Here is a 57,034-nt window from a genome sequence, read left to right as displayed (position 1 = left end):
GCTGGGCCAGGTTGCCGATCGACTCGGCCGTCTGGCTGGCACCCAGCGACGTCTGCGAGGTGATCTCCTGGATGACGTTCATCGTCGCCGACGTGTCGGTCGCCGCGGCGGACTGCTGGCGTGCCGCGGCCGAGATGTTTTGAATCAGCGCCGAGAGGTCGTTCGAAACGCGCTCGATGTCCCCGAGCGCCGTACCGGCGTCCTCCGCCAGGCGGGCACCGGCCACCACTTCCGCGGTGGTCTGTTCCATCGAACTGACCGCTTCGTTGGTATCGGACTGAATGGTCTGCACCAGCGTTTCGATACGCTTCGTCGCGCTCGCCGAGCGTTCGGCGAGCCGCTGGACTTCGTCCGCCACCACCGCGAAGCCACGGCCCGCCTCACCCGCCGACGCCGCCTGGATGGCCGCGTTCAAGGCGAGGATGTTGGTCTGCTCGGCGATGTCGTTGATGAGTTCCACGATCGAGCCGATCTCTTGCGACGACTCGCCGAGGCGTTTGATTCGTTTCGAGGTTTCCTGGATCTGGTCGCGGATCGAGTCCATGCCCTGGATCGTCTCGCGCACCACTTCCGCGCCGCGCGAGGCGATCTGCACCGAGCGCTGCGCCACGTCCGCCGATTCCGCGGAATCTTTCGACACCGTGTCCATGGAGGTCGCGATCTGGTTGATGGCCGATGTCGCCGAGGTGATCTGCTGCGCCTGCTGCTCCGCCGCGTCGGCGAGGTGCATGGCGGTGGCCTGGGTTTCCTGGGCCGCCGCGGAGACGCGCACCGCGGTCTCGTTGATCGTGGTCACGAGGTTGCGCATCTCGTCCACGGCGGAGTTCATGGCGTCCGCGATGGCGCCCGTGATGTCCTCGGTCACCGTGGCCTTGATGGTCAGGTCGCCTTCGGCCAGCGTGCCCATCTCGTCCAGCAACCGCATGATCGCGGTCTGGTTACGCTGGTTCAGTTCGGACGTGGTCTCGAAGCGGCGGCGCTGGTCGCGCACGAGGTTGTAGACCAGCAGCAGCGCGAAGAGCACCGCGCCGATGGCGCCTAGCAGGCCCCACCACACGTTCGGGAACAGGCGGGTCAGCGGCAGCTTGGCGATCTGGTCGGCGGACTCGTTCGCGCGGAGCAGCACGGTCTGCGAATCCAGGGAAGCCTGGTTGCCCGCGCGCTTCACGTCCTGCAGGTTCGGCGACGCCGTGACCAGCTGGTTCACCGGGTCGACCAGGTCGTTCCAGGAGGTCTGCATGCCCTCGAGGATCTTGCGCGCATTCGCGTCGCTGATGGCACGGACGCCGCCGTCCGGATTGCCGTCGACGAGGCCCTTCAGCACCGCGCCGTACAGCTGGGCGTCGCGGGACAGGCCATCGGCCGCCGATTGCGCACCGTCGCCACCCTGCAGGATCTCCTGCACGCGGCGGATCATGCGGTCGGCCATGAGCATCCAGCGGGCGATGGTGAAGGTCTGCTCCACCGACGCGTTCTTCTGCTGGACGATGTTCAGTACCTCGTCGGTGCGCGCGTTCAGCAGCGGCATTTGCTTGGCGAAGAGGTCGGCGCGCTCACCCGAGGACAGCACGAGGTCCTTGTTCGAGAGGATCTTGCCGATGTCCGCGTCGAGCTGGTGCCACGCGTTGGACAAGGCACCGATGGCGCGACCCGCCTGGGTCTTGTTGCCATCGGCATACGCCGGCATGCGCGTCTTGTCGTCGCCCTTCACCAGGCGCTGCACGGCCGAATCGATCGTGTTCCTCGTGGCGGCGAGCTCGCGGAAGGAGTCGCGATTGCCGTCCGACGCCTCGAGCGCGTACTTCGCGGTCTGCTGCGAAAGCACCTGCACCTGGGTCGTCAGCGCGATGGCCTCGCGATCCTCGCCGTTCTTGTTGTTCAGCCACCAGAAGTCGACCGACGCCAAACCGATCGCCAGGAGCAGGAACACGATGACGATCGTGTAGCCACGTTCCCGGCCTGCGCCGCCTGCTGTCGTGCTCATATCCACCTCACCCAAACCTGGCAAAGCTAGCCGCCGGGGCCTCGATGGCCACCGGCATGACGAAGCGATCCGAGGACCGCCCCTCCGTTCCCATCGCGGAGCCGGCCAAGCCGCCTCCGCCCATCCTGTAAAGGGGCGGCCACCCGGCCGTCCCCTCCCCCTATGGAGGCGCTTAGAGCGCCGCCTGCCGGAAATCCGGCGCACGAACCAGACGGCTCATGCTGAAAAGCCCGAACGCCTGCTCACCGAGCTGGACGTTCTCCGCGACGAAGCGCGCCAGCCGCGGATCGTGTTCTTCCTCGCCCGTGCCGCGTTGCGCCTCGTCCATCGTACGCTGGCCGAACACCTCGTCCACCAGCAGTCCCACCGTGCCACCGTGCTGGCGGACCAGCAGCAGGCGAGCGCGTTCCGACGCGGGCGTGCGCTCGTCGAACAGGAACCGGCCCAGGTCGATCGCCGGCACGAGATTGCCGCGCACGTTCGCCACGCCCATCAACCAGGGCTGGGTGCCCGGCACGTTGGTCAGCGGCGGGACGGCCAGCAATTCATTGATCTCTTCGATGCCGCTGACGAAGGCGCGGCGCCCCACGCGAAAGCCGATGCCGCGCCACAGGCCCAGCGACTCCACCTGCTCGGGAGCGTCGGCGGAATGCGCGAGGCATGCCCGCTCGTAGTGCGCAAGCAGTTCGAAAGGCGTGAGTGACGCGTTCTCGCTCATGGCGTTCTCAATGCGTGGTGTTCGGCAGGAGGCTCGCGATGGTCGAGAGCAGCTCCTTCTCGTTGACCGGCTTGGTGATGAAGGCCTTCGCGCCCTGGCGCAGACCCCACACACGGTCGGTCTCCATGGACTTGGTGGTGATCATCACCACCGGCACGTCCGCCGTGTTCGGGTCGCGGCTCAGCGTGCGCGTGGCCTGGAAGCCGTTCATCCCCGGCATGATCACGTCCATGATCACGAGGTCGGGCTTGTTCGCGCGGATGCGGTCGAGGCCAGCCTCGGCATTGTCGACGCTGGAAACGGAAAAACCCGCCTTCTCGAGCAGCGTGGTGAACACGCGGACGTCGGTGGGCGAGTCGTCGATGATCAGGATATTTGCCACACGTCCCCCTGGACGTCGTATTGCGTGGGTGTCGGTCAGCTCGCCTTCGCGTACCGGTGGATCGCGCCGAGCAGTTCGTCGCGCGTAAAAGGCTTGGTGAGGTATTGCTCAGCGCCGACGATGCGGCCGCGCGCCTTGTCGAACAGGCCGTCCTTGGACGACAGCATGATCACCGGCGTGCCCCGGAACTGGGCGTTGTTCTTGATCAGCGCGCAGGTCTGGTAGCCGTCCAGCCGCGGCATCATGATGTCGACGAAGATGATGTTCGGCTTCTGGTCGGAGATCTTGGCGAGCGCCTCGAACCCGTCGACGGCGGTAAGTACGTCGCAGCCTTCCTTCTTCAGCAGGGTCTCTGCCGTGCGTCGGATGGTTTTCGAATCGTCGATGACCATGACCCGCAAACCGCTCAGGTCGTTACCCCGTCCGTTTTCGTTCACTGCGCCCCCGTCCCACGAAAAAAACCGCAAATACCGTCGCAGGATAGCCGGTTTTGGCCGACTATTCCGTGCGCCAGGTCGATGTCCGGAACCGAGGTCCCGATGGCCCGCTCTTCGGCGGTCCTCCCGATGGCTGTTTAATGGTTGGCCGGGCAGCCGTCAAGATGAATTGTTCTTAAAGAAAAGGCTTCCTCTGCCGAACCCGCCCCCATTCGGGGCCGTGTTGACTAGACTTGGCACCTTTCCTGCCTGCGGGACGCTCCCATGCCACTCTCCGTCGCCGTCCTGATGGACCCGATCCGCGCCATCAAGATCGCCAAGGACACCACCTTCGCCCTGTTGCTGGAGGCGTCCCGTCGCGGACACGCCCTCCTGTACATGGAGCAGGGAGACCTGGCCTTGCGCGGCGGCGAGGCGTGGGCCCGGTTGCGTCCGCTGACCGTGAAGGAAGACCCGGCCAACTGGTTCACCCTCGGCCCGTCCCAATGGCGCCCGCTTGCCGAGGTCGACATCGTGCTGGCCCGGAAAGACCCGCCGGTGGACGCGCAGTTCATTTACGACACGATGGTGCTGGAGCGCGCCCAGCGCGAAGGCTGCAAGGTGGTGAACGACCCGCGCTCGCTGCGCGACTGCAACGAGAAGCTGTTCGCCCTCGACTTCCCGCAATGCATCGTGCCCACCCTCGTCTCCCGCGATCGCGACGAACTGAAGGCGTTCGTGGCCCAGCACGGCGAGGCCGTGCTCAAACCTCTGGACGGCATGGGCGGCCGTGGGATCTTTCGGGTCAAGGTCGGCGACAGCAACCTCAATTCGATGCTGGAAACGCTGCTCGACGGCGGTCGCCACTTCACCATCGCGCAGAAGTACATCCCGGAGATCACGTCCGGCGACAAGCGCATCCTGCTCATCGACGGCGAACCGGTGCCTTATGCCCTGGCGCGCATACCCCAAGGCGACGAATTCCGCGGCAACCTCGCCGCCGGCGGCCGCGGTGAGGGCATTCCCCTCTCCGACCGCGACCGCTGGATCGCCGCCCAGGTGGCGCCCGAGCTGGTCCGCCGGGGTCTGCGCTTCGTGGGCCTTGACGTCATCGGCGACTACCTGACCGAGATCAACGTCACATCTCCAACGGGACTACGCGAACTGGATACCCGGTTCGGCATTAACATCGCCGGGCTGCTGTTCGACGCGATCGAGGCCCGATGACGACCCGCACCACCGGCGCCGACCTGTTCGGCGCGACCCTGCTGTTCTCGCTGCTGCTGCATGGTGTCGTCATCCTCGGCATCACCTTCGAGGCGGAAAAGCCCCGACCGAGCGTGCCCACGCTCGACGTCACCCTCGTGGACGTCGGCAACCAGGAGCAGCCGGACAAGGCGGATTTCCTTGCCCAGGCGAACAATTCGGGAGGTGGTGACAAGGACAAGGCGGCACGGCCGTCCGAGCCGGTGTCCGGGCTGCTGCCCACGCCGCAGCGGAGCCTCGCCGCGGAACCGAAAGAAGCCCAGGCACCCGCGCCGCGCGAAGCCAGCCCGAGCCAGCTGCTGACCAGTTCGGGCGAAACCGCCTTCGCCGTGAACACGACGCAGGAGCAGACCGAACGGAAGGAACGGCCGCTCCCGGAGTCGAACGAGGAGGTGCAGCGACGGATGGAAATGGCGCGCCTGGCCGCCGAGGTTCGCGAACAGTCGCAGGCGTACGCCAAGCGACCGAAGAAGAAGTTCATTTCCTCGAATACCCGCGAATACGCCTACGCCGCGTACATGAAGGGCTGGGTCGGCCGCGTGGAGCGCGTGGGCAACCTCAACTATCCCGACGAGGCACGGCGGCAGGGCCTGTACGGCGAACTCGTGCTCACGGTGGGCCTCAATCGCGACGGCACGATCAAGAGCATGGACGTCATCAAGAGTTCCGGCCGGAAGGTCCTGGACGAGGCGGCCAAGCGCATCGTCCGCCTCGCCGCGCCCTTCCCGGCCCTTCCCGCCGACAAGAACCGGGTGGACGAGCTGTACATCACGCGAACCTGGCAGTTCCTGCCGGGGAACGTCCTGCGGAATTATTGATCTCGCCATGCCCGGCTTGGTGAGAGCCGACCCTTTCATTTCGTCGGTAGCAGTTGGTCCGCTTCGCTCACGTACGCTTTTTCGGCCTTCCGATCCCACACGCACAGCTCGCGCCCCGGCCGGTTCTTCATATGCTTCTGCGGGTAGCGGCCTGCCAGCACCAGGGCCGTGACCGGCACGCGGTCGTCATAACGGATCGGTCCGCCTACCGGCTTCACGTCCTTCAATCCGCTGGCCGCGACGCAGGCCTTCATCAGCCGTTGGTCGTAGTCCTTCCAGGCGCCGGGCGTCGAGGCCGAGGCGGTCGCCGCGAAGCCCATCGCGATGAGGATGATTCCCTTTGTAAACATGACCTTGGGCATGACGCTCTTTCCTTGTGACCGGGCGCACAACCTACCCTCGCGGCGCTGAACGTTCGCACACGGCTCATGGTCGTAGCGGCTACAATCGGGTCATGACGATCGCCAACACATTCGCGGGCCAATTCCTCATCGCGATGCCCTCACTCGCGGACCCGCCGTTCGCCCGTGGCGTGGCCTTCCTTTGCCAGCATGGCGAGGATGGTGCGGTCGGCCTGCTGATCAACCAGATTTCCGAATACCGCCTCGGCGACGTGCTCGCTCAGATGAAATTGACGTGCGACGACCCGGAGATCGCGGACTATCCGGTACTCATTGGTGGGCCCGTGCAACAGGAGCGCGGCTTCGTGCTCCATCGCGAGCCCGGCAACTGGGACTCCAGCTACCGGGTGAACGAGGACTGGTCCGTCACCACCTCCCGCGACATCCTCGTGGCCATGGCCGCGGGCGAAGGCCCGCGCCGTGCGATGGTCACCCTCGGCTACGCCGGGTGGGATGCCGGCCAGCTCGAACAGGAAGTGATGGACAATGCGTGGCTCACCACGCGCGCGGACGAACGCATCGTGTTCGACACCCCCATCGACGAACGCTGGATCGCCGCCGCGCGCAAGCTCGGTGTGCACGATCCGTCCCAGTTGACCGGCTACGCCGGTCACGCCTAGCCACCACCGGACGATGAGCTGCCTCTTCGGCTTCGACGTCGGGACGAAGATCGTCGGCGTCGCCGTCGGTAATCGCCTGACCGGCACGGCCCGTGCGCTGGCTGCCGTTCCCGTACGCGACGGTGAACCGGACTGGGTCGCCCTGGACACGCTGCGCCGCGAATGGCTCCCGGCGGAACTGGTCGTGGGCCTGCCACTCGACAACGAGGGCAAGGAACAACCCATGACGAAAACCGCCCGCCGCTTCGCCGAGCGCCTCGGCAAGCGCTACGATCTGCCGGTTGCGTTCGCGGACGAGCGCATGAGTTCGCAGGAGGCGGCGCGGCGCTTCGCGGCCGGCCGCGCCGCGGGCACGCGCAAGCGCTCCGATGCGAAGTCGATCGACGCGGAAGCCGCGGCGGTCATCCTCGAGTCGTACCTCGTCCAGGCATGACGAGCGCGCTCCTTCGAAATTCTCCCTGCACCTTGAGGACGTCATGTCACACCGCCTGCGCCACCTGACCACCCTCGAGAACCTGCCCCGCGAAACCATCGAGCGCCTCCTCGACCGCGCGAACAGCATGCGCGAGGCAACCGCACACGGCACCCGGAAGCTCGAGTTGCTCGCGGGACGCACGGTGCTCAACCTCTTTTTCGAGCCGTCGACGCGGACGCGCACGTCATTCGAACTGGCGGCTCGCCGGCTCGGTGCCGACGTGGTCAACTTCGACATCGGCTTTTCCTCCACCAGCAAGGGCGAGGAACTGTTCGACACGCTGCACACGCTCGAGGCGATGCACCTCGACACCATCGTCGTGCGGCACAAGGAGTCGGGCACGCCCGAGTCGCTGGTCCGCCACGCGATGAGCGGCGTCGCGGTCGTCAATGCCGGCGACGGCAACCGGGCCCATCCCACCCAGGGCCTGCTGGACGCACTGACCATCCGCAACCACCATCCGGATTTCCGGAAGCTGCGCATCGCGATCTGCGGCGACGTGCGCCATTCGCGCGTGGCCCGCTCCGACGTGCACGCCTTCACCGCCCTCGGGGCGCGCGACATCCGCATCGCCGGCCCTTCCGCCCTGCTTCCGGCCGAGGGGGAGCTCCAGGGCGTGACCTACCACGAGGACTTCGACGAGGCGATCGAGGGGGCGCACGCGGTTATCATGCTGCGCCTGCAGAAGGAGCGCATGGCCGCCACGGACCTGCCCGACGAGGCCGCCTATTTCGAGCGCTACGGCCTGGACTGCCGGCGCCTCGCCCGCGCGGCAAAGGGCTGCCTGGTGATGCACCCCGGCCCGATCAACCGCGGCATCGAGATCGCCACCGACGTCGCGGACGGGGCGCAATCGCGCATCCTCGAACAGGTCGGTAACGGGGTGTTCGTGCGCATGGCCGTCCTGGCCGAAGTCATGGGGCGGTAATCTCGCAGGAATTTGCGCCAGACCCGTCATGGGCCCGCCTTCGCGCCCGGCGGTTCCGGCATAATGGCGGCACCAAGGGACCAACCGGACAATGGGATACACAATGCGACCGACGAAGCGACTCATCGCGCTCGGCGTCGCCAGCGTTTTGCTGGCGGCCTGTGGCCACAAGGACAAGGATGCCCCACTGGCCTTCGCGCCGGCCGACACGCCGTACGTACTGGCGAACCTCGACAAGCTCGAGGACGACGCGTATGAAGCCCTGCTTGCGCAGGCCAATAGCGAACTGCCGGGCGAAGTCGCCCAGATGAAGTCCCTTGCGGACGATCTGGAAACAAAGGGCAATGCCGAGGGCGCTCGCCTGCTGAAGGCATTCGCCGCCGAATTCGACGGCAAGACGGCCGAGGCCGCGCTGAAGAACATGGGCCTCGACATCAAGACCGGCTCGGCGATCTACGGCATCGGCCTCAGCCCCGTCGCACGTGTCGCCCTGGCCGATCCCGCCGCGTGGGAAGGCTTCGTCGGCCGTCTCGAAACCGCCTATGGCAAGAAGCTGGAGAGCGCCGATGCCGGCGGCCAGGCCTATCGCCACGTCACCCTGTCCGATTCCGGCCTCCAGCTGGTCATCGCCACGGTCGGCAAGCAGGCGGTGGTGTCGCTGCTGCCCGCGGATGCAGCGCAGCCGGCGATCCGTCAGGCGCTTGGCGTCGACCGTCCCGAAAAGAACTTGCAGGAAGACGGCCGCCTCGCCGACCTCGCCAAGGACAAGGGCTATAAGGATTACGCGGTCGGCCAGGTCGACCTCGTCCGCCTGCTGCCGCTCGTCGCCGCCGGCAAGGACCCGCTGTTCTCGACCTTCCTGAAGCACCAGTCGGCCAAGACCGGCGAACCCGTGCCCGTGCCGCCGCCGAGCTGCGTGACCGAGGCCAATCGGATCGCCGCTCGCGTGCCGTCGCTCAGCTTCGGCTACACCCGCCTCGATCTGCACCACCAGGAGCAGCGCGTGGACGTGGCCCTCGCCGACGACATCGCCAAGGCGTTCTCCGGGCTCAAGGTGGAACTGCCCGGTCTCGGCAACGATGCATCGGGCCCGTTCGACGTCAGCCTCGCGCTCCCCGTCGAGCAACTCCGCGCCTTCTTCACGGCCCAGTCGGACGCCGTGGCCGCCAAGCCGTTCGAATGCCCTGCCTTCGTCGGCATGAACGACAGCTTCGCCAAGCTCGGCTCGACCATGCAGCAGGCGGCGATTCCGCCGTTCGGCGACATCCGTGGCGTGCGCATCGTCCTGGATTCGTTCAAGCCGGCCGTCGGCGGGCAGCAGATGCCGACCTTCACCGGTCGCGTGCTGCTGGCCACGCGCAACCCGTCCGGCCTGCTTGCGATGGGCCAGGCGATGCTCGGTGGCGACTTCAAGCTCGCCGGCGACGGCAAGCCGGCGCCCCTGCCGCAGAACATCACCACGATGCTCGGCATGCCCGGCTGGGCGGCCATGAATGGCCAGGCCATCGTGGTCGGCGTCGGCGAGGGCGAGGACGCCAAGCTCGACGAGATGCTGATGGGTGCGATGGGCGATGCCGGCCGTCTCAACCGCCTGCACCTCAGTGGCGACATGTATCGCGCCTGGATTGACGTCATGGCCGACAAGGCACAGGCCTATGCGAAGTCCATGAACGAAGCCGCGGGCGCCGAGGGCGCACCGGACGACCAGGCGGCACAGGCCGCCAGCGCGGAGCGTTCGAAGAAGCAGTTCGAAGCCATGAAGGCGCAGGCCGCGCGCGTCGTCCAGATCTCGGGCGAGGTGCACGTGGAAGACAAGGGCCTCGTCGTCTCCGGCGCGGCCGAATACAAGTAACGCTCCGCGTTACCTGGTGGAAAAAGGCGCTCTTCGGAGCGCCTTTTTTCTTTGTGCATCCTGCCGCGGGGCAGGAGCGCGAGGTCTCGTACCGCGCTCCTGCGAACCTGAACGGAACCGCTTTTTCGGCACGAATCGTTCACGGATGCGCTGTTTCCATGGTCCCCGCGAAACGGCAGCCACAGTGCGTGGCGCCATCGCCAGACCCATTCAGTGCGAGATAAAGGAGTTCACCATGAACCACGCCAACCTCCGTAAGGCCCTGTTCGCCGCCGCCCTCGTCGCCGGTCTCGGCGCGGCTCCCTTCGCGCAGGTGTATGCGCAGGACTCCGCCGCGGCCACCTCGAAGGGTGACAACCAGACGGTCGCCGGCAAGGCGGACGACACCTGGATCACGACCAAGGTGAAGTCCGAGTTCGCTACCGCGAAGAACGTGAAGGCCACCGACATTTCGGTGAGCACCAGCGACGGCGTCGTCACCCTGACCGGCTCGGTCGCCACCGCGAAGGAAAAGAGCCACGCCGAGAAGCTTGCCAAGGGCGTCAAGGGCGTTAAGAGCGTCGACGCCAGCGGCCTGACCGTCTCGGCTGCCGCCAAGTAATCGCATCAACACGCGATAGTGAAAGGGAGCCCTCGGGCTCCCTTTTTTTAGGCTTACTCTCGCACCACGGCCTCAGCGGTGCAGCATGCCGCCGAAGGTGTTGCGGTCATTGCTCGAGTCGATTTCCACGCCTTCCAGGCCCTGCGACAGCGTATGCGCGTCGCCACCCTGGGCGAGCTTGATGCGCAGGCGCACTTCGTTGGAGCTGTCCGCGTGGCGGAGCGCGTCCTCGTAGGAGATCTCGCCGGCGTGGTAGAGCTCCACGAGGCTCTGGTCGAACGTGCGCATGCCGAGCTGGTTGGAGTCGCGCATCAGTTCTTTCAGCTTGTGGACATCGCCCTGGCGGATGTAGTCCTGGGCGAGCGGTGTGCCAAGCAGCACCTCCACCGCCACGCGTCGTGCTTTACCGTCCGGCGTGGGGATGAGCTGCTGGGCGACGACGCCCTTGAGGTTCAGGGACAAGTCCATGAACAGCTGCTGGCGGCGGTCTTCCGGGAAGAAATGCAGGATGCGGTCCAGCGCCTGGTTGGCGTTGTTCGCGTGCAGCGTACAGAGGCAGAGATGGCCGGTTTCCGAGAAGTTGATGGCGTGCTCCATCGTCTCCCGCGTACGCACCTCGCCGATCATGATCACATCCGGCGCCTGGCGCAGGGTGTTCTTCAGGGCGTTCTCCCAGCTGTCGGTGTCGATGCCGAGCTCGCGCTGGGTGATGATGCAGCCCTCGTGCTTGTGCACGTATTCGATCGGGTCCTCGATCGTGATGATGTGACCCGTGGAATTCTGGTTGCGGTAGCCGATCATCGAGGCCAGCGAGGTGGACTTACCCGTACCCGTACCGCCGACGAAGATGATGATGCCGCGCTTGGTCATCGCCAGCTGCTTGATGATCGGCGGCAGGCTGAGTTCTTCCGGCGTCGGAATCTTCGACTCGATCCGGCGCAGCACCATGCCCACGCAATTACGCTGGTAGAAGCACGACACGCGGAAGCGGCCGATGCCCGAGGCACTGATCGCGAACTGGCATTCGTGGGTCTTCTCGAACTCCTCGCGCTGGGCGGGCGTCATCACGTTGAGCACCATGTCGCGCGACTGTTGCGCGGACAGCGGGCTCTGCGTGATCGGCACGATGCGCCCCTGCACCTTCATCGAAGGTGCGACGCCGGCGGTGATGAACAGGTCTGAGGCCTGTTTGTGCACCATCAGCTTGAGGAAGGAGGTGAAGTCGAAGTCGCTCATGGCGTTGTATCCCAATGCCGGACCGGGCCGGCGTCCCCTGTGTGGGAATCATATACCCGCGCCGGGCCGGGCACAGGGACCCCGTTCACTGTCCGGAAGTCGGTTCCCACCAAGCCGGCTCCCTTTAGCGGAACCCTTCCTTGTTCTTGGCGTAGGTCGAGGCTTCCTGACGGGTCACGAGGCCACGCTTGACCAGGTCGGCCAGGTTCTGGTCCAGGGTCTGCATGCCGTACTGCTGGCCGGTCTGGATGGACGAGTACATCTGCGCGACCTTGTCCTCGCGGATCAGGTTGCGGATGGCCGGGATGCCCACCATGATCTCGTGCGCCGCCGTACGGCCGCCGCCCACCTTCTTGAGCAGCGACTGCGAAATCACCGCGCGCAACGATTCGGACAGCATCGAGCGGACCATCGGTTTCTCGCCGGCCGGGAACACGTCGATGATGCGGTCGATGGTCTTGGCGGCCGAGGACGTGTGCAGCGTGCCGAACACCAGGTGGCCGGTTTCCGCGGCGGTAAGCGCGAGGCGGATGGTTTCCAGGTCGCGAAGCTCGCCAACGAGGATGTAGTCCGGATCTTCACGCAGCGCGGAGCGCAACGCCTCGTTGAAGCCGTGCGTGTCGCGGTGGACCTCGCGCTGGTTGACCAGGCACTTCTGCGAGGTGTGCACGAATTCGATCGGATCTTCCACCGTGAGGATGTGGCCGTATTCGTTCTTGTTCACGTGGTCGACCATGGCCGCAAGCGTGGTCGACTTGCCCGAACCCGTGGGGCCGGTGACGAGGATCAAACCCTGCGGCTGCTCGATCAGGTCGCGGAAGATCTTCGGCGCGCCGAGGTCTTCCAGCGTGAGCACTTCCGAGGGAATGGTACGGAACACGCCGCCCGCACCACGGTTGTGGTTGAAGGCGTTGACGCGGAAGCGCGCCAGTCCCGGAATCTCGAACGAGAAATCGACTTCGAGGAATTCCTCATAATCGCGCCGCTGCTTGTCCGACATGATGTCGTAGATCAGCGAATGGACCTGCTTGTGCTCCAGTGCCGGAATATTGATGCGCCGGACGTCGCCGTCTACGCGGATCATCGGCGGCAGGCCCGCGGAGAGGTGCAGGTCGGAGGCCTTGTTCTTCACGGAGAAGGCAAGGAGTTCGGCGATGTCCATGGGGGTCCCCTATCTTGGTCGGCATAGGTAACCATGCCCGGGGGTCGGCGGCAAGGCGCCTCTCCATATATGCTTCGACGTTGTGAACGAGGTCGCCAACGGAGCGAAAACCCCATGAACCGGATCGCCTTCATCGGTGGAGGCAACATGGCCACCGCGCTGATCGCCGGGATGATCCGCCACGGTGCGCAGCCGGGCGGGATCGCCGTGGCCGAGCCCCGCGCGGAAGCCCTGCACGAGCTTTCCCGCGAATACGGCGTGGCGACGTACACGGACAACCTCGATGCGGCCGAGGGCGCCGGCATCCTTGTCCTGGCGGTGAAACCGCAGATGCTGGCCGAGGTATGCCGCGACCTGCGACCGGCCGTGCAGAAATACCGGCCCCTGGTCATCTCGATCGCGGCCGGGATCCGCATCCACCAGATCGAGCGCTGGCTCGACGCCGCCCTGCCCGTGGTCCGCTGCATGCCCAACACCCCGGCCATGTTCGGCGCGGGCGCCACGGCGCTGTATGCCAACGCGAGGGTCAGCGCCCCGCAGCGGGCGGAGGCCCAACACGTCCTCGATGCCGCCGGCCTCACCGTCTGGGTACCGGAAGAGGACCAGCTCGACATCGTGACGGCCTTGTCCGGCTCGGGACCCGCCTATTTCTTCCTGATGGTCGAAGCGCTCGAGAATGCCGCGTTCTCGCAAGGCCTGTCGCGAGAGACGGCTCGCGCCCTCGCCGCGCAGACCGCCTTCGGTGCAGGACGCATGCTGGTGGAGAGCGGGGAAACCGCGTCCACGCTGCGCCAGAAGGTCACTTCCCCGCATGGCACGACCCAGGCCGCGTTGGACAGCTTCCGCACCGACCATTTCGCCGAGGTCGTGGCGCGTGCGGTCGATGCGGCGCGCCAACGAGGCATCGAACTTTCCGAAGACATGGAATCGAAGACGTGAATTACCTGACCAATGCCGGCGCACTGATCCTCCAGTTCGCCTTCGGCGCGATCGTCACCCTGTTCGTGCTGCGGCTGCTGGCCGAGGCCCATCGGGCGGATTTCCACAACCCGATCTGCCAGTTCCTCTACCGCTTCACCAACCCGGTGTTGCGGCCGTTGCGCAAGGCCTTGCCGAACGTACGACGGGTGAACACGGCGGCGCTGTTGATCATCCTGGCGCTGGAATGCCTGAAGGTGCTTCTCATCGCCGCCCTCGCCGGCGTGGCGCCCGCACCGCTTGGCATCCTCGTGGCGGGCATCGCCGAGACCCTGGATTTCTTCCTGCTGACCTGGATCGTGCTGGTCTTCGTCTGGTCGCTGATGAGCATGCTCTCGACCGACCGCCACCACCCCGTCGCCCGGCTGGTCTCGAGCCTGGCGGAACCCTTGGTGCGGCCGTTGCGCGGACGACTCACGATCGGCGGACTGGATTTTTCGCCGACCGCGGTGCTGCTGGGCTTGTTCCTGGCGCGCATCCTGGTCGCGCAGCCCCTGGCGGACTGGGGTATGCGGCTGCTGCTGGGGGTCTGATGGGGGACCGTCTCGCCGCTATAGCGGCGAGTACGAACGTGCCAGGCCTTACTTGCCGCCCAAGCGTCGGACGTCCGTCACGTTGGGCAGGGCCCCCAACCGCCCCAGCAATGTCGACAGCTGCTCGTAATCCTTCACCCTCAACGTAAAGCGCATCTCTACCTCGCCGGTACGCACATGCACGCGGCTCGACGAGGCGACGATATGCGGGCCGACGTTGTTGATCGTCGTGGCGACGTCCTTCTGCAAGCCTTTGCGGTCGTAGCCGCGCAGTTCCACGTCGACCTCGTAACTCTGCACGTCGACCCTGCCCCAGCCCACCTCGATCACCCGGTCCGGATCGCGCCGGGCCAGGCGGGCCAGCGCCGCGCAATCGGCGCGATGCACGGACACGCCGCGACCGCGCGTGATGAAGCCGCGCACGGCGTCGCCGGGCAGCGGCTGGCAACAGCGCGCGAGCGTCGTGAGCAGGTTGCCCACGCCCTCGATAGACAGCGCGCCGCGGTCGTGCTGCGCGGCGCGCGACGTGACGGGGCTGCCCGACTGGGTGACTTCCGGCTCCGCCGGTTCCTGTAACGAGCGGGCGACCTGGCCAAGGGAGACTTCGCCCAGGGCGATGGTGACGTACAGCTCGTCCACGTTCTTGAGGCGGAAATGCGCGGCGAGACGGGCGAGGTCCACGTCATCCAGCGCCAGACGGCGCAGCTCTTTCTCCAGCGCGGCCTTTCCCGCGAGGATATTCGCCTCGTGCGTCTCACGGCGGAACCAGGCGCGGACCTTTTCTTTCGCGCGTGACGTGTTGAGGTAGCCATGGTGCGCGGAGAGCCAGTCGCGGCTCGGCTCCGACACCTTCGTCGTGAGGATTTCGACGCGATCGCCACTGCGCGGCTGCGAGGTCAGCGGCACGATGCGCCCATTCACCTTCGCACCGCGGCAGCGGTGACCTACCTCGGTATGGATGTGGTACGCGAAATCGAGCACGGTGGCGCCGCGCGGCATGTCGATGACCTCGCCCTTGGGCGAGAGCACGTATACGCGGTCTTCCATCAATTCCGTTTCGAACCCCGCGACCAACTCGGATTCGTCTTCGCCGCGCGGTTCCAGCAACTTGCGCATCCAGGCGATCTTCGCCTCGAATTCGGCATCCGCGCCGCCACCCTCCTTGTAGCGCCAGTGCGCGGCCACGCCGAGTTCGTTCGCGCGGTGCATCTCGTGGGTGCGGATCTGCACTTCGAGCGTCTTGCCCTCCGGGCCCAGCACGGCCGTATGCAGCGAGCGGTAGCCATTTCCCTTCGGCCGCGCGACGTAGTCGTCGAATTCGCCGGGCACGTGCGGCCACAGGCTGTGCACGAGACCGAGCGCGGCATAGCAGTCGCCCACGCTGTCGACCAGGATGCGCACCGCGCGGATGTCGTACAGGTCGGAGAACTCGAGACCCTTCTTCTTCATCTTTTTCCAGATGGAGAAGATGTGCTTCGGCCGGCCCGCCAGGTCGGCACGAATACCCGCGCCGTGCAGCACCGTGCGGAGTTCCGCGAGGCTGGAGGCGATGAAACGCTCGCGATCCGCGCGGCGCTCGTCGAGCAGGCGTGCGATGCGCCGGTACGTGTCCGGCTCGAGGTAGCGGAAGGCGAGGTCTTCCAGCTCCCACTTCAGCTGCCAGATACCGAGGCGGTTGGCGAGCGGCGCGTGGATGTCCGACGTGAGTTGCGCGAGTTCGCGGCGCTCGTGGTCGGGCAACGCCATGGCGGTGCGCATCGCCGCGAGCTGCCGCGCCAGCAGGACGAAGACCACGCGAAGGTCCCGGATGATCGCGAGCAGGAGCCGTCGCAGCCCCTCCGCGCCGCTTCCGGAACCGCGTTGCGCGTGCAGCGCCCAGACCTTCTCGGCCTCGCCCTGGCCGTCGACGAGTCGGCGCAGCGTCGGTGGCCACGCTTTCGCTGCCTCGTCCACCGCGCCGGGAAGCCCGCGCTGCAAGGTGAACCAGAGGGCCGAGGCGCAGGTCTCGTCGTCGCAGCCCAGGAGCCTCAGCAACTCGATGATCGTTTCGCCTTCCGCGCGGGCGGTCGCGGGCAGCACGTCACATGCCGCGCGCGCGCGCTCGGTCAGCGGCATGGGCTGAAGCTTCGACCCTGTGGCCGCTTCGTCGCTCATCGCTTGTCCTCGGCCTGCGCCGTTTCCAGAGCGCGCGCGAGCCGCTTCGCGGACACTGGCTCGGCTGTCTTCAGTTCCTGGGCGAACAGGGACACGCGCCATTCCTCGAGCAACCAGCGCAGCTCCAGCCATGTCGTGTCGTCCAGCGCGGTCCCGCCAGCGTTGAGCAAGGCACGCCAGTACGGCAGCACCTGCAGCATGCGCGACTGGTCGCGCGCCGGATCCTGGCGCAAGCGTTCGGCGCGAAGCCGCATGGCTCGCAGGTAGCGGGGATAGTGGGCCAGCCGCTCGCGCGGCAGTTCACGCAGGAACCCGGGCTGCAAGAGCGCAGCGAGCTGTTCGCGCAGGTCGTCGTAGCTCGCCTTGGCGAAGCCGATGAGTGGCGGCTCCATCCACGGCTTCAGTTCGGCCTGGGCCTCGATGATCGGCTCGGCGAGTTTCTGCCGCGCCACGGCCGCGCCGAACAGCTCCCGCGCCAGTTCCGCGCGCAGCGCCTCGAAGGCTGCCTGCGTGCGCGTATCCAGCCGGCGCTCCGCGAGCAGATCGGCGAAGCCGCCTTCGACCAGGTCCTCGCGCAAGCCGTCGACGCTACCCAACGGCGCGTACTTCAGCGAAAGCGGGTTGCCGATGGGCAACTGTCGCCGCGCGCGCTTGAAGTCGGGTGCCAGGGCTTGGCGCAGCAGTCGCTCGACGCCGGCGACATGCGCTTCCGCGGCCTCGTCCGCGCGCTCGAAGACGCGCAAGGCCACGGCCTCGCCGAGGTCAACCAGCGCGGGATAGGCCGTGAGTCCGCCTTCGGACCGGACTTCCGGCGGAATCGCCTCGAAGTCCCACGCGACGATGCCTTCCCGCGTCAATTCGACGTCGGTCTTGCGCGAGAACGCCTCGCGCGCCTTGCCTTCCCATTGCGCGCGAATGGCCGCGAGGTCGCGGCCTTCGGCAACGGAGCGACCGTCCTCGTCGTGTACCCGGTACCGCATCAGCAGGTGCGGTGGCAGTTCCGCATCGGCGAAGGCCGCGGCGTCGACGTCCACGCCGGTCGTCCGCTTCAGGAAACCGGCGAGCGCCGCGACGAGTGGCGTGTCGCGCGGCGTCTCGGCCTCGACGAAAGCGCGGGCGAAGTCCGGCGCCGGCACGAAGTTTCGCCGAAGCGCCTTCGGCAACGAGCGGATCAATTCGGCCACCTTGTCCGCCAGCAGTCCACCGACCAGCCAGTCGCCACGTGCTTCCGGCAAGGCATTGAGGAACGCGAGCGGCACCTGGATCGTGACGCCGTCGGCGGGATCGCCCGGTACGAAGCGGTACTCGAGACGGTAGCGGTGCTGGCCGATGTCCAGCGACGCGGGGAAGGCCTTGGGATCGAGCCCGGCACCGCTGTCCATGACGTCGGCCAACGTCCAGCGCAGCGCCGCCTGCTCCCCGGGCGCCGCCTTGCGATACCAGGCGTCGAGCGCGCGGGTGTCGGAAATGCTTTCGGGCAACTTGCCCGTGAAGAACGCCGCCAGGTCTTCGTCGGAACGCAGCAGGCCGGCGCGCCGCTGTTTCGCCTCGATGTCGTGCGCCTGCTCGAGCACGCGCGCGTTCGCGCGGACGAAGTCGGCGCGGCTGTCCAGGTCGGCGCGCACCAGCGCCTCGCGCACGAAGATCTCGTGGGCCAGTCGCGGATCCTGGCGCTGGAAGGTCACCGGACGCCGCTCGACGAGCACCAGCCCGAACAGGGTGACCTGCTCGTAGGCGACGACGGTGCCGCGCTTGCGCGACCAGTGCGCATCGCGCGCGGTCGCACGGACCAGGTGGCTGGCTTGCGACTCGACCCAGGCCGGGTCGACACGCGCACACATCATGGCCCAGATGCGGCCGCCGATATCGAGGATCTGCGCGGCGAAGATCCAGGCGGGCGGCGCCTTCGCCAACGCGGAGCCCGGGAACACCTGGAACCGGCGCTCGCGCGTGCCGCGGTACACGCCTTTTTCGTCCTTGTGGCCGACCTGCGTCGGCAAGCCTGCCAGCAGGCTGAGATGGACGGCTTCGAACAGGGCCTCGCCCCCGGGACCGGAAGCCTCGGGGGATGTGTGGGAAGGAGCGGGTTGGACCTCCGGGGCCGATGACGACCAACCAATGTCGCGCGCGACGAGCACCAGCTGCCGGTGCAGCTCGCGCCATTCGCGCATGCGCATGAAGCTGAGGAAATGGCGTGAGCACCAGTCGCGGAGTTTAGACGAGGTGAGCTCCTCGGCGGCCGAGTGGTAGGCGCGCCACAGGTTCAGCACGCCGACGAAATCGGACTTCGGATCCGCGAACTGCGCGTGCGCGGCGTCGGCCTGCCCGCGCGCGTCGGCGGGACGTTCGCGCGGGTCCTGGATGCTGAGGAACGCCACGATGGTCGTGAGTTCCGCGAGGCTGCCCAGGCGGCGCGCCTCCACCAGCATGCGCGCCAGCTGCACGTCGATCGGCAGGCGGGCGACCGTGCGGCCGACTTCCGTGAGCCGGCGGTCGTCGTCGATCGCCCCGATTTCCGCGAGACGGCGATAGCCGTCGGCGACCACGCGCGGGTCCGGAGCCTCCAGGAACGGGAAGTCCTCCACCTCACCGAGGTCCAGCGCGAGCATGCGCAGGATCACGTTGGCCAGCGACGAACGGAGCAGTTCCGGGTCCGTGTACTCAGGGCGCAGCGCGAAGTCCGCTTCCTCGTAAAGGCGATAGCAGATGCCTGGACCGACGCGTCCGCAGCGGCCCTTGCGCTGGTTGGCGGCGGCCTGGGAGACCGGCTCGATATGCAGGCGTTCGATCTGGCTGCGCTGGCTGTAGCGCTTCACGCGCGCCGTGCCGGAATCGATCACATAGCGGATGCGCGGGACCGTCAGCGACGTTTCCGCGACATTCGTCGCCAGCACGATGCGCCGCTTCGGCCCAGGCCGGAACACACGGTCCTGCTCGTTCGTCGAGAGCCGCGCATACAGTGCGAGGACCTCGGTCTCGCGGTACTGCCGGCGCGACAGCAACAGGTGCGTGTCGCGGATTTCGCGCTCGCCCGGGAGGAAAACGAGCACGTCGCCACGCGGATCCTCTCGCGTGACCTCGTCCAGGGCGTCCGCCACCTGTTGCGCGACATTGCCTTCGACGCGCTCGCCCGGCGGGCGGTAACGGACCTCCACCGGGTAGGTGCGTCCTTCCACGGTGACCACGGGCGCGCCTTCGAAGTGCTCGGCGAAGCGCTCGGTGTCGATGGTGGCGGAGGTGACGACGATCTTCAGTTCAGGGCGACGCGCGGCCAGGCGCTTCAGGTACCCGAGCAGGAAGTCGATGTTGAGGCTGCGCTCGTGCGCCTCGTCGATGATGATCGTGTCATACGCCGAGAGCCAGGGGTCCGACTGCGTCTCCGCGAGCAGGATGCCGTCGGTCATGAACTTGACGAGCGCCTGGTCGGATACCTTTTCGGTGAAGCGGACCTGGAAGCCCACCTTCTCGCCGATCGGCGTGCCGAGTTCCTCGGCGACGCGGGTCGCCACCGAGCGCGCGGCCAAGCGCCGCGGCTGGGTACAGCCGATCATGCCTGCCTCCCCGCGCCCGGCGGCGAGGCAGAGCTTCGGCAGCTGGGTCGTCTTGCCGGAGCCTGTTTCGCCCGCGATGACCACGACCTGGTGCTCCCGGATGAGCTTCACGATGTCATCGGCCCGCGCCGCGATGGGCAGCGCGGCATCGACCGCGATGACGGGCTTCGCGGCGACGCGTGCGGCGCGCCGGGCGGCGGATGCCGCGATATCGGCGGCGAGCACCTGCAGCTTCGCGGCATCGGGCTTGCGCGAGAGCGCGCGCCAGCGACCGAGCAGGCGACCGAAGTCGCGGCTGGCGACCTGCGCCAAAGCGTCGCGCAGCTCGCGCAGGCGCGGTTCGGGGGAGGAGGAACGCGAAGGGCTTGTGGAGGTGCTCATGGGGACCCCAATAATAGCGTGTGCCTATCGACGGCATCGGAACGTTTCATTTCACGTCCACCCCACGGATCGTTAGGATTCCATTCCTGCGAACGAAAAATCAGGAGACATGCTCGTGGCCATTGACATCGGTATCGCCAAGAAGGATCGGGAAGCCGTCGCGAAACAGCTCGCCCGCCTCCTCGCGGACACCTATTCCCTTTACCTGAAGACCCACAATTTCCACTGGAACGTCACCGGCCCGCAGTTCAACAGCCTGCACGCCATGTTCGAGACCCAGTACAACGCCCTCTGGCTGGCCGCCGACGAGGTCGCCGAGCGCATCCGCATCCTCGACGTGTTCGCCCCGGGCTCGTATAGCCAGTTCGCCAAGCTGACCTCGATCAAGGAAGAGCCGGGCGTGCCGGAGTGGAAGGAGATGGTCGCCCAGCTCGTGGAAGGCCATGAGATAGCCGCGGCGACCGCCCGCGACACCATCAAGGCCGCCGACTCAGCAGGCGACGAAGGCACGGCCGACATGGTCACCGGACGTTTGAAGGACCATGAGAAGACCGCCTGGATGCTGCGTTCGCTGCTGCGGTAAGACGAAGCCCCGGTGTCGGGGGGTCCAATATCGATGCCCGACACCCTGCTCAGCCTCCCCCTACGCTGAGTTCAGCCTGACCGGTCGGGGCGGCTTGGCGTTGAGCCGTCACGCGCCGTTCGTTAAGCTCCCCCGGTTACCTCACTGATGCCACACGGGGGCCGACCGGTCCGGGGATTGTTTTGAGCGCTGCCGCCACGACCGAACGAAGCCATCCGATCCTCGCCGCGCTGATCCTCGCGATCCTGGTCGCGGCCCTGAATTTTGGGCTCTGGCTCGTCGCGAACCTGCCCAATGGTCCTGACGACTGGCACGGTCCCGTGCCGGGCTTCGCCTTCACGGCGTACCAGCGCTACCAGAACCCGATCAAGGGCGACGTCTCCACCGACCCGGAAATCGACAGCGACCTGCGCCTGATCAAGCGCTACTCGCCCCGCATCCGCACCTATTCGATGCTGGAGAATCCCCAGGTCATCCGCCTGGCCGACAAGGAAGGCCTCGACGTCATGGCCGGCGCGCTGATCGATGCGCGCCTGGAGAACAACGAGCGCGAGATCGCGGCCCTGATCGCCCAGGCCCGCCGCTACCCCAAGACCATCAGCCGCGTGATCGTGGGCAACGAGGTGCTGTTCCGCGGTGACCTGAAGCCCGAGCAGGTCATGTCCTACCTCGACCGGGTCCGGGCCGCGGTACACCAGCCGGTCTCGGTGGCCGAGCCGTTCCATATCTGGTTGCAGAACCCCGAACTGGCGAACCACGTCGATTTCATCACCGTCCACCTCTTCCCTTACTGGAACGGCATCGAGGCGCGCGCGGGCGTCAACGACTCGATCCAGAGCTACAAGGCCCTGCGCGCCCAGTTCCCCGGCATGCACGTGTCCATCGGCGAGATCGGCTGGCCGTCCAATGGCGACCGTTTCAAGTACGCCTACCCCAGCGTCTCGAACGAGGCGATCTTCCTGCGCACGTTCTTCAACCAGGCCAAGGCCAACGGCATCGACGACTACTACGTCCTCGAGGCCATCGACCAGCCCTGGAAGGAAAACCTGGGCGAAGGCCGCACGGGTGCGTACTGGGGCATGTTCAACGCGGATCGCCAGCTGAAATTCCCCTTCACCGGCCCGGTCACCGAGGACGTGGGCTGGCCGTGGAAGGCCTTCGCGGCATCGATCCTGGCCTTCTTCCCGATGCTGTGGTTCGGCATCCGTTTCAGCCGCTTCAAGCTGATGGGCCGCCTGTTCTTCATGGCGCTGATCCAGCTCGCCTGCGGCCTGATCGTCTGGTCGGCGACGCTGCCGTTCAACTTCTACCTCAGTCCATTCGACTGGGCCATGCTGATCCTGCTATTCCCGGCGCAGATCGCAATCCTCGGCATCCTGCTGATCAACGGCTTCGAGTTCACCGAGGTGTTGTGGCGGCGCAGCTGGGTGCGCTACGCAGGCATGTTGCCGCCGGATCCTGTCGAGAAGCAGCCCTTCGTTTCCATCCACCTCGCCTGCCACAACGAGCCGCCGGAGATGGTGCAGATCACCCTCGACTCGTTGGCCGCGCTCGACTACGAGAACTTCGAGGTCCTGGTGCTGGACAACAACACCAAGGATCCCGCGGTGTGGAAGCCGGTGGAGGACTACTGCAAGCAGCTGGGCCCGAAATTCCGCTTCTTCCACCTCGAACCATGGCCCGGCTACAAGGCGGGTGCGCTCAACTTCGGCCTGACCGCCACCGACGAACGCGCCGACGTCGTGGCCGTGATCGATGCCGACTACGTCGTTCGCGAGGACTGGCTGGCGTCGTTGACCGGCTATTTCCACGACGCGAAGGTGGCCGTGGTGCAGTGCCCGCAGGCCCATCGCGACTTCGAGAAGAACCGTTTCCGCCGCATGACGGCATGGGAATACGACGGCTTCTTCCGCATCGGCATGCACCACCGCAACGAGCGCAACGCGATCATCCAGCACGGCACCATGACGATGGTCCGTCGTTCGGCGCTGGAAGGCACGGGCGGCTGGTCGGAGTGGACGATCTGCGAGGATGCCGAGCTTGGCCTGCGCCTGATGCACGCCGGCTACGAGCTGGTCTACGTCGACGAGCTGATGGGCAAGGGCCTCACGCCCGCCGACTTCAAGGCGTACAAGAGCCAGCGCTACCGCTGGGCCTTCGGCGCGATGCAGATCCTGAAGGGTCGCTGGAGCTGGATGACCCGCAAGGGCCCGCTGTCGGCCGGGCAGCGCTTCCACTTCCTCACCGGCTGGTTCAGCTGGTTCGCGGACGCCCTGCACTTCGTCTTCACGATGATGGGGCTGTTGTGGACCGCGGGCATGATCTACGCGCCCGAGTACTTCAACCTGCCGATGCAGCTGTTCCTGATTCCGGTCATCGGCTTCTTCTTCGCCAAGGCGATCTTCGGCGTTGTGCTTTACCGCGCGCGCGTCCCGTGCGGCTGGTACGACACGATCATGGCGTCGGTCGCGAGCATGGGACTTTCCCATGCGATCGCCCGCGGCATCCTGCACGGACTGACACGCGAGAAGACCGCCTTCGTCGTTACCGCCAAGAGCCGGCGCATGGGCGGTAGCAGCTTCGCGGCGTTCGCGCCCGTGCGTGAGGAAGGTCTCATGGCGATCGCCCTGCTCTGCGCGGTCGTCGGCATGGCGCTCCACTACGGAACCAACTACATCGAAAGCGAGTTGTGGATGTTCATCCTGGCCGCCCAGTCGATTCCGTACGTCTCCGCGCTGGTCGGCGCCTGGATCGCGCACCGCTCCGGCGACGAGGCCGGCTAGGTCCGACCGAAAAGGCGTGACGAAACCGGCGCCGCGTTCACATTCGTGTATCGACCTCGCGCGCCGCGCGCGGTAAGTTACGGCAAGACCCGGCGTTGGAGGTGTGCTTTCGCCTCCCGCTGCTGGCCGAACCCCCGGCCCAGGATCACGAACGGAACAGGACGCTCATGCGCCGAACCAGACGCCATGGACTGCTGCTTCTGCCGTGGTTCTTACTTCCCACGATCGCCCACGCCGGCATCGTGCTGCGCGTGGACGGCGTGGACGAGAACCTGCAGAACGCGGTGGTCGCCGGTGTCGAACTGAGCCAGTACGCGCACCGTGACGTCACGGCCGCCCAGGTCCGTCGCCTTTATGAGAAAGCGCCCGACGAAGTGCAGACCGCGCTGCGGCCCTACGGCTATTACGAAGCGACCGCTACCGGCGACCTGAAGCAGGTCGGCACCGATTGGCAGGTGACCCTGCACGTGGTGCCCGGCCTCCCAGTGAAGGTCACCGCGGTGAAGGTCGACATGGATGGCGACGCCGGCAAGGTACCGGCCGTGCGCCGCGCCTTGCGAGGCGTGGAAAACCTCAAGGACAAGCCGCTCAACGACGGCGCCTACGACGGCGCGCGCGACGCGGTGAGCGGCGCGCTGACCGCCACCGGCTTCCTCGATGCCCGCTTGCGGGTCCACACGGTCGAAGTGAACCGCGCGGAACACAGCGCGACGGTGAACCTGGCATGGGACACCGGGCAGCGCTACCGCTACGGCCACGTCAACTTCAAGAATTCGCAGTTCCGCAAGGATTTCCTCGACCGCTATGTGCCGTTCAAGAGCGGCGACTACTTTTCGCAGAACCAGCTCCTGGAATTGCAGCAGGCCCTGAACGGCGCCGACTACTTCGCCGTCGTCAACGTCATTCCCGATACGGACAATGCGAAGGACGGCACGATCGACATCGACGTCGACCTCGCACCCGCGAAGCGCACCATCTATACGGGCGGGCCCTTCTTCGGCACCGATACCGGCGCGGGCCTGCGCGGAGGCATCGAAAAGCGCTGGATCAACGATCGCGGGCACAAGTGGAAAAACGAACTCGTGCTGGCACAGCGCCTGAAGACGCTCTCCACGCTCTACCAGATCCCCATGCCCGGGCCGAACCAGCGCAGCTTCAACTTCGGCGCCAACTTCCGCGACGCCGACACCGTCACGTCGCAGTCGCGCACCCTGCAGCTTGTCGCGAACGAAACGCGCCTGTGGCACGGCTGGCAGCGAACCATCGGCGTCAATGTCCTCTCCGGCACGTTCACGGTAGGCAAGCGCGGTGGTGAAGGCGACAACGTCGAAGGCCTCGAGCGCGGCCGCAGCACCCTCCTCTATCCGGAAGTCACGCTCAGTCGGAAGAAAGGCGACAATCCCATCTTCGTGCGCAACGGGTGGTCGTTGACCTTCACCGGCCGCACCACCGCCGGCCCGCTGCTCTCGGACGCCAGCTTCTCGCAGGTCATCGCCGACGTGAAGTGGATCCGTTCGTTCTGGGGCCTCAATCGCCTGATCCTTCGCGGTAGCGCGGGCAAGATCTGGACCAGCGACTTCAGCGACCTGCCACCACAACTTCGCTTTTTCGCGGGCGGCGATCGTTCCGTGCGCGGCTACGACTTCGAAAGCATCGGTCCGCGCAACGCGTTCAATCGCGTGATCGGCGGCGAGGGCCTGCTCGTCGGTAGTACCGAGGTGGAGCACTATTTCACCCGCAACTGGGGCATGGCGGCCTTCGTGGATGCAGGCAATGCGTTCACGGGGACCGATTACAGCCCTCGCGTCGGCGCGGGACTGGGCGTGCGCTGGCTGTCGCCCGTAGGGATGATCCGCGCCGACGTGGCGGTGCCGGTCGGCGACAAGAACGAACACGGCATCCACCTGCATGTCGTCATCGGGCCAGACCTATGAATAGCGCCGGCATGAAGTGGACGATTCGTATCGGACTAGCGCTGGGCGCGCTGCTCCTCGTCGTGGCGTTCTTCCTGTGGTGGCTCGTCGGGACCGCGTCGGGACTGCGCTTCGCATTGGCCCGCGCGCAAGGATTCACCGATAACGCATTGACCGTCGGAACGGCAGAGGGCCGCCTCGCGGGTCCGTTGGATCTGCGTGGCGTGCGCTATCGCGACGGCAAGGGCATGGACGTACGCGTCGCCACGGCGCACCTGGACTTCTCGTTCGGCTCGCTCCTGCGCAAGCGAGCGCATGTGTACGAGCTCTCCGCGGACGGCATCGATGTCGCGCTTGGCCCTTCACAACCGGAACCGGAGACGCCGTCCGAGCCGTTCTCGTTGAAACCACCGCTCGACATCGTGCTCGACAAAGCGAAGATCGGGCATGTTCGCGTCACGCAGGAAGGCAAGCCGCTGTTCGAATCCAACTCGCTCGACCTGGCCGGCTCCTGGACCGGCGACGGCATCGCCGTGAAGTCGCTGGCCTTGCGCGCGCCGGACGGCAACGCGGACCTCGGCGGCACCCTCGCCGTCGGCAACGGCTACAAGGGCGACGGAAAAGCTCGTTTCCGCTGGAAGGTCGGCGATGTGGACTATGCGGGTGACATCGAGGCGCACAGCGATGGCGCGAAGGCGCATACCGTCGTCAAGCTCACGCTGCCGTTCGTGGCGCAGGTGGACGCGAACCTGACGCAAGGCGGCGACTACCCATGGACGGCCAGGATCGACGCGCCGCGCTTCGACCCGAAGCCGCTGCTCGGGGAAGGTAGCCTCGAAACCTTGGGGCTCGCCTTGCAAGGCTCGGGCGACCGCTACGGCGCCAACCTCACCGGCGACGTCGACCTCAACGACTACCGCGTACGCCTGGCCCCGATCAAGGCGACGTTCGACCACGAGTACAAGCGCCTCACGCTCGACGAACTCACCATCGGCTCGCCCCAGGTCAAAGGATCGCTGAGCGCGAAGGGAACGGTGGAGATCGCCGCGCAGCCGGTGTCGGCCGACCTCGCGCTCGCCTGGAAGGATGTGCTCGTCCCGGCGAACGTCGCCGGACAGGACCTCGCGAGCACGGGCCGGCTTACGTTCAAGGGAAGCGCGGAGGCGTACCACGCGGAAGGCGATGTCGACGTCGGGCCACCCGGCCGATTGGGCAAGTTCACGCTCGATGTCGATGGTTCGCCCAAGCTCGTCACGCTGCACGACATTCGACTGGAGCAGCCCGGCGGCAACCTCGCCGCCAGCGGCACACTCACGCTTCAGCCCGCTCTCGCGTGGACGCTCGACGTGAAGGGGCAGCGCTTCGACCCGGGCCAGCTCTTCGCCGAGTGGCCCGGCGCCCTCGCCATCGACCTGTCCACCGAGGGTCGCATGGAGCGTGACGAGCCGCTGGGCACGCTCGACCTGCGCAAGCTGGACGGGACCCTCCGCAAGCGCGCCCTGCGCGGCAGCGGCAAGCTCACGCTGAAGCCACGGGAAGTGATCAACGGCCAGCTCGACCTCGCGTCCGGCGGCAGCACGATTCGCCTCGATGCGCGTGGCGACACATCGAACGATGCCACGCTCAAGCTCGCGATCGCGTCGCTGGGCGACTGGTTGCCGGACGCGGGTGGCCGCGTCGCCGGCGACGTCTCGGCCAAGGGCAACTTGCCGAAGCTGGCGGTGAAGGCGAACCTGCGTGGCAACGGCATCGTGTACGCCGACCAGAAGGTCGACGCACTCACAGTCGATGCCGACATTCCCGATATCAGCGCGCCCGGAGGCAAGCTCGATGTCGTCGGCACGGGCGTTGTGAGTGGCGGGCTCGTGTTCGACCGCGTGACCGTCGCCGCGAACGGCAACCAGGAGCGCCACCAGCTGAATGTCGATGCCAGGGGCCGCCCGCTGTCGGCCGACCTGCGCCTGTCCGGCTCGCTGAAGAACGAGGCATGGAACGGCACGCTATCCGCCCTGGACATCGACTACCAGGGCATTCCCCCCTGGCGCCTGCAGAACCCCAGCCAGCTCACCTGGAACGATGGCGCGGCGAGCCTGGGTGAGCTCTGCCTGACGGCGGGCGATCCCATGCTTTGCGTTGCGGCGAAGCAGGACAAGGCCGGCAACCTGGATGCCAGCTACCGCCTGCGCCGTGTCCCCCTGGCGCTGATCATGACGGCGGCCGAGGCATCGAACAGTCCGATGCGCGCCGAGGGGATGCTGGAAGGAGACGGCAACGTACGGCGCACGGCGGCCGGCGCCCTTTCCGGGCAGGCCAATATCACGTCGGCGCACGGCTGGGTCGCCTACGCCGACCGCACCGACCGTCCCCTGCTCGTCTACGACGATCTTTCCGCGAACGCTCAGCTCACGCCGGGGAATCAGCGCGTCACGATGCGTGCATCGCTCAATGATGGCGGTACGGTCGACGGCAGTGTCTCTGTCAGCGGTGCGCAACAAGCCTTGGGCGGCAACGTGTCGCTGCACCTGAAGAACCTTTCCGTCGTCGAGCTCTTCACCGCCGAGCTTGCCGAGGTCAAGGGTGCCCTCGACGCCAACTTCAATCTCGGTGGCACGGTGGCCTCGCCTGCCGTTACGGGCCAGGCCGTGGTCGGAGGATTCGCGGCGGAGGTGCCGAGCGCCGGGCTGAAGCTGAAAGACGGGCGGATCAGCATCGATACGAAGGACGCGACGAACTATCTCGTCGACGGCACGATCCGCTCCGGTGACGGCACGTTGTCGATCAAGGGCCATGCCGCCCTCGGTGCGGGCGCGCAAATGCGGCTTGGTGTCGAAGGCTCGAAATTCACGGCTGTGGATATCCCCGCGGCAAAAGCCGTGATCTCGCCGAACCTCACGATCGTGCAGGACGCCAAGGGCATGAATGTGAGCGGCAAGGTCGGCGTCGACATGGCCGATGTCGACGTCGAGCGACTGCCGGGTGCAGGCGCCACCAAGGCCTCGCCCGACGTGGTCGTGATCGACGACAAGCAGCGCGAGGCGGCCGAGGCATCGGCGCCGATCACCGCGGACATCCGCGTCGACCTCGGCCACAAGGTCCACCTGGTCGGCTTCGGCATCGATGGCCGCATCACCGGTCAACTCGACGTGCGCGAACGTCCGGGACGCGCCACGACCGGCCAGGGCCAGATCGGCGTCGACGGTACGTACAAAGCGTATGGCCAGGACCTGCGCATCGAACAAGGCCAGCTGCTTTTCGCGAGTACGCCCATCGACAATCCGGGTATCAACATCCGCGCGGCGCGCACCCTCAATCCGAACGCGACCGTCGACGAGGGTCAGAAAGTCGGCCTCTACGTCTCCGGCACCGCGCGCCGGCCCATCCTCACCGTGTTCTCGAACCCGGTGATGGAGCAATCCGACGCCCTGTCCTACCTCGTCACCGGCAAGCCGCTGTCGCAGGTGAAGGGCGGCGAAGGCAACATGGTCGGCGCCGCCGCCCAAGCGCTGGGTTCCGCCGCCGGCGACCTGCTCGCCAAGAGCGTCGGCTCGCGCATCGGCATCGACGACATCGGCGTCAGCAACAACGATGCCTTAGGCGGCACGTCGGCATTTACGGTGGGCAAGTACCTCTCGCCGCGCCTCTACCTCAGCTACGGCGTCGGCCTGTTCGACCCGGGACAGGTCATCACCCTGCGCTACCTCTTCAGCAAGCGGTGGAACTTCGAGGCGCAGAACGCGACGGATTTCAGCCGGGCTAGCCTGAATTACCGGTTGGATCGATGATCGCCGGAAACCTTAGGGGAGGTGTAAGGCATGTCGCAGGGGCAGGACCAGCAGCTCGAACGTCTGACTTTTTTTTCCGACGCCGTATTCGCCATCGCGATCACCTTGCTGGTGATCGAGATCCATGTCCCGCATCCCGAGGACACCAGCAACGGGGCATGGTTGCAGGCACTCCTCCAGCTCACGCCGCATTTCGTGGGCTTCGTGCTCAGTTTCATCGTCGTAGGGGCGCTATGGGCCGCCCACCACCGAGTGTTCGGACTGCTGCGCCATTACGACCCGGGCATCGTATGGCCCAACCTGTTCCTCCTGATGTCCATTGCGTTCATGCCCTTCTCGTCGGCCTTGATGAGTGAGCACCCGACGGAACGTGTGCCGGAATGGTTCTACACCGGCACGCTACTGGTAGCGGGGTTGCTCCAGTATCGCCTCGTGAAACGCGTCCTCCGCACGCCCTTCCTCAAGGAAGGCGTCTCCGACGAGGAGATCGTCGTGCTGCGACGCCGCGCGCTGGCCCTGCCCGCCATGGCCCTGCTGTCGGGCATTCTCGCCACCTGGTGGCCGGGGCCCAGCAACCTTCCGTTGATGCTCATGCCGCTGATCGTGCTTTTCGTCGCACGCATGACAAAGACCCGCGGTGTCGAGCCCACGCCCGAACCGGAATAAGTGCGGTTGCGGCGACGACGCTCAGGCCAGCGTCGTGAGTTCCACCGGCACGATCGCGTCGCCGCTGATTATCTGGGCGTGGCCGTCCTGCACCATGAACTGGATTAGCATCGTGCGCTGCGTGAGCGCGGCCAACGCCTCGACCGTCGCCGGAGCGATGTCGACGACGGAAACATTCTTCGTCCGCGCGACGGCAGCTGACGTTTTCTTCCACCAGACTTCGGCGCTTCGTCCGCTGTAGCTGTAGACGATCACCCGGTTCGCGCGACCGGCCGCACGCCGGATGCGCTGTTCATCCGGCTGGCCGATCTCGATCCACAGGTCGACCTCGCCGGTCAGCTCCTTCCGCCACAGGTCGGGTTCGTCTTCCGAACTCAGGCCCTTGCCGAATACCAGCGCCTCGTCGGCGTTCAGCGCGAACGCGAGCACCCGGACCATCATGCGGTCGTCGGTTTCCGACGGATGCTGGGCGATCGTCAGGGCGTGACCCTGGTAGTAATGCCGGTCCATGTCGCTGACCTGGAGGTCGGCCTTGAAGACCGTGGATTTGAGTGCCATGGGTGTCGCTCGAGCTCGATGCCGGCCGCAAAGCCTACAGGAAGACGGTGAGCCGTCGCAGCCGGTGCGCTCAGCGAGGCGCGTGCAGGCGGTGCAGGAGCTCTGCCTCGGTAAGCGAGATACCGCAGGTTTCCGCGATGTTCTGCGGCGAAGCGCCCTGGCGCGCGAGGCGCTGGGCCAGGACCAGGGCGCGGTCCGTCGTGGCGCCCTGGTCGCTCGTCGCGCCGAGCGACGGCGTCCGACGGACCTGGTCCTCGATATCGCCCAGGCGGTGGTCGAGACGGCGGAGCATGTCGGCGAGGGCGTCCGCGGGTATTGGCGCTTCGGAGACCGCTGGTACAGAAGCGGACGACGTCGGAGCAACCGCCTCCGTCCCTACGACCGCTGGAGCCGCATGACCCAGGCGGCGGAACAACAGCAGCAGGCCGACCAGGTTGAGGACAGCGAGGGCGATCAGCACGTATCCGATGGCGGCGTTCATGCGGGAGGGACTCCATGGATTCGCGCTACACGGTAGCGGCGATACGGGGGCGCGGCAAGCGCGCCCTCGGAGTTCAGGCGCGGCAGAGTTTCTGCACGTCCACCAGCGCGATGAAGCCGTCGTCACGGGTGAGGACGCCGCTGACCGGATCGTCTCGGCGTTCCGCACGGCCCGGCGGTGGCGGGGCTACATCGTCGGGTTTGAAGGTGAGCATGTCGCCGATGACATCGATACGCATGCCGACGACGGTGCCGTCATCGTCGAAGACGATGACGCGGCGGGCGTCTTCGGCACCCTCTTCCAGCGTGCCGTCGAGTCCGAAGCGGCGGCGGCCGTCCAGCACCGGCACGATCTGGCCGCGCAGGTTCACGACGCCGAGCACGTCGTCTGGCGCGCCGGGGACGGGCGTGATGTCGCCGGGGCGGATCACCTCACGCACGCTCGCGAGCGACACAGCGTAACGCTGCCCCTTCAGGGAGAAACCGAGCCAGGCGGCGTGCCCATCGTGTTGGGGTTGGGTCATGGGCCCAGCTCCTTTTCCAGCCATTCGATCAACGCCGTGGTGTCGACCACGCCGCACTTGGGTTCGGGGGACATGCCGGCCAACCAGGGGCGGTTCGCGGCACCGCGACGCCACTGGATCGTATCCGGGGAGAGTTCGACAGGCTCCTCGTCGACGACGCATGCCAGCGCCCAGTTTCGTCCTTGCAGGATCACCAGCGTCATCACCGGCGCGCCGCTGAGGTCGGGCGAAAGGATCGCGGCGAGATCCGCCACTCGCGCTTCGCCGCTCGGGTGCCGCCATCTGCCGAGGCAAACGGGATTGCTCGAGCTCGGCGCCGTCAATGGCGGCATCGGGATGACGTGGGTGACATCCGCCATCGGCACGGCGAGCTTCACGCCCGCGGCGACGCACAGCAGATAGCGACAGGCGGCATCCCGCGAGGGGGCCGATGTCGGCGTATTGCGCCAGGGCTCGAACGCGACGACCTTGACCTCGGCCGCGGGTGCCTCCTTGGGTACGGCCGCCGGCGTCAGCAGGTCCGCGAGGTAGTCCGCGACGATCTGCTCGGCGTCCTGCATGGCGCGCATCACGCGGCGGCGTCCGTCACGGACGGAACGGGCATCGCCAACAGCTCGTCGAGCAGTTGCCGGTACGCGAGGCCGCCGCGACGCGCGGCGGGCCACGCAGCCAGCGGCACGCCGGCCGCGCTGGCTTCGCGAATCTGTGTGTCGGTAGGAACGACCGCCTGGCTCACGTCGTCGCCGTACTGCTCGCGCAATTGCGCGAGACAGGCGCGTGAAGCATGGGTGCGCGCGTCGTACAAGGTCGGCACGATCGTGCGCGGCATCGGCTTGCCGCGCGAGCGCTCGATCATCGACAGGCTGCGCAACATGCGTTCGAGACCTGCCAGGGCCAGCGCCTCGGTCTGGGTGGGCACGAGCAGACGATCGCTCGCCGCCAACGCGTTCACCATCAGCACGCCGAGCGTCGGCGGGCAGTCGAGCAGTACGTGCTCGAAGTCGGACGCCAGCTCGGCGAGTGCCTGGCTGAGCACGAGACCCATGCCGGGCCGGGTGCCAAGCTGGCGATCCAGCGTGATCATGGCGGCAGACGCCGGCAGCACGCTGAGCCGGTCCCATGGCGTTGCGTGCACCAGTGTGCGCACGGGCAAGGGATTGCCGCCGATGCCGAACAGGTCGTACACGCTGCCGTGCGCGCCGCCTTCGACGCCGACATAGCCGGAGAGCGACGCATGCGGGTCCATGTCGACGAGCAGGGTGCGTTTGCCGGCATCGGCGAGCAGGCTGCCGAGCGCCACCGTGGTCGTTGTCTTGCCGACGCCGCCTTTCTGGTTGGACACCGCCCAGACGCGCATCAGCGAGCCTCCGCGACGGGGGCAAAACGAGCCGCGCCAGCGGTCGGCGCGACGACGCCGTGCGGCATGGCGGCCACGGGCGCCCCGCCTCCGGAAACAGCCGGCTTCTCGGCCAGGTCCACGCGATCGGCGTCGCTATAGAAGCGCGCGGGCGCCGCCTTGTCGCTCATCACGACGATCAGGACGCGGCGATTGCGGTTGCGACCATCTTCGGTGGCGTTGTTGGCGGTGGGTCGAAACTCGCCCCAGCCGATAATGCCGACGCGATGCGGATCGACGCCCGTCGTGGTGATAAGGCGCGCCACGGTGGCCGCGCGCGCCGCCGAGAGTTCCCAGTTCGAGGGAAACGTGCTCGTCGCGATCGGCGTGTTGTCGGTATAGCCCTCGATGCGCATGGCATTGGGGAACGGCGCGAGGATACCGGCCAGCTTGCGCAGCACGTCTTCCGCGGGCGACTGCAGCTTTGCCACGCCGACCGGGAACAGGATGTCCGTGCGCACCTCGATCTCCAGCCAGTCAGGCGTCTGTCGCACGCTCACGAGGCTCTTGTCGATCAACGGCTTCATCGCCCGCTGCACTTCCGTCGAAATCTGGCTGAGGCTGGCATCTTCGGTCTTGCCGATCGAGGTGTTCGCCGCCGGCGCCGTGTTGACGCTCGACGATTCCTGGCGCTCGGGCGCGGCGCCCTCATGTCCCGGCAGCGGCAGGTTGCGCGGCGGAATGGGCACTTCGATCTTGGCGATCGGCGCGGCGCTGGGCGCACGCGACTGGTTCGGCAACGGCACCTGGGCCGCTGGCGTGGCCTCGCGGATGGGCTCGATCACTTTGCCAGTGCCATTGAATGCTTCGTTGATGGATTGCGCCATCACGCGGAACTTCGACTCATTCACCGCGGACACGGCGTACATCACCACGAACAACGCCAGCAGCAGGGTGATCAGGTCCCCGTAAGGGATCGCCCAGCGCTCGTGGTTGATGTGTTCTTCGTGGTGGCGGCGCTTCACGACAGGAACCCCTGCAGCTTGCTCTCGATATGCCGCGGGTTGTCGCCCTGGGCGATGGAGACGAGTCCTTCGACGAGGATTTCGCGCATCTGCGAACGGCGCCGGGCCAGTCCCTTCAGGCGCGACGCCATGGGCAGGGCCAGCAGGTTGGCGAGACCGATGCCGTAAATGGTGGCGACGAATGCCGCCGCGATGCCGTGCCCGAGCTTGCTCGGCTCGGCGAGGTTCTGCATGACCGACATGAGGCCCATCACGGCACCGATGATGCCCATCGTCGGCGAATAGGCGCCGGCGTTCTCGAACACCTTCGCCGCTTCGATATCGGTGTGCTCGCGGGCGAACACTTCCACTTCGAGGACGGAACGCATGGCGTCCGGCTCGGTACCGTCCACGAGCAGTTGCAGCCCCTTGCGGATGAAGGGATCCGTTTCGCGCTCGATGGCGGGCTCCAGGCCGAGGAGGCCGGTGCGCCGGGAGATTTCGCTCCAGCCGACGATGCGGCTGACGAGGTCTGCGGATTCGATATCCGGTGGCCGGTACACCCAGGGCAACATGCTCCACGCACGCTTGAGCACCGCGCCCGGGGTCTGCACGAGCAGGGCCGCGAAGGTACCGACGAAGACGATGATGAACGCGGCCGGGTTCCACAGGGCGTCGAGGCTCGAGCCCTTGAGGATGGTGCCCAGGATGATGACCACGAAGGCCAGGATCGTTCCGACGACGCTCACGATATCCATGTCAGACAGCCATCCTCAGAGTCGGCAGGACCTGCCCCCCATCGTCGGCGAGGCCAGAGAGATCCAGTACGAGCGAGATCCGTCCGTCGCCCGTGATCGTGGCGCCTGCCACGCCCGGTACGTCCTTCAGGAAGGGGCCGAGTGGCTTGGCCATGACGTCTTCGCGGCCGAGCACTTCGTCGACGAGGCAGCCGAGCGTCTGGTGCCCGATCTGCACCACGACCACGTGTCCGCCCTTCCCCGTCGCACCGGCCCAGCGGCCCAGGTCGGCGAGCGGCAAGGCACGCTGGCGGTGCGAGGCGACGATGCGGCCGTCGAGTTCCTGGATCTGCCCCGGCACGAGCTCGAAAACCTCGGCCACGTTGGACAGCGGCAGCGATAGCAGCCGGTTGCCGACCCGTACCATCAGCACGCGCAGGATCGCCAGCGTCAACGGCACGGAGAGTCGCACCGTGCTGCCGTGGCCGACGCGCGAATCGATCGACAGCGTGCCGCCGAGTTCGACGATCTTCGTCTTGACCACGTCCATACCGACGCCACGGCCGGAGATGTCGGACACCTGGCTGGCGGTGGAGAAGCCGGGACGGAACACAATTTCGTAGCACTCGCGCTCGTCGAGACGCGCGGCCTGCTCCTCGTCCATCAAGCCCTTTTCGACCGCCTTGCGGCGCAGGACTTCAGGGTCCATGCCCTTGCCGTCGTCGGTGACGGTGATGACGATGCGGTCGCCGAACTGGCCCGCCGCGAGGCGCACGGTGCCAGCGCGCGACTTACCCTCGCGGGCACGCACGTCAGGCATTTCGATGCCGTGGTCCACGGCGTTGCGCAGCAGGTGCACCAGCGGATCGGCCAGGGCCTCCACCACGGTGCGGTCGATATCGGTGTCCTCGCCTTCCGTGACGAGTTCGATCTCCTTGCCGAGCTGCCGTGCGAGATCGCGCACGATGCGCGGGAAACGCGAGAACAGCTTGCCTACCGGCTGCATGCGCATGCGCAGCACGGCGTTCTGCAGGTCTTCGGCCACGCGCTCGAGCTCGCCGATGGCGCGTTCCATCGGATCGTTCGTGCCACGCGGCGCGAGGTTGCTCAAGCGGTTGCGAACCAATACAAGTTCGCCGGCCGCGTCGACGAGGCCGTCCAGGCGCTGCGTGTCGACGCGCACGGTGGTGTCGGCGGTGGAGGCGGCGCGCTTCTCGGTCTGCGGCTTCGCGGCTTCCGCCGCGGCGGCCGGGGCCGGCGTGGAAGGCCTTGCGGGCTGGTCGGCCGCCATGGCGGGAGCCACGGGTGCACTCGCGGACCCGGGAGCGGCCGTACCGTGCAGGCTGTCGAGCAGGGCCTCGAATTCGTCGTCGCTGATGCCGTTGCCATCCACGGACACGGCCGGAACTGCCGCGGCGGGCGCTGGCGTGGACACCGCCGCCTCCGGCTCGGCGCCGGGGGCGCCCGTGCCGTAGAGCGAGTCGAGCAATGCCTCGAATTCGTCGTCGGAAATGGTCCCCGACGCGGCGGGCGCGGGCTCGCGGTCGCTACGTGCCGCGTCGAGCATCGCCTCGAATTCGTCTTCGATGGGGTCGTACGGACGCGACGGCACGGTCGACGCCGAGCTCGCGACAACCGGTGCAGCCAACGCCACCGGCGGCGCCGATACGGCGCGGCCCGGGATCAACAGGCGGTCCAGCAGCGAACGCGGGGCGGCGTCGATCGGCACGCCGCCATCGGCGGCACGCATCATGTCGTTGAGGAGGTCGAGCGACTCCAGCAGCGCGTCCATGAAGCCCGCATTGAGCACGACGGCCCCGTTGCGCGCTTCGTTGAGGAGGTCTTCGGCCCGATGGCACAGCTCCACCATCGGATTGAGGCCGAGGAAACCCGCCCCGCCCTTCACCGTGTGGAACGCACGGAACACCGCGTTCAACAGGTCCGTGTCGCCCGGCGACGACTCGAGGTCCACGAGCTGTTCGCCCAGGCTCTCGAGCAGTTCCCGCGCCTCGATGAGGAAGACGTTGAGCAGCTCGTTGTCCAGCTCCACGCTCATAGGGCGCTCAGAAGCCGAATTCGCTGAGGAGGCGATCCACTTCGTCCTGGCTGACCTTGTCCGCGGCCGGTGCCGCGCCACCCGCCAGGGAGCCGGTCAGGCGCACCAGTTCCACCAGCGACGACTCGACCTTGGCCATGAAGGCCTCGACCTGGGCCACGCGCTGGCCGGAGAGGTCCTGCCAGGACTGCGCCTCGACCATTTCGCCGAAGCCGATGTCGCAGCTCTGCGCGAAGTCGCCCACACGCACGGCGAGGGCCGTGGCGTTGGTGGCGAAGGCGGGATCCGCCTGGTCGAGCACCAGCACCTCGTCGGCCTGGCGGGCGAGCGCCTGGGCCTGCGGGCGCAGCTTTTCGCTGAAGTCGAGCGTGCGATGCGCGGCCTGCGAGCTCATCTCGAGCACGTCGCGCAGGTGCTTGCGCGCGTCGCTCATGTTCCCCGGCACGCCATCGTGGGAAATGTCGGCCGCCAGGCGACGCGCGGATTCGTGCAGGTCGCGCGCGAGGTGGCCCAGCGCCAGGAACAGGTGCTGTTCGCGCGTGCGCAGCAGGCGGTCGAGCGCCTGTTCGAAGGCGGCCGGGTCGTCGGCGTCGAGCAGCTCGCGCAGTTCGGGAGCCACGTCGTGGCCGGTCGTAAGCATGGTGTTCATCGTCGTTCCTTAGCCCGCGGCCGCGGCGAGTCGTTCGAAGATCTTGTCGAGTTTTTCCTTGAGGGTGACCGCGGTGAATGGCTTGACGACGTAGCCGTTCACGCCGCTCTGGGCGGCCGCGATGATCTGGTCGCGGTTGTTCTCGGCCGTGACCATCAGCACCGGCATCGCCTTCAGCGCCGCGTCCGCGCGGATCGCCCGCAACAGGTCGATGCCGGTCATGTTCGGCATGTTCCAGTCGGTGACGACGAGGTCGAACGGTTGGGCGCGCAACATCGCGAGCGCGGCGTTACCGTCTTCGGCTTCCTGGATCAGGGTGTTGGTGAAGCCCAGTTCCACCAGGAGGTTCCTGACGATGCGTCGCATGGTGGAGAAATCGTCCACCACGAGGATCTTCATGTTCTTGTCCAAACTATTTCTCCGCCTTGCTACCGCGCGTTCGTCAATGCTTGTCTTTCCAACCCGACATGCGTGCCCGGAGGCGAATGAGGGCCTGGCCGTGGATCTGGCACACCCGCGATTCGCTCACGCCCAACACCGCACCGATTTCCTTCAGGTTGAGTTCTTCATCGTAGTACAGCGACATGACCAGCTTTTCGCGCTCCGGCAGTCCGTCGATCGACTGCGCCAGCGCGTCCCGCAGGCCTTCCTTCTCGAACAACCCATCCGGACCGGCGGCATCCGGGTCGGCCACGTCGATCGCCGCACCCTCGTCGCCTTCCGGCGCCGTGAGGCTCAGCAACCGCGCGCTCGCCGCGTCGGCCAGGATCTGGTTGTATTCCATGGCGTCGATGCCCAGCCGCTTCATCACTTCCGCGTCTTCGGCGTCGCCACCCGTCTCGTTTTCGATCTGCCTCGTCACCTCCGCGACCTCGCGCAACTTCCTGTGCACGGAGCGCGGTGTCCAATCCGTCTTGCGCAGTTCGTCCAGCATGGCGCCACGTATGCGGATGCCCGCATAGGTTTCGAAGCTGGCCGCGCGAGTCGGCGAGTAATTTCTTGCGGCCTCCAGCAGTCCGATCATTCCGGCCTGCATGAGGTCGTTCGCATCCACGCTCGGCGGCAGCCTGCCCATCAGGTGATAGGCGATACGGCGCACCAGCGGCGCGTGGGTTTTTACCAGTTGATCCGCCGGGATACGCGTGATCTCGAGATATTCGGTCGCGACGCTCACAGTGGCAGCCCTCCTCCCAAGTGGGACCGCTCGGCGAAAAAGCCGATGCGGCCCTGTGCCCGGGGTTCGGGTTCACCCCATGTATCGACCGACCTGGCCAAATTCTTGAATCCGACCGCGGAGCGGCTGCTCGGCCAGGCGTCGACCACGGCCGCCTGGCGGCGGATGGCCTGGCGCAGGTATTCGTCGTGCGGAACCATGCCCATGAAATCCAGGGACACGTCGAGGAAGCGATTGGTCACCCGGGACAGCTTCTCGAACAACTGCCGGCCTTCCTGGGCGTGGCGGACCATGTTGGCCACGATGCGGAAGCGGTTGACCGCGAACTCGCGGCTCATGACCTTGATCAGGGCATAGGCGTCGGTGAGCGAGGCGGGTTCATCGCAGACCACGACCACCACCTCGTCCGAGGCCGCCGCGAACATCGACACGCTGTCGGAGATGCCGGCCGCCGTGTCGACGATCAGGTACTCGGGCGCCAGGGGGTATTCGTCGAAGGCGCGGATGACGGCGGCGTGTTCGATGTTCGGCAACTGCGCCATGCGCCGCGTGCCGGACGTGGCCGGGATCACCTTCAGCCCGTGCGCCGCCTCGAGGATCAGGTCCTCGATCCGGCATTCGCCCTCCAGCATGTGGCCGAGGTGGCGGGTCGGCTGCAGGCCGAGCAGGACGTCGATGTTCGCCATGGCGAGATCGGCGTCGAGGAGGAGGACGTCACGGCCGCCCATGGCGAGCGCCATGCCGAGATTGACCGCCACCGTGGTCTTGCCCACGCCGCCCTTGCCGCCCGCGATCGCGATGCTGCGTGTGGGGCGACGGTCGGCGAGCCAGTTGAGACCGGCGGCCTGGGTGGATTCGACGTGTGTGCTCATGAAGGAAGTCACTGCCGTATAGATATGTCTGTGTCGGAGGCCGGTCAGGCCAGGGCCGCGGTCGCCGTGCCGAAGCGTTCGGCAAGCAGGGCGTCGTCGGGTTCTTCGTTGCGCTGCTTCAGCAGCTGTGCCGCGAGGCAGACCAGCTTGCGCGCGTCAGCCGTGGCGATGTCCTCGGGCACCCGCTGCCCGTCGGTCGTGTGGTCGAGCGGCAGGTTGTGGCGGATGAGGGCCGAGAGAGCGCCGCCGATCAGCGGCGCTTCGTCGAGCTTGGTGAGGATCGCGCTCTGCGGTGCCAGCGGCGCATAGGCGCGGATCGCGTTGTCAATGGCCTGGGCCTGCGCGTTGGCGGCGAGGACGAGGCACACGCGCACGTCCGAGGTGGCCCGCAGCGTGTCGAACTGCTGTTGCAGCTTGGGATCGTTGCCGGCCAGCCCGGCCGTATCCACCAGCACGGTGTGCTTGCCGCGCAACTGGAGCAGGACGTTGCGCAGGCTGGTCGCGTCGTTCGCGTTGAACACGCGCACGCCCAGCAGGCGGCCGTAGTGCTCGAGCTGCGCGCCGGCGCCGATGCGGTACTGGTCGGCGCTGATCAGCGCGACGTTGGAGGCGCCGTGGCGCAGGACGGCGCGCGCGGCGAGCTTTGCGATCGTGGTGGTCTTGCCCACGCCTGTGGTGCCGACCAGCGCGGTGACGCCGCCGCCGACCGTATCGAAGTTGCGGCCGCTCGTGCGGATGTTGCGCGAGAGCAGGCCCAACGGCAGGTAACGCGCCTGGTCCGGCGTCATGCCAGGCGGCAGTTCGGCGCAGAGTGCGCGGGCCACGTCGCCGTCGATGCCCAGGCGGGTCATCTCGCGGAGCACGCGGGCGCGCAGCGGCTGCTCGCGATCCATCTGGTTCCACGCGAGCGTCGAAAGCTGGACCTCGAGCATCTCGCGCAGGTTGTTGATTTCCGCACGCACGCCATTTACCGCGGCGTCGTTGTTCGGTACCACGGTGGCGGCGCGGACGACGTCGGCCACGCTGGCGGCCAGCGCGGCGCTGGACTGGCGCTGCGGCGCGTTCTCGTTTGCCGGCGCACCGGACTTCGCGGCGCGCTCGACGGCGGCGGCGGTCGCGGCGCGGGCCTGGTCGATGCGGGCGGCACGCTCGGTTTCGTCGCGCAGCGCACGCAACGGCGTTTCCTCGCGCTTGGGCGCTTCGAGGCCGAAGCCGGCCTCGCGCACCAGCGCTTCGTCATAATCGAGCGCGGCGATGATCTCTATGCCGTCGTCCAACCGGCGGGTGGACAGGATCACGGCATCCGGGCCCTGTTCGTCCCTTACCTGGCGCATGGCCTGGCGCATGTCCGGCGCAACGAATCGCTTGATTTTCATCTCTGTCCTGTCCTCGTCCTGGCGCCCTCATCCCGGAACGCCGCATGCCTTGGTAGTTCGCGCCCCGATCCGCGCGCTGTCTCTTCGCTTACCGCCCGAGGGCCGTCACCAGCTTGACGCGTCGGTTGTCCGGAACCTCGTTGTACGCAAGTACATGCAGGTTTTGGGCCACATGGCGGGTGAAGCGTGAAAGCCATGGACGGAGTGCCGGCGAGACCAGCAGCACCGCCGGTTCGCCCGCCGCTTCCTGGCGGCGCGCCGCGTCCGCGACGCTTTGCTGCAGGCGATCGGCAAGCCCCGGCTCGACGGCCGCGCCCGCCGGGCCGCCGCCTTGTAGGGATTGCAGCAGGATCTGCTCCAGTTCCGGCGCCAAAGTTATGACGGGAACTTCCGAACCGAGTCCGGCGATTTCCTGCACGATCTGTCGGCCGAGCGTCACGCGCACGGCTGCTGCGAGGACACCTGGATCCTGGCTCTGTCCCGCGTGCTCGGCAAGGGACTCGACGATGCCGCGGAAGTTGCGGATCGGCACGCGCTCGGCGAGCAGGTTCTGCAGCACTTTGACCACGGCGCCAAGCGAGAGGCGCTTCGGCACCAGGTCTTCCACCAGCTTCGGTGTCTGCTGGGCGAGGCGGTCGAGCAGCTGCTGCACGTCCTGGTGGCCGATGAGCTCGTGGGCGTGGTTCTGCAGGATGTGAGAGAGGTGCGTGGCGATCACGGTAGCCGGGTCGACCACGGTGTAGCCCAGCGTCTGCGCGTGCTCGCGCATGCCCGGTTCGATCCACACCGCGTCCAGGCCGAAGGCGGGATCGCGCGTGGCGATACCGTTGATGGTGCCGTGCACGCGACCGGGATCGATCGCGAGCATGCGCTCGGTGTGGATCTCCGCCTCGCCCATGGGCACGCCCATCAACGAGATGCGATAACCGTGCGGAGCGAGGTCGAGGTTGTCGCGGATGTGCACCGACGGAATCAGGAAGCCCAGTTCCTGCGAGAGCTTGCGGCGCACCGATTTGATCCGCGCCATCAATTCGCCACCCTGTGCCTTGTCCACCAGGGGAATGAGGCGATAGCCGACTTCCAGGCCGATGGTGTCCACCTGGGCGACGTCCTCCCATGACAGTTCCAGCCGCTCGGCCGGCGGGGCCGATTCCAGCGCCAGCTCGGTGCCCGGCGCGCCCGCACCGGCGGCGGGGCCAGCGGCGGCTTCCAGTTGGTGCTGGTGCAGTTTCCAGGCGGCGAAGCCGGCGATCCCGGCCAGGATCAGGAACGGAAGATTGGGCATCCCGGGAATGAGTCCCATCGTACCGAGCACCGCGGCGGCGACGCCCAGCGCCTTCGGCTGGCCGAAGAGCTGGCCCATCACGTGCTTGCCCATCTCCTGCGACTTCGACACGCGGGTGACGATCACGGCCGTGGCGATCGAGAGCATGAGGCCGGGCACCTGCGCCACGAGGCCATCGCCGATGGTCAGCAACGTATACGTGCGCGCGGCTTCGGCGGCCGAGAGGCCGTGCTGGAGCATGCCGATGAAGAAGCCACCGATGATGTTGATCGCGAGGATCAGCATGCCCGCGGTGGCGTCGCCCCGGACGAACTTGGACGCACCGTCCATCGAGCCGTAGAAATCCGCTTCCTCGCGCACTTCCTGGCGGCGCTCGCGCGCCTGCTCCTGCGTCAAGAGGCCGGCGTTGAGGTCCGCGTCGATCGCCATCTGCTTGCCGGGCATAGCGTCGAGGGTGAAGCGGGCGGTCACTTCGGACACGCGGGTCGCACCCTTCGTGACGACCACGAAGTTGATGATGGTGAGAATGGCGAAGACGACGAAGCCGACGGCGAAATTGCCGCCGATGACGAACTCGCCGAAGGCCTCGATGACCTTGCCCGCGGCGCCGGGTCCGTTGTGGCCGTGCAACAGCACGACGCGGGTGGAGGCGATGTTCAACGCCAGGCGGAGCAAGGTGGCGAACAGCACCACCGTGGGGAACGAGGCCAGTTCCAGTGGCCGCATCACGTACATCGTGGCCAGCAGGATCACCAGGGACAACGCGATGTTGAAGGTGAACAGCAGGTCGAGCACGAACGGCGGCAGGGGCAGCATCATCATGCCGAGCATGATCAGCATCGCCACCGGCGCCGCGATGCCGCGGCGGCCGATCTGGCGGAACGTGCCCATGAGGGTGGTGGAGGCTGCCATCGTCAGTTGTCCATGCGGTAGGGACCCATGAGATCAGGGTCGATGTCCTGCTTCGGGAGATCGGGCGGGAGGTCGCCCATGGCGATCGCCTGCTTCAACCGGAACACGTAGGCCAGGATCTGGGCCACGGCGATGTAGAGCGCCGAGGGGATTTCGCGTCCGATGTCCGTCGTGTGATACAAGGCGCGTGCCAACGGCGCGGCTTCGACCACCGGCACCTTGGCGCCGCCGGCCACGTCACGTATCTGCTGGGCGATCAGGTCCACGCCCTTGGCCACCACGCGCGGCGCGCCCATGCGGTCTTCGTCGTATTTCAGGGCCACGGCGAAATGGGTCGGATTGGTCACGATCACGTCCGCCGTCGGAACGTCTTCCATCATGCGGCGCCGGGACATCTGCTGCTGCATCTGACGGATTTTCGACTTCAGTTCCGGACTGCCCTCGTTTTCCTTGTGCTCGTCCTTCACTTCCTGCTTCGTCATCTTCATCTTCTTGGTGAAGCTGAATTTCTGCCACGGCGCATCGACCAGGGCGATCGCGCCGAGCGCACAGGCGAAGACGAGCGAGGCATGCCCAAGGGTGCTGAGGGCATGGGCAATGCCATTGGCGACCGGCCCCGTACCGGCGGCGTACATCTCCTGCGTGGAGCGACGCAGGAACCACACGAGCGCGCCGCCGATCAGGATCAGCTTGAGCAGTGACTTGCCCAGTTCCACGAGGCCGTTCATGGAGAACAGCCGCGAGAATCCCTTGATCGGGTCCAGGCGGTCGAACTTGGGAATGAGCGCCTGGCCCGAGAAGTTCAGCCCGCCCATCAAGGCAGGCGCCGCGATCGCGGCGACCATGGTCACGGCGAAGACCGGACCCAGCAGCCTCAAGGCTTCCAGCGCCGCCGACATCAGGGCGTGGCTGAGGCCATTGGCGGCAAAAAGATCGTCGCGCGAATAGCGCAAGCCGACGTGCATGATGTTGGCGGCATGCAAGGCCATCTGTTCGCGCGAGGCGATGATCGTGGTCACGCCCGACAGCACCACGACGGCCGTCGAGAGATCACGCGAACGCGGCAGGTCGCCCTTCTCGCGGGCTTCGCGAAGGCGTTTGTCACTAGGAGCTTCGGTGCGGTCTTCCTTATCGGTCTCGCTCATGGCGACGCGCTCCCGATAAGCCCGCGCATGGTTTCCCAGGCGTCGGTCTGCAATGAGTCGAACGCGCCAGGGAGGGCGCGCAGCGCGAGCCATACGGCCAACAGGCCGAGGCAGATGGTGATGGGAAAACCGACGGCGAAAAGATTCATGGACGGCGCCGAACGGCTGATCGCCCCGAAGCCGAGGTTCACCACCAGGGTGGCGGTGAGCGCCGGAAGCGCCACGCGCACCGCGCCCGCGAAAAGGTGGCCGGCGAAGCCAAGCACGCCCCACACGCCGTCCGCACCGACGCCCTGGGTGCCGACGGGCAAGCTGCGGAAGCTGTCCGCGAGTAGCGAGATGAGCTGCAGGTGGCCGTTCATCACCAGGAAAAGCAACGTCACCAGCATCGTGTAGAACTGGCTCAGCACCGGCGTCGTACCGCCCACGCCCGGGTTCACGGTCTCCGCGAATCCGAGGCTCATGGCCTGGGACACGATCTGCCCACCGAACGACACCGCCTCGAACACGAGCTTCAGGATGAAACCTAGGGAGGCGCCCACCAGCACTTGCTGGGCAAGCGTCGCCACGCCCTGCGCGGAGAGCGGACGGATGTCCAGCGGTGCCAGCGGCGCGAGCGCCATCGTCAGCAGCAAGGCAAGGCCGACGCGGATCCGGGTCGGGATCATCGTGGCCCCGAGCACCGGCGCCACGAGCAGCAGGCCGGAAATGCGGGCGAGCGCCCAGCACGCGCTTCCGACCCAGGCTTCGAGCTGGCCGAGGTCGAACGGCATCAACGCACCGCCTGCGGCAGGTTCTCGATGAGGGTCCGGGTGAACTCCACCAGGGTGCGCAGCATCCAGGGCCCGGCGATGATCATCACCAGGGCCATGGAAATGAGCTTCGGGATGAAGCTCAGGGTTTGTTCGTTGATCTGCGTGGCCGCCTGGACCATGCCGATGATCAGGCCGACGGCCAGCGCGGTCAGGAGCAGCGGCGCGCCAATCAACATCGCGATATGCAGGGCCTGCTGGCCGAAGCCGATGACCGATTCGGGCGTCACTGGAAGAAGCTCCCCGCCAGGGTACCGAGCAGCAAGGTCCAGCCGTCGACCAGCACGAACAGCATGATCTTGAACGGCAGCGAGATGATCATGGGCGAGACCATCATCATGCCCATCGACATCAGCACCGAGGCGACGACGAGGTCGATGATGAGGAAGGGAATGAACAGCAGGAAGCCCATCTGGAACGCGGTCTTCAGCTCACTGGTGACGAATGCCGGCAACGCGACGCGATAAGGAACGGCATCCTTGTCGGCGTACGGCTGCTCGCCGGCCAGCCGGGTGAAGAGCTGCAGGTCCGGCTCGCGGGTCTGCTCGAGCATGAAGTGGCGGAACGGCGCGGCGGCGAGCGGCAAGGCGTCCTGCACGCTCATCTGCCCGTCCATGTACGGCTTGATGCCGGCGTCGTACGCCTTGTTCAGCACCGGCGTCATCACGAACAGCGTGAGGAACAGCGACAGACCGAGGATGACCTGGTTCGGCGGCGTGCTGTTGGTGCCCAGCGCCTGGCGGAGGAAGCCCAGCACGATGATGATGCGCGTGAACGAGGTCATCATCAGCAGGATCGCCGGCAGCGCGGTCAGCGCCGTCATCAGCGCCAGCATCTGGATCGACAGCGACCAGGTCTGGCCGCCGCCCGTACCGGGCTGCACGTTCAGTACCGGGATACCCGGCGGCGGCTCGGCGGCGAAACCGACGACCGGAAGGAGCAGGAGCAGCGGGAAAAGCAACCAGGCCCAACGCTTCATGGACGCTTCCACTGCGAGAGCACGTCGCGGAAGCCGCGCATGGCGGGCACCTGGGACGGGGCCGACGGATCGTCCTGCACCGGCGTGTCCAGGACATGCAGCGTACGCAGTCCGCCCGTGGGCGAGGCGCCGACCAGGAGCTGCGTGCCGCCGACTTCGAGCAGCATGATTTTTTCCTTGATGCCCACCGGCATCGATTCGATGACGCGGATCTTCCGGCCGCCCGGGCGCACGCGCGCCTGTGCGCGCCGACTCAACCAGCCGACGAAGAAGATGAGGGCCACGACGCCGAGCAAGCTGACCAGGACGCGGAGCAGTTCCGCGCCCGAATCGACGGCCGGCGCGGCGACGGGAGCCGCCATCAGGGCGCAGGGAAGGAAGCCGCCGGTGAAGGCGGCGACGATACGGCGCATGGGAATCACCGCAGCTTGCGGACGCGCTCGGCCGGGCTGATCACGTCGGTCAGCCGGATACCGAATTTCTCGTTGATGACGACGACTTCGCCGTGGGCGACGAGGGTGCCGTTGACGAAGACGTCGAGCGGCTCGCCGGCGGCCCGGTCGAGTTCGACGACAGAGCCCTGGTTGAGCTGGAGCAGGTTGCGGATGCTGATCTTGGTGCGGCCGACTTCCATGGCCATGGTGACCGGCACGTCGAGGATGACGTCCAGGTTCACTTCGCTGCCGAGGCCGATGGAGGATGACAGGGAGGCGTCGCTGCCGGCTTCCAGTTCTTCGAGGGTCGTTTCGTTCATGTCCGTTCCAGTAGAGGCGGTGCTGGGTGCGAAGCCTCTGAAGCAAGCGGCGTGCCATGGGATCGGCGTCATGTGACGGCGCGATTTCCATGGCGTATCAGCCACTTGGGATGGCGATCCAGACGAACGGAGGAAGGTGACGCGGGAGGTCAGACGGAAAGCTGACGCACGACGGCAGTTAGTCGCCGTGACGGGTCATTGACGGGCGGCGGCGCAGGCGCCGCCTCTCCTCAGGCCAGTTCCGGAATGGACTGGCTCGGCACCATCGTCGACCGCGGGGCGGTGCGGCGAAGCAGCGAGTCGAACTGGATGGCCTTGTTGCCGTTGGAATTGGCCATGCGACCACGGAAGATCGGGACGTCCTCGGCGAAGACGGTCGCCGTCTCGGGCAGGCTGATGGGGATGACATCGCCCTTGCGCAGGTGCAGGAAGTCGCCGATGGTCAGCCGGGCCTCGGCCAGCATCGACGTGATCTCCACCTCCGCGTCCAGGATTTCCTCATGGAGGTTCTGGATCCAGCGGTCGTCCCGTTCGGCGCGGTCGCTCTGCACGCCCGCGTCAAGCAGTTCGCGGATCGGCTCCACCATCGAGTACGGCAAGGTCAGGTGCACTTCCCCGCCACCGCCGTCCAGTTCGATATGGAAGCGGGACACCACGACGGTTTCCGTGGGGCTCACGATGTTCGCGAACTGCGGGTTGATCTCCGAGTTGAGGAACTCGAACTGCATCTTCAGCACCGGTGCCCAGGCTTCCGCCATGGCGCCGAACGCCTCCTGCAGCACGATCTGGATCACGCGGTTCTCGGTCGGCGTGAAATCGCGGCCCTCGATACGCGCGTGGTAGCGGCCGTCGCCGCCGAAGAAGTTGTCGATGACGGTGAAGACCAGGCGCGGCTCGAACACCATCAACGCAGTACCGCGCAGGGGCTTGATGCGGATGAGGTTGAGGTTGCTCGGCACTGCCAGCGAGTGCACGTACTCGTTGAACTTGGTCATCTTCACGCCGAGGACCGATACCTCGCACGCCTTGCGCAGCACATTGAAGAGGTTGGCGCGGAAGTAGCGCGCGAAACGGTCGTTGACCATTTCCAGCGTGGGCAGCCGACCGCGGACGATGCGATCCTGCTGGGTGAAGTCGTAATCCAGGATGCCGCCGGGCGGCGGAAGCTCGACTTCGGTCTCGACCGCGCCGCCTTCCACGCCCGCCAACAGCGCGTCGATTTCTTCCTGGGTGAGGATGTCGCTCATGGTCGCGAGCCCGTCACTGCATGATGAAGCTGGTGAAGTAGACGGCGTCGACGCCGGGCCGGCCGATCTTTTCCTTCAGCACCCGCTGGATCTCGGCCAGCGCGGCCGACTGGAGCTTCTGCTTGCCCTTCACGTCGGAGAGGCTCTTGATGTCCTGCGCCGAGAACAGCATCAGCAGCGCGTTGCGGATTTCGGGATCGGCCTCCTTCGCGGCGGCAATCGCTTCCGGATCGTGCGACATGACGTTCACGCCCACCTGGAGGAAACGCAGCGCGGCGGCGTCCTGGAAGTTCACCACGAAGGCCGGATCGAGCTGGAGGTAGATGCTCGGCTTGGACTTGGCCGCTTCCGTGGCGCTCTCCGCGCCCTTGCCGCCCTTCATGAGGACCCAACCGCCCACGCCACCGGCCACGAGCACGGCGAGCGCGCCGACGAGCAGCAGCTTGCCTTTCTTGCCCTTCTTCGGGGTGGCTTCGGTGGCTTCCTTCGGTACTGCGGCCATGCGGGGTAAACCTCTTGCGAATGCGTTGATGCGATATAGGAGTGACTGGCGAGTGACGTGCAATCGTCGTGCCAGTCAAAACGTCGAAAGTTTGACGTGTTCGCCTCGTGCTCCTACACAAGGCCCAACGTCCAGGTCAGGCGACTTCGTCGACCAGACCGCGGGAGACGCGCGAGGTCGCGACTGTTTCGATGCCCGCCGTCGTGCCGGCATCGCCCTGCTGTCCCGACGCGCCACCCTCGCGGCCCTCGGCTCCCCGTTCCGCCTGGCGCTGTCCGACATCAGTCTGGCCGAGCGAGAGGCCATGGTGGGCCAGCATGCTGTCCAGCTGCGAAAGCGTTTGCTGTACGGCATGCACGGCGGCGGGATGCTGGGCGATGACGGCGACGTTCACCTTGGCGCCGTCCATGCTGACGCGCACGTCCATGCTGCCGAGTTCTTCCGGATGGAGTTTGATCCGCGCCTCTTTCACCTGGCCCGAGCCCATCCATGCGATCTGCTCGCCCAGTTCCTGCGCGAACTGCGGCGACGTGGCGGGTTGGGTGGCCTGCAGCTGCATCAGCGACGCGCCGCCCTGCCCGAGGCCTTGCGCATGCGCGAAGGGCATGGGGCTGCCGCTGGCGGCATCGCTGGAGGGGCCCGCGTCGTCTTTCACCACCTTCGCATCCACCTGGGTGGCGAGCAAGGCGGCGAACGAAGGCGGTGCGACGGCGCCGGTGCCGGCCAATGCCCCCGACGGCAACGCACCGGGCGTCACGCCCGGGGACGCGGCGGCCGCGTCCTTCAGGCCCGCCACGTCGGCAATCGCCGCCGCCGTGCCCGGAAGGACACCCGCAAGCGCACCCGAAGCCCCCACGGTGCCACTCGCCGCGCCGGCATCGGCGACGCCGCCCTCTTTCGCGACACCCAACGCCTTTGCCGCGATGCCCGCGACGTGTGCCGGGACACCGATCAGCGAAAGCATCGTCGTGGCGATCGACGTGCCGTCGTCGGCCTCGTCATCCTTCTTCGCGGGCTTGTCGTCCTGCTTATCGCCCGCCTTCGCGTCCGCCGGTTTCGCCTGGGGCGAGGTGTCGCTCTTCTTCGTGGCGTCGTCCGCCGATTTGCGCGGCGCCCGCGTGTCGGCGCGCGCGGCATCGAGCGCGGCATCGAAACGCTTCGTCGGCTGCGTGTCATCCGGCGCGTGGCCAGCCGCCGCGGGCGCGGCAGGTGCGGGCGGCCGGGCGACGTTGAGGGTTACGGTGGCGTTGTTCATGCGGGTTACCCGGGTCGATACATTCGTTTGGAGGTGCCGGCGATCGGACACGTCAGCCTTCGCTCCGCGGCGGGCGGCGGTATTGCGAGCGCTCGTCGGCCTGCTCCTGCTCGCGGCGGTCCTGTGTCTTGCGTTCCTGCTCGCGGTACTTCGTGGTTACCGAGTCGAGGGCCTTCGCGCGTCCCCGCGCATCCGACCAATCCTGCCGGGCACGGTCCAGCGCGCGTTCCCGACGCTGGACCTCGCTCAACTGCTGGACGATGGCCATGTCGATCTTCTGCAGGAACTGCTGCCGGTTGAGCAACGCGCTCACGCCGATGCCGCTCGGCATCTCCGCGTACTCGTTGCGGTAACGGCGCAGTTCCACCAGCTGGTGCTCCGCATCGGCAAGCGCGCGCTGTTGCGTGGCGAGCGCGCGCGTGGCGTCCTCGGCCTTCTCGGCGGCGAGGTCCACGACGGGTTGCAGGCGGTCGGCGCGTGACGGCATCAGGCCACCTGCGTGGTTTCGACGAGGCCGGCTTCCGCGTCCTCGAGATTCACAGGGACGTCGGTTTCCTGCTGGAGGAAGGCCGACAGGCGCGGATACAACGCGATGGCCTCGTCGGTCCGCGGGTCGCTACCCTTCTGGTAGGCGCCCACCGCGATGAGGTCGCGCTGCTGGCGGTAGGCCGAATAGACCTGGCGGAAACGCTGCGCCGAACGCATGTGTTCCTTCGTGACCACCGCGGGCATGACGCGGCTGATCGAGGCCTCGATGTCGATGGCCGGGTAATGCCCGGCTTCCGCCATGTCACGGGAAAGCACGATATGACCGTCGAGGATCGCGCGCGCGGAATCGGCGATCGGATCATGGCGGTAATCGTCGCCCTCGGTCAGCACGGTATAGAAGGCGGTGATGGAACCGCGCCCCTCGGCGTCGTTCCCCGCGCGTTCGACCAGGGCCGGCAGCATCGCGAAGACGGACGGCGGATAGCCCTTCGTCGCCGGTGGCTCGCCGATGGCCAAGGCGATCTCGCGCTGGGCCTGGGCGTAGCGGGTGAGCGAATCCATGAGCAGCAGCACGCGTTTGCCCTGGTCGCGAAAGTGCTCGGCGACCGCAGTGGCGACCTGCGCACCGCGCAATCGGGACAACGGCGGCGCGTCGGCCGGCGCGGCGATGACGACCGCGCGGCGGCGCCCTTCCTCGCCCAGCGTGTGGTCGACGAATTCCTTCACTTCACGGCCGCGCTCGCCGATCAAGCCGACGACGACGACATCGGCATTGGTGAAGCGGGTCATCATGCCCATGAGCGTGGACTTGCCCACGCCGGAACCGGCGAACAGGCCGATACGCTGACCGCGTCCCACCGTAAGCAGTGCATTGATCGCCCGCACGCCCGTGTCGAGCGGCGTGTCGATCGGCTGGCGCAGCATCGGGTTGATGGGCTCCCGACGCAGCGGTACGCGTTCGCGCGCCAGCAGCGGCCCCAGGCCGTCGAGTGGCACGCCATCGGAACCGATCACGCGGCCGAGGAGGGAATCGCCGACGGGAATGCCGGAGACGGCCGCCACCGGCGTAACACGGGCATTCGGCAGCACGCCATGCATCTCGCCGGTCGGCATCAGGAGCAGCCGGCCGTCGGAAAATCCGACGACTTCGGTTTCAAGCTGTTTGCCGTCGGCACCGGCGACCATGCAACGCGCGCCCACGGGCGCCTCGCATCCGACCGCTTCGAGGGTCAGACCGACGACACGGCGCAGCTTGCCCTCCGCCTGCAGCGGCCTGACATGCTCGGCGCTGGCCCGCTGCGAGGCGAGCATCTCGCGCCAGTGCGCATTCCGTGCCGATACGTGGCGGTCGGCGCTCACGGCGCCTCTTCCGGATCGTCTCCGACGACGTCGCGCCCCTGCAGGACGCTGTCGATCACAGCGGCGAGGCGCGTGCGCACGCGGGCGTCGAGGCGCGAGTGCTCGCTCTCGAGACGCACGTCGCCGCGCTCGAGCGAAGGATCGTCGACGACGGTGCCCTCGTGGTCGAGCGAGGAGCGGTGCTCCCGCACGATGGTGGCATCGGCGGGGTTGAGATGGATTTTCAGGTGGCGGGTCGCGGCGGGAAGCGCGTCGACCGCCTGGCGCACGACCTCGACGATCTTCTCGGGCCGCGTCGCCAGTTCGTAACCGAGCACGCGCTCGGCGATGACCGTGGCGAGCACGGCGAGGTCGCTCGCGACGTCGTGATCGAGATCGGCAAAGGGTTTTTCGACCGCGACGAACAAGGCTTCGAGCCGAGCTACCTGGGCCGTGAGCTCGCGCTTCGCCATCGCCCTGCCCTCATTGAGGCCGGCGTTGAAACCTTCTTCCCGGGCCTGTCGCTCGATCGCCTCGAGCTCGGCCACGGTCGGTCGCTGCGGACCTTCGTCGTGTGCGTCGTCGGCATCGCGCGCATCCACCGCGCCGACAACGGGAAGTTCCCATCGTTCGAACTGCGCGACGCGCTCGCGCGCGAGGATCGAGGTGAGGCTCATCAGACGAACTCTTCCCCGCCGCCGGCGAGATTGATCTGGCCGGCATCAGCAAGGCGCCGAGCCGTGGCGAGCACTTCCTTCTGCGCCGCATCCACCTCGGAGAGACGGACCGGGCCCTTGACCTCGAGGTCGTCGCGCAGCATGTCCGCGGCGCGCTTGGACATATTCGCGAAGATCTTCTCGCGGATCGCGCTTTCCGCGCCCTTGAGCGCGGTGATGAGCCGGGCCGACGGCACCTCGCGCAACAGCGTCTGCATACTGCGGTCGTCGAGCTCGGCGAGGTCGTCGAAGACGAACATCAGCTCCTCGATGCGCTCGCCCAGGCCCGAGTCGATGCCGCGGATGGAGGCCATCAACTCGGCCTCGCGCGCGGTTTCCATCGCATTGAGGATGTCGGCCGCGGCCTTGAGGCCACCAACCGTCGCCGACTTCAGCTTGGTGGAGTTGCCGGAGAACTGGCGCTCCATGATTTCGTCCAGCTCGTTCAGCGCATGCGGCTGCACGCCGTCCAGCGTGGCGATGCGCATCACCACGTCGCTGCGGGTGCGCGCCGGCAGGTAACCGATGACTTCCGCGGCCTGGTCGGCTTCGAGGTGCGCCATGACCAGCGCGATGATCTGCGGATGCTCCTGGCCGATCATTTCCGCGATGGCGCGGCTCTCCATCCACTTCAGGGATTCCAGGCCCTTGCTGCTGCGGCCGAGGAGGATGCGGTCGATGAGTCCGCCCGCCTTGTTCTCGCCGAGCGCGTTGACCAGGATGCGGCGGATGTATTCCTCGGTGCCGACGCCGATCGACGTGTGCTGGCCGACGTCTTCCTGGAGCTTGGTGAGGACCTGGTCCACCTGTTCCTTGCTGACATTCTTCAGCGCGGCCATCGCCGTGCCCACGGCCTGCACGTCGCGTGCGCCGAGGTGCTTCAGGATGGACGCCGCGTCCTCCTCACCGAGGGTGAGCAACAGGATCGCCGCCTTCTGTGCGCCCGTGAGGGCCTCTTTCTGCTCAGCCGCCATCTTCGGATACCCAGCTCTTGACGACCTGCGCCACCTGCTTCGGATTTTCGGCGGCCATGCGCTTGGCAAGGCCTACCTTCTGTTCGTAGGCCAGCAGCGCGGGCGAACCCAGCTGTGCCTGCGAGGTGGACACGCGGTCCGGTGTCATGTCGTCGTCGTCCACCATCACCGATACGGTCGGCATGGGGCCGGCGAGCGCGACGTTATTCATGACGAGCGGCGCCGGCTTCAGCAAGCCCTTCAGGATCGGGCGCAGCACGAAGAAACCCACGATCAGCGCGATCATCACGCCAAGTCCCTGCTTGATCAGGTCGAGCATGCCCGGGCGTTCCCAGAACGGCGTGCCTTGCGGCGTGTCCTCCGCGAGGGTGCCGCGGAACGGCTCGTTGATCACGCTGACGCTGTCGCCGCGATCCGCGCTGAAGCCGACGGCGTTCTTGGTGAGTTCGGTCAGGCGCGAGAGTTCTTCCGGCGTGAACGGCACGCTCTTGAGCTTGCCATCCTTGTCGGGCACCTGCTTGTTGTCGACCACCACCGCCACGGACAGGCGCGCGACCTTGCCGGCCGGGTCGGTGACGTGGCTCACGGTGCGATCGAGCTCGTAGTTGCGCGTGGCGCTCTGCGTCTGCTGCGTGGGCGTCTGTTGCGCCGTCTGCGTCGTGGCGGCCGTCGCGCCGGGCTTGCCGCCCGCGGCAGGGTTCGCCGCCGTCGCATTGGCGCCCGTGTTCGGCGGCTGGTTGCTCAACGCACCCGGCACGCCACCGTTGTTCGCCGGATCGGTGCGCGTGTCGCTGCTGGTCTGCTCGCTGCGCAGGGCCGGGTTGTCATGGTTGAAGGTTTCGCTGGCCTTCTCGGTCTGCGAGAAGTCGAGGTCGGCAAAGACCTGTGCGCGCACCTTGCCCGCGCCGACGAGCGGCGTGAGCAGGTCTTCCACGCGCTGCGTGTAGGTCGCCTCGATGCGATTGGAGAGACGAAGGCGGCTGTCGCCAATGGCCGACGCGCTATCGGGATCGCTGACCGTGAGGAGGCTGCCACCCTGGTCGATCACGGAGACTTGGCGCGTGTCGAGTCCTGGCACGCTGGCCGCGATGAGGTGGACGATGGCGGCGACCTGCCCCTGGTCGAGCTGACGACCTGGGTAGAGCGTGACGACGACCGACGCGCTCGCCGGTTTGTTGTCGCGAATGAAGGCGGACGGCTTCGGGAGGGCCAGGTGCACGCGTGCGGCACGCACCGACTGCAGGCCTGCGATGGTGTTCGAGAGGTCGTTCTCGAGCATCGACTGGTAGCGCGTGCGCTCGGCCATGTCGCTCATGCCGAATGGCGAGTCCGTCTGCGGCATTGAGCTGGCGGCACTGCCTTGCGGAAGGCCCTGCCCCGCGAGCTTCAGACGCACGCCGGCGACGTCCGCCGCGGGAACGAAAATAGAGCTTCCGTCGGCGCTCAGGGTGTAAGGCGTGTTGCCCGCTTGCAGCGCCTGGGTGACGGCGGCGGCGTCTTTCTGTTCGAGGCCGCCGTAAAGCAGACCATAGTTCGGCGCGCGGGACCACATCACCGCGGCAATGCCGATGGCGACGGCAGCGGCGATACCGGCAAGCATGAAGAGCTGCCGTGCAGCGGGGGTTTGCGCCAGCGACTTCAGCGAGTGCATGCGCGAAGCCGCATTGCTGTCCGTGGTGGCGACGCCGTTATCTGCCATGGTTCGACTCGAATCCTGTCATTGCGCTCATGCCGATCAGATCGACATGTTCATGATTTCTTTGTAGGCATCGACCATCTTGTTGCGCACTTCGGTCATGGCGCGGAACGAGAGGTCGGCCTTCTGCCCCTGGATCATGACCTGGGCGAGATCGATGCCCGGGTCCCCACGCTCGAAAGCCGAAGACATCTTCGCCGCCTTCGCCTGGGTCTCCGCCACACCCTCGATCGACTGCTTCAGCAGGTCGCCGAAGGCGCCCTTCCCCGCCGGAGCCGCTTCGCCGATACCGCGCAGCGCCGGCATCTCGGTCTGCGCGCTGATGCGCCGCATCTGGAGGAGGAGGCTGTTGACGTCGATCGTGGTCATGACGGTTTTCCAACGCGTTATCGGGTTCGTGACACCCCGATGCACGTCCTGTGCCAATCCGACCGGAGTCAGCCGGCCTGGACGGTCTCGGAGAGGCCGTACTTGCGCAGCTTCTCCACCAGCGTGGTGCGCTGGACACGAAGCAGCTTGGCCGCATGGGCGACGACACCGTTGGCCGAGTTCAGCGCCTGGCGGATCAACCCGATCTCGATGCCCGCGAGGTGGTCCTTGAGGTCCAGGCCACCCTGCGGCAGCACGGACGGATCGCCTTCACCGGCATAACCGAACGACTCGGTGACTTCGGGCTCGGCTTCCATCATGGCGATGAGCGCCGCGCCGGAAACTTCTTCCATCGGCAACGCCCCGCGGTACTTCTCCGGCAGGTCGGCGCCGCGGACTTCACCGTGCGGCATGAGGATGGCCATCCGCTCGACCAGGTTCGACAGCTCGCGCACATTGCCCGGCCAGCCGTAGCGGCACAGGGCGCCCATGGCGCTGGGCGAGAAGCGCACGGACGACAGGCCGCGCTGGACGAGGCGCTGGTTGAACTCGGAGATCAGCGCCGGCAGGTCTTCCAGGCGCTGGCGCAGCGGCGGCATTTCCAGCGGGAACACGCTGAGGCGGTAGAAAAGGTCTTCGCGGAAGCTGCCGCGCTCGATGGCACCTTCGAGGTCGCGGTGGGTGGCGGCGATGATGCGTACATCACAGCGCTGCGGACGATTGCCGCCGACGCGCTCGAACACGCGCTCCTGCAGCACGCGGAGCAGCTTCACCTGCATCGGCAGGCTCATGTCGCCGATCTCGTCGAGGAAGAGCGTACCGCCTTCGGCCATCTCGAAACGGCCCTTGCGGGTACTGATGGCGCCGGTGAAGGCACCCTTCTCATGGCCGAACAGTTCGCTCTCGAGCAGTTCGGCGGGGATGGCGCCGCAGTTGATGGCGACGAACGGCTTGTCCCGGCGCGGCGAGCATTCGTGGATGGTGCGTGCAACCAGCTCCTTGCCACTGCCGGACTCGCCGAGGACGAGCACGCTCGAATCGAACGGCGCGACCTGGCGGATCAGCGCGTTCACCCGCTGCATCGGACCGGACTGGCCGACGAAGCGGCGGCTCGCCGGGACCGGCTCCATGCGCGACTGCAGCGCGCGAAGGGCTTCGGAGAGCCGCTCGTAGCGCAACGGCATGTCGATCAGTTCGACATGGTTGCTGCGCGTGTCGTCGGCGATAAGCAGCGTCGCGAGCGGGGAATCCGCGGCCACCAGCATCGGCAGGCCTTTGCCGGCGCGGTCGACGGCCGAGAGGTAGCCTTCCAGTTCGTTCTCGTCTTCCACCGTCCCGACGTACACGCCGCGCCAGCTCTCAGCCACTTCGGCAGGCTGCATGCGGTTGGCGAGCACCGGGCGGTAGCCCAGGAACGCGAGCGCGGAAACGACGGTTTCGGCGCGGGATGCGTCGGATTCGACGACGAGAAACTGAGAAGACTTCACCGGAATACCTCGCTTTGGGCGTTTGGCCGAAGAGTTCGAGCGGGTCCCCCGCTGGAATCCCGTCGGCTTCGATGCAAGGTATCAATCAAGGAGCGTGCCAACGCCGGAATTCCGACGCACGTGAA

The 57,034-nt window shown here is 66.8% G+C and carries 53 protein-coding genes (1 of these 53 running past the window's edge); 14 read left to right on the top strand and 39 right to left on the bottom strand.

Features of this window, described 5'->3' with window-relative positions; genetic code table 11:
- The 4 genes from ACQKIE_RS11470 to pilG form a co-directional block, all read right to left on the bottom strand.
- A protein-coding gene (locus tag ACQKIE_RS11470) for a methyl-accepting chemotaxis protein (RefSeq protein ID WP_427459112.1) crosses the window boundary here: on the bottom strand, positions 1-1,984 show its 5' portion. Its footprint begins 50 nt before the window's first position; 1,984 of the gene's 2,034 nt are visible here — the first part of the coding sequence; it begins with the start codon at positions 1,982-1,984; the stop codon falls past the left edge of the window.
- A 172-nt stretch (positions 1,985-2,156) separates the two neighbouring features.
- A complete protein-coding gene (locus tag ACQKIE_RS11465) occupies positions 2,157-2,702 on the bottom strand; it encodes a chemotaxis protein CheW (RefSeq protein WP_427459111.1) in 546 nt (181 codons plus the stop codon).
- 7 nt (positions 2,703-2,709) lie between these two features.
- Positions 2,710-3,084 (bottom strand): response regulator, encoded by a 375-nt coding sequence (locus ACQKIE_RS11460; protein WP_167025388.1) that lies wholly within the window; start codon positions 3,082-3,084, stop codon positions 2,710-2,712.
- A 35-nt stretch (positions 3,085-3,119) separates the two neighbouring features.
- Positions 3,120-3,476: a twitching motility response regulator PilG gene (gene pilG, locus ACQKIE_RS11455; protein ID WP_166700483.1), complete on the bottom strand. Its 357-nt coding sequence runs from the start codon at positions 3,474-3,476 to the stop codon at positions 3,120-3,122.
- Between the two features lie 309 nt (positions 3,477-3,785).
- Between pilG and gshB the strand changes: the two genes are divergently transcribed.
- Together gshB and ACQKIE_RS11445 are read left to right on the top strand one after the other, a co-directional pair.
- The gene (gene gshB, locus ACQKIE_RS11450) at positions 3,786-4,727 is read left to right on the top strand and encodes a glutathione synthase (RefSeq protein ID WP_427459108.1); all 942 of its coding nucleotides are present in this window, start codon (positions 3,786-3,788) and stop codon (positions 4,725-4,727) included.
- Entirely contained in the window at positions 4,724-5,584 is an 861-nt protein-coding gene (locus tag ACQKIE_RS11445) for an energy transducer TonB (RefSeq protein ID WP_427459106.1), read from the top strand. Before gshB ends, ACQKIE_RS11445 begins: the two co-directional genes overlap by 4 nt.
- 35 nt (positions 5,585-5,619) lie before the next feature.
- Here ACQKIE_RS11445 and ACQKIE_RS11440 read toward each other — a convergent pair whose 3' ends face one another.
- Positions 5,620-5,946, bottom strand: a complete 327-nt coding sequence (locus tag ACQKIE_RS11440) for a hypothetical protein (RefSeq protein WP_427459104.1) — start codon at positions 5,944-5,946, stop codon at positions 5,620-5,622.
- A 92-nt stretch (positions 5,947-6,038) separates the two neighbouring features.
- Here ACQKIE_RS11440 and ACQKIE_RS11435 point away from each other — a divergent pair, with 92 nt between their 5' ends.
- From ACQKIE_RS11435 to ACQKIE_RS11415, 5 genes are all read left to right on the top strand, one after another.
- Positions 6,039-6,605, top strand: a complete 567-nt coding sequence (locus ACQKIE_RS11435; protein ID WP_427459102.1) for a YqgE/AlgH family protein — start codon at positions 6,039-6,041, stop codon at positions 6,603-6,605.
- Positions 6,606-6,618: 13 nt separating this feature from the next.
- Positions 6,619-7,038, top strand: a complete 420-nt coding sequence (gene ruvX / locus ACQKIE_RS11430; RefSeq protein ID WP_427459100.1) for a Holliday junction resolvase RuvX — start codon at positions 6,619-6,621, stop codon at positions 7,036-7,038.
- Between the two features lie 43 nt (positions 7,039-7,081).
- The gene (locus ACQKIE_RS11425) at positions 7,082-8,008 is read left to right on the top strand and encodes an aspartate carbamoyltransferase catalytic subunit (protein WP_427459098.1); all 927 of its coding nucleotides are present in this window, start codon (positions 7,082-7,084) and stop codon (positions 8,006-8,008) included.
- A gap of 103 nt (positions 8,009-8,111) precedes the next feature.
- Positions 8,112-9,860 carry a hypothetical protein gene (locus ACQKIE_RS11420; protein ID WP_427459094.1) on the top strand — a complete coding sequence of 583 codons (1,749 nt, stop codon included), beginning with the start codon at positions 8,112-8,114 and terminating at the stop codon, positions 9,858-9,860.
- A gap of 235 nt (positions 9,861-10,095) precedes the next feature.
- Entirely contained in the window at positions 10,096-10,461 is a 366-nt protein-coding gene (locus ACQKIE_RS11415) for a BON domain-containing protein (RefSeq protein ID WP_427459092.1), read from the top strand.
- Positions 10,462-10,533: 72 nt separating this feature from the next.
- Here ACQKIE_RS11415 and ACQKIE_RS11410 read toward each other — a convergent pair whose 3' ends face one another.
- Both ACQKIE_RS11410 and ACQKIE_RS11405 read right to left on the bottom strand, forming a co-directional pair.
- A complete protein-coding gene (locus ACQKIE_RS11410; protein WP_427459090.1) occupies positions 10,534-11,697 on the bottom strand; it encodes a PilT/PilU family type 4a pilus ATPase in 1,164 nt (387 codons plus the stop codon).
- A gap of 124 nt (positions 11,698-11,821) precedes the next feature.
- Positions 11,822-12,859 (bottom strand): type IV pilus twitching motility protein PilT, encoded by a 1,038-nt coding sequence (locus tag ACQKIE_RS11405; protein ID WP_427459088.1) that lies wholly within the window; start codon positions 12,857-12,859, stop codon positions 11,822-11,824.
- A 114-nt stretch (positions 12,860-12,973) separates the two neighbouring features.
- On the opposite strand from ACQKIE_RS11405, the gene proC reads away from it, so the two are divergent.
- Positions 12,974-13,798 carry a pyrroline-5-carboxylate reductase gene (gene proC, locus ACQKIE_RS11400; protein WP_427459086.1) on the top strand — a complete coding sequence of 275 codons (825 nt, stop codon included), beginning with the start codon at positions 12,974-12,976 and terminating at the stop codon, positions 13,796-13,798.
- Complete coding sequence (locus ACQKIE_RS11395; protein WP_427459084.1) at positions 13,795-14,370, top strand: YggT family protein; 576 nt, start codon at positions 13,795-13,797, stop codon at positions 14,368-14,370. The genes proC and ACQKIE_RS11395 overlap by 4 nt, the downstream gene beginning before the upstream one ends.
- Before the next feature lie 48 nt (positions 14,371-14,418).
- Here ACQKIE_RS11395 and ACQKIE_RS11390 read toward each other — a convergent pair whose 3' ends face one another.
- Entirely contained in the window at positions 14,419-16,524 is a 2,106-nt protein-coding gene (locus ACQKIE_RS11390; protein WP_427459082.1) for a RelA/SpoT family protein, read from the bottom strand.
- Positions 16,521-20,456: an ATP-dependent RNA helicase HrpA gene (gene hrpA / locus ACQKIE_RS11385; protein WP_427459080.1), complete on the bottom strand. Its 3,936-nt coding sequence runs from the start codon at positions 20,454-20,456 to the stop codon at positions 16,521-16,523. The genes ACQKIE_RS11390 and hrpA overlap by 4 nt, the downstream gene beginning before the upstream one ends.
- Positions 20,457-20,571: 115 nt before the next feature.
- On the opposite strand from hrpA, the gene ACQKIE_RS11380 reads away from it, so the two are divergent.
- The 5 genes from ACQKIE_RS11380 to ACQKIE_RS11360 all read left to right on the top strand — a co-directional run bounded on the left by ACQKIE_RS11380 (position 20,572) and on the right by ACQKIE_RS11360 (position 30,183).
- Positions 20,572-21,039, top strand: coding sequence for a Dps family protein (locus ACQKIE_RS11380; protein ID WP_427459078.1), 468 nt, complete (start codon positions 20,572-20,574; stop codon positions 21,037-21,039).
- A gap of 182 nt (positions 21,040-21,221) precedes the next feature.
- On the top strand, positions 21,222-23,822 hold the full coding sequence (locus ACQKIE_RS11375) for a glycosyltransferase family 2 protein (protein WP_427459076.1): 2,601 nt from the start codon (positions 21,222-21,224) through the stop codon (positions 23,820-23,822).
- A gap of 167 nt (positions 23,823-23,989) precedes the next feature.
- Positions 23,990-25,756 carry an autotransporter assembly complex protein TamA gene (locus ACQKIE_RS11370; protein WP_427459074.1) on the top strand — a complete coding sequence of 589 codons (1,767 nt, stop codon included), beginning with the start codon at positions 23,990-23,992 and terminating at the stop codon, positions 25,754-25,756.
- Positions 25,757-25,767: 11 nt separating this feature from the next.
- The gene (locus ACQKIE_RS11365) at positions 25,768-29,517 is read left to right on the top strand and encodes a translocation/assembly module TamB domain-containing protein (protein ID WP_427459072.1); all 3,750 of its coding nucleotides are present in this window, start codon (positions 25,768-25,770) and stop codon (positions 29,515-29,517) included.
- A 30-nt stretch (positions 29,518-29,547) separates the two neighbouring features.
- On the top strand, positions 29,548-30,183 hold the full coding sequence (locus tag ACQKIE_RS11360; RefSeq protein ID WP_427459070.1) for a TMEM175 family protein: 636 nt from the start codon (positions 29,548-29,550) through the stop codon (positions 30,181-30,183).
- A gap of 21 nt (positions 30,184-30,204) precedes the next feature.
- Here the strand turns inward: ACQKIE_RS11360 and ACQKIE_RS11355 are convergent, their stop codons facing one another.
- The 30 genes from ACQKIE_RS11355 to ACQKIE_RS11210 all read right to left on the bottom strand — a co-directional run bounded on the left by ACQKIE_RS11355 (position 30,205) and on the right by ACQKIE_RS11210 (position 56,909).
- On the bottom strand, positions 30,205-30,741 hold the full coding sequence (locus ACQKIE_RS11355) for a YaeQ family protein (RefSeq protein ID WP_427459069.1): 537 nt from the start codon (positions 30,739-30,741) through the stop codon (positions 30,205-30,207).
- Between the two features lie 70 nt (positions 30,742-30,811).
- Positions 30,812-31,222, bottom strand: coding sequence for a DUF2802 domain-containing protein (locus ACQKIE_RS11350; RefSeq protein ID WP_427459067.1), 411 nt, complete (start codon positions 31,220-31,222; stop codon positions 30,812-30,814).
- Between the two features lie 73 nt (positions 31,223-31,295).
- Positions 31,296-31,745, bottom strand: a complete 450-nt coding sequence (locus ACQKIE_RS11345; RefSeq protein ID WP_427459065.1) for a chemotaxis protein CheW — start codon at positions 31,743-31,745, stop codon at positions 31,296-31,298.
- Positions 31,742-32,314: a hypothetical protein gene (locus tag ACQKIE_RS11340; RefSeq protein WP_427459063.1), complete on the bottom strand. Its 573-nt coding sequence runs from the start codon at positions 32,312-32,314 to the stop codon at positions 31,742-31,744. Before ACQKIE_RS11340 ends, ACQKIE_RS11345 begins: the two co-directional genes overlap by 4 nt.
- A complete protein-coding gene (locus ACQKIE_RS11335) occupies positions 32,314-33,102 on the bottom strand; it encodes a ParA family protein (protein ID WP_427459061.1) in 789 nt (262 codons plus the stop codon). Before ACQKIE_RS11335 ends, ACQKIE_RS11340 begins: the two co-directional genes overlap by 1 nt.
- Entirely contained in the window at positions 33,102-34,106 is a 1,005-nt protein-coding gene (gene motD / locus ACQKIE_RS11330) for a flagellar motor protein MotD (protein WP_427459059.1), read from the bottom strand. The genes ACQKIE_RS11335 and motD overlap by 1 nt, the downstream gene beginning before the upstream one ends.
- Entirely contained in the window at positions 34,103-34,843 is a 741-nt protein-coding gene (locus ACQKIE_RS11325; RefSeq protein WP_427459057.1) for a flagellar motor protein, read from the bottom strand. The genes motD and ACQKIE_RS11325 overlap by 4 nt, the downstream gene beginning before the upstream one ends.
- 1 nt (position 34,844) lies before the next feature.
- Entirely contained in the window at positions 34,845-36,878 is a 2,034-nt protein-coding gene (locus tag ACQKIE_RS11320; RefSeq protein WP_427459055.1) for a chemotaxis protein CheA, read from the bottom strand.
- Positions 36,879-36,885: 7 nt separating this feature from the next.
- On the bottom strand, positions 36,886-37,527 hold the full coding sequence (locus ACQKIE_RS11315; protein WP_427459053.1) for a protein phosphatase CheZ: 642 nt from the start codon (positions 37,525-37,527) through the stop codon (positions 36,886-36,888).
- Between the two features lie 9 nt (positions 37,528-37,536).
- Positions 37,537-37,938, bottom strand: coding sequence for a chemotaxis response regulator CheY (cheY, locus tag ACQKIE_RS11310; RefSeq protein WP_072321699.1), 402 nt, complete (start codon positions 37,936-37,938; stop codon positions 37,537-37,539).
- A gap of 31 nt (positions 37,939-37,969) precedes the next feature.
- Complete coding sequence (locus tag ACQKIE_RS11305) at positions 37,970-38,701, bottom strand: RNA polymerase sigma factor FliA (protein WP_427459050.1); 732 nt, start codon at positions 38,699-38,701, stop codon at positions 37,970-37,972.
- On the bottom strand, positions 38,698-39,573 hold the full coding sequence (locus tag ACQKIE_RS11300; protein ID WP_427459048.1) for a MinD/ParA family protein: 876 nt from the start codon (positions 39,571-39,573) through the stop codon (positions 38,698-38,700). The genes ACQKIE_RS11305 and ACQKIE_RS11300 overlap by 4 nt, the downstream gene beginning before the upstream one ends.
- Before the next feature lie 44 nt (positions 39,574-39,617).
- Entirely contained in the window at positions 39,618-40,949 is a 1,332-nt protein-coding gene (flhF, locus tag ACQKIE_RS11295; protein WP_427459046.1) for a flagellar biosynthesis protein FlhF, read from the bottom strand.
- Positions 40,950-41,037: 88 nt separating this feature from the next.
- Entirely contained in the window at positions 41,038-43,146 is a 2,109-nt protein-coding gene (flhA, locus tag ACQKIE_RS11290) for a flagellar biosynthesis protein FlhA (protein ID WP_427459044.1), read from the bottom strand.
- Between the two features lie 2 nt (positions 43,147-43,148).
- Positions 43,149-44,291, bottom strand: a complete 1,143-nt coding sequence (gene flhB, locus ACQKIE_RS11285) for a flagellar biosynthesis protein FlhB (protein ID WP_427459042.1) — start codon at positions 44,289-44,291, stop codon at positions 43,149-43,151.
- The gene (gene fliR / locus ACQKIE_RS11280) at positions 44,288-45,064 is read right to left on the bottom strand and encodes a flagellar biosynthetic protein FliR (protein WP_427459040.1); all 777 of its coding nucleotides are present in this window, start codon (positions 45,062-45,064) and stop codon (positions 44,288-44,290) included. The genes flhB and fliR overlap by 4 nt, the downstream gene beginning before the upstream one ends.
- Positions 45,064-45,333, bottom strand: a complete 270-nt coding sequence (gene fliQ / locus ACQKIE_RS11275) for a flagellar biosynthesis protein FliQ (RefSeq protein WP_427459038.1) — start codon at positions 45,331-45,333, stop codon at positions 45,064-45,066. The genes fliR and fliQ overlap by 1 nt, the downstream gene beginning before the upstream one ends.
- The gene (gene fliP, locus ACQKIE_RS11270; RefSeq protein WP_427459036.1) at positions 45,330-46,082 is read right to left on the bottom strand and encodes a flagellar type III secretion system pore protein FliP; all 753 of its coding nucleotides are present in this window, start codon (positions 46,080-46,082) and stop codon (positions 45,330-45,332) included. Before fliP ends, fliQ begins: the two co-directional genes overlap by 4 nt.
- Positions 46,079-46,495 carry a flagellar biosynthetic protein FliO gene (fliO, locus tag ACQKIE_RS11265; protein WP_427459034.1) on the bottom strand — a complete coding sequence of 139 codons (417 nt, stop codon included), beginning with the start codon at positions 46,493-46,495 and terminating at the stop codon, positions 46,079-46,081. The genes fliP and fliO overlap by 4 nt, the downstream gene beginning before the upstream one ends.
- A gap of 5 nt (positions 46,496-46,500) precedes the next feature.
- Positions 46,501-46,836: a flagellar motor switch protein FliN gene (gene fliN / locus ACQKIE_RS11260; RefSeq protein ID WP_427459032.1), complete on the bottom strand. Its 336-nt coding sequence runs from the start codon at positions 46,834-46,836 to the stop codon at positions 46,501-46,503.
- A 230-nt stretch (positions 46,837-47,066) separates the two neighbouring features.
- On the bottom strand, positions 47,067-48,083 hold the full coding sequence (gene fliM, locus ACQKIE_RS11255) for a flagellar motor switch protein FliM (protein WP_427459030.1): 1,017 nt from the start codon (positions 48,081-48,083) through the stop codon (positions 47,067-47,069).
- Between the two features lie 13 nt (positions 48,084-48,096).
- The gene (locus tag ACQKIE_RS11250; RefSeq protein WP_427459028.1) at positions 48,097-48,585 is read right to left on the bottom strand and encodes a flagellar basal body-associated FliL family protein; all 489 of its coding nucleotides are present in this window, start codon (positions 48,583-48,585) and stop codon (positions 48,097-48,099) included.
- Positions 48,586-48,721: 136 nt separating this feature from the next.
- Positions 48,722-49,840, bottom strand: coding sequence for a flagellar hook-length control protein FliK (locus ACQKIE_RS11245; protein WP_427459026.1), 1,119 nt, complete (start codon positions 49,838-49,840; stop codon positions 48,722-48,724).
- 52 nt (positions 49,841-49,892) lie between these two features.
- A complete protein-coding gene (gene fliJ / locus ACQKIE_RS11240) occupies positions 49,893-50,327 on the bottom strand; it encodes a flagellar export protein FliJ (protein ID WP_427459024.1) in 435 nt (144 codons plus the stop codon).
- Positions 50,327-51,640: a flagellar protein export ATPase FliI gene (fliI, locus tag ACQKIE_RS11235; RefSeq protein WP_427459357.1), complete on the bottom strand. Its 1,314-nt coding sequence runs from the start codon at positions 51,638-51,640 to the stop codon at positions 50,327-50,329. Before fliI ends, fliJ begins: the two co-directional genes overlap by 1 nt.
- 44 nt (positions 51,641-51,684) lie before the next feature.
- On the bottom strand, positions 51,685-52,344 hold the full coding sequence (locus tag ACQKIE_RS11230) for a flagellar assembly protein FliH (protein ID WP_427459022.1): 660 nt from the start codon (positions 52,342-52,344) through the stop codon (positions 51,685-51,687).
- The gene (fliG, locus tag ACQKIE_RS11225; protein ID WP_427459020.1) at positions 52,344-53,357 is read right to left on the bottom strand and encodes a flagellar motor switch protein FliG; all 1,014 of its coding nucleotides are present in this window, start codon (positions 53,355-53,357) and stop codon (positions 52,344-52,346) included. Before fliG ends, ACQKIE_RS11230 begins: the two co-directional genes overlap by 1 nt.
- Complete coding sequence (gene fliF / locus ACQKIE_RS11220) at positions 53,347-55,056, bottom strand: flagellar basal-body MS-ring/collar protein FliF (RefSeq protein WP_427459018.1); 1,710 nt, start codon at positions 55,054-55,056, stop codon at positions 53,347-53,349. Before fliF ends, fliG begins: the two co-directional genes overlap by 11 nt.
- Before the next feature lie 36 nt (positions 55,057-55,092).
- Positions 55,093-55,422 (bottom strand): flagellar hook-basal body complex protein FliE, encoded by a 330-nt coding sequence (fliE, locus tag ACQKIE_RS11215; RefSeq protein ID WP_427459016.1) that lies wholly within the window; start codon positions 55,420-55,422, stop codon positions 55,093-55,095.
- Positions 55,423-55,490: 68 nt separating this feature from the next.
- The gene (locus tag ACQKIE_RS11210; protein WP_427459014.1) at positions 55,491-56,909 is read right to left on the bottom strand and encodes a sigma-54 dependent transcriptional regulator; all 1,419 of its coding nucleotides are present in this window, start codon (positions 56,907-56,909) and stop codon (positions 55,491-55,493) included.
- Positions 56,910-57,034 lie beyond the last annotated feature (125 nt).

The organism is Luteibacter sp. NPDC031894, from assembly GCF_050273135.1.
Classification (GTDB): domain Bacteria; phylum Pseudomonadota; class Gammaproteobacteria; order Xanthomonadales; family Rhodanobacteraceae; genus Luteibacter.
This window is presented reverse-complemented; position numbering and strand designations above follow the sequence as displayed.

Bases quoted from the DNA above. Each gene is read 5' to 3' on its own strand.
- ACQKIE_RS11465 (WP_427459111.1), bottom strand. From the start codon at position 2,702: ATGAGCGAGAACGCGTCACTCACGCCTTTCGAACTGCTTGCGCACTAC.
- pilG (WP_166700483.1), bottom strand. From the start codon at position 3,476: ATGGTCATCGACGATTCGAAAACCATCCGACGCACGGCAGAGACCCTG.
- gshB (WP_427459108.1), top strand. From the start codon at position 3,786: ATGCCACTCTCCGTCGCCGTCCTGATGGACCCGATCCGCGCCATCAAG.
- ACQKIE_RS11445 (WP_427459106.1), top strand. From the start codon at position 4,724: ATGACGACCCGCACCACCGGCGCCGACCTGTTCGGCGCGACCCTGCTG.
- ACQKIE_RS11440 (WP_427459104.1), bottom strand. From the start codon at position 5,946: ATGCCCAAGGTCATGTTTACAAAGGGAATCATCCTCATCGCGATGGGC.
- ACQKIE_RS11435 (WP_427459102.1), top strand. From the start codon at position 6,039: ATGACGATCGCCAACACATTCGCGGGCCAATTCCTCATCGCGATGCCC.
- ruvX (WP_427459100.1), top strand. From the start codon at position 6,619: ATGAGCTGCCTCTTCGGCTTCGACGTCGGGACGAAGATCGTCGGCGTC.
- ACQKIE_RS11425 (WP_427459098.1), top strand. From the start codon at position 7,082: ATGTCACACCGCCTGCGCCACCTGACCACCCTCGAGAACCTGCCCCGC.
- ACQKIE_RS11420 (WP_427459094.1), top strand. From the start codon at position 8,112: ATGCGACCGACGAAGCGACTCATCGCGCTCGGCGTCGCCAGCGTTTTG.
- ACQKIE_RS11415 (WP_427459092.1), top strand. From the start codon at position 10,096: ATGAACCACGCCAACCTCCGTAAGGCCCTGTTCGCCGCCGCCCTCGTC.
- ACQKIE_RS11410 (WP_427459090.1), bottom strand. From the start codon at position 11,697: ATGAGCGACTTCGACTTCACCTCCTTCCTCAAGCTGATGGTGCACAAA.
- ACQKIE_RS11405 (WP_427459088.1), bottom strand. From the start codon at position 12,859: ATGGACATCGCCGAACTCCTTGCCTTCTCCGTGAAGAACAAGGCCTCC.
- proC (WP_427459086.1), top strand. From the start codon at position 12,974: ATGAACCGGATCGCCTTCATCGGTGGAGGCAACATGGCCACCGCGCTG.
- ACQKIE_RS11390 (WP_427459082.1), bottom strand. From the start codon at position 16,524: ATGAGCGACGAAGCGGCCACAGGGTCGAAGCTTCAGCCCATGCCGCTG.
- hrpA (WP_427459080.1), bottom strand. From the start codon at position 20,456: ATGAGCACCTCCACAAGCCCTTCGCGTTCCTCCTCCCCCGAACCGCGC.
- ACQKIE_RS11370 (WP_427459074.1), top strand. From the start codon at position 23,990: ATGCGCCGAACCAGACGCCATGGACTGCTGCTTCTGCCGTGGTTCTTA.
- ACQKIE_RS11365 (WP_427459072.1), top strand. From the start codon at position 25,768: ATGAAGTGGACGATTCGTATCGGACTAGCGCTGGGCGCGCTGCTCCTC.
- ACQKIE_RS11360 (WP_427459070.1), top strand. From the start codon at position 29,548: ATGTCGCAGGGGCAGGACCAGCAGCTCGAACGTCTGACTTTTTTTTCC.
- ACQKIE_RS11355 (WP_427459069.1), bottom strand. From the start codon at position 30,741: ATGGCACTCAAATCCACGGTCTTCAAGGCCGACCTCCAGGTCAGCGAC.
- ACQKIE_RS11350 (WP_427459067.1), bottom strand. From the start codon at position 31,222: ATGAACGCCGCCATCGGATACGTGCTGATCGCCCTCGCTGTCCTCAAC.
- ACQKIE_RS11345 (WP_427459065.1), bottom strand. From the start codon at position 31,745: ATGACCCAACCCCAACACGATGGGCACGCCGCCTGGCTCGGTTTCTCC.
- ACQKIE_RS11340 (WP_427459063.1), bottom strand. From the start codon at position 32,314: ATGCGCGCCATGCAGGACGCCGAGCAGATCGTCGCGGACTACCTCGCG.
- ACQKIE_RS11335 (WP_427459061.1), bottom strand. From the start codon at position 33,102: ATGCGCGTCTGGGCGGTGTCCAACCAGAAAGGCGGCGTCGGCAAGACA.
- ACQKIE_RS11325 (WP_427459057.1), bottom strand. From the start codon at position 34,843: ATGGATATCGTGAGCGTCGTCGGAACGATCCTGGCCTTCGTGGTCATC.
- ACQKIE_RS11320 (WP_427459055.1), bottom strand. From the start codon at position 36,878: ATGAGCGTGGAGCTGGACAACGAGCTGCTCAACGTCTTCCTCATCGAG.
- ACQKIE_RS11315 (WP_427459053.1), bottom strand. From the start codon at position 37,527: ATGAACACCATGCTTACGACCGGCCACGACGTGGCTCCCGAACTGCGC.
- ACQKIE_RS11300 (WP_427459048.1), bottom strand. From the start codon at position 39,573: ATGAGCACACACGTCGAATCCACCCAGGCCGCCGGTCTCAACTGGCTC.
- flhF (WP_427459046.1), bottom strand. From the start codon at position 40,949: ATGAAAATCAAGCGATTCGTTGCGCCGGACATGCGCCAGGCCATGCGC.
- flhA (WP_427459044.1), bottom strand. From the start codon at position 43,146: ATGGCAGCCTCCACCACCCTCATGGGCACGTTCCGCCAGATCGGCCGC.
- flhB (WP_427459042.1), bottom strand. From the start codon at position 44,291: ATGAGCGAGACCGATAAGGAAGACCGCACCGAAGCTCCTAGTGACAAA.
- fliR (WP_427459040.1), bottom strand. From the start codon at position 45,064: ATGCCGTTCGACCTCGGCCAGCTCGAAGCCTGGGTCGGAAGCGCGTGC.
- fliP (WP_427459036.1), bottom strand. From the start codon at position 46,082: ATGAAGCGTTGGGCCTGGTTGCTTTTCCCGCTGCTCCTGCTCCTTCCG.
- fliO (WP_427459034.1), bottom strand. From the start codon at position 46,495: ATGCGCCGTATCGTCGCCGCCTTCACCGGCGGCTTCCTTCCCTGCGCC.
- fliN (WP_427459032.1), bottom strand. From the start codon at position 46,836: ATGAACGAAACGACCCTCGAAGAACTGGAAGCCGGCAGCGACGCCTCC.
- fliM (WP_427459030.1), bottom strand. From the start codon at position 48,083: ATGAGCGACATCCTCACCCAGGAAGAAATCGACGCGCTGTTGGCGGGC.
- ACQKIE_RS11250 (WP_427459028.1), bottom strand. From the start codon at position 48,585: ATGGCCGCAGTACCGAAGGAAGCCACCGAAGCCACCCCGAAGAAGGGC.
- ACQKIE_RS11245 (WP_427459026.1), bottom strand. From the start codon at position 49,840: ATGAACAACGCCACCGTAACCCTCAACGTCGCCCGGCCGCCCGCACCT.
- fliJ (WP_427459024.1), bottom strand. From the start codon at position 50,327: ATGCCGTCACGCGCCGACCGCCTGCAACCCGTCGTGGACCTCGCCGCC.
- fliI (WP_427459357.1), bottom strand. From the start codon at position 51,640: ATGCTCGCCTCGCAGCGGGCCAGCGCCGAGCATGTCAGGCCGCTGCAG.
- ACQKIE_RS11230 (WP_427459022.1), bottom strand. From the start codon at position 52,344: ATGAGCCTCACCTCGATCCTCGCGCGCGAGCGCGTCGCGCAGTTCGAA.
- fliG (WP_427459020.1), bottom strand. From the start codon at position 53,357: ATGGCGGCTGAGCAGAAAGAGGCCCTCACGGGCGCACAGAAGGCGGCG.
- fliF (WP_427459018.1), bottom strand. From the start codon at position 55,056: ATGGCAGATAACGGCGTCGCCACCACGGACAGCAATGCGGCTTCGCGC.
- fliE (WP_427459016.1), bottom strand. From the start codon at position 55,422: ATGACCACGATCGACGTCAACAGCCTCCTCCTCCAGATGCGGCGCATC.